General features: G+C 63.6%; 50 protein-coding genes (2 of these 50 running past the window's edge). 24 read left to right on the forward strand and 26 right to left on the reverse strand.

Translation table 11 applies throughout. The features are described 5' to 3' along the window. From B7X65_RS04620 to B7X65_RS04660, 9 genes are all read left to right on the forward strand, one after another. Positions 1–1199, forward strand: the 3' portion of a protein-coding gene (locus B7X65_RS04620; protein ID WP_293593123.1) for a CHASE2 domain-containing serine/threonine-protein kinase. Its footprint begins 1504 nt before the window's first position; 1199 of the gene's 2703 nt are visible here — the last part of the coding sequence; the start codon falls outside the window, past its left edge; the stop codon is at positions 1197–1199. A 10-nt stretch (positions 1200–1209) separates the two neighbouring features. Further along, on the forward strand, positions 1210–1995 hold the full coding sequence (locus B7X65_RS04625; protein ID WP_293593124.1) for a Stp1/IreP family PP2C-type Ser/Thr phosphatase: 786 nt from the start codon (positions 1210–1212) through the stop codon (positions 1993–1995). A 41-nt stretch (positions 1996–2036) separates the two neighbouring features. Further along, positions 2037–2699, forward strand: a complete 663-nt coding sequence (locus B7X65_RS04630) for an FHA domain-containing protein (protein ID WP_293593125.1) — start codon at positions 2037–2039, stop codon at positions 2697–2699. A gap of 63 nt (positions 2700–2762) precedes the next feature. Beyond that, positions 2763–5012, forward strand: a complete 2250-nt coding sequence (locus tag B7X65_RS04635) for a CHASE2 domain-containing protein (protein ID WP_293593126.1) — start codon at positions 2763–2765, stop codon at positions 5010–5012. 34 nt (positions 5013–5046) lie between these two features. Further along, on the forward strand, positions 5047–5838 hold the full coding sequence (locus B7X65_RS04640; protein WP_293593127.1) for a 3',5'-cyclic-nucleotide phosphodiesterase: 792 nt from the start codon (positions 5047–5049) through the stop codon (positions 5836–5838). Next, the gene (locus B7X65_RS04645) at positions 5835–8240 is read left to right on the forward strand and encodes an ATPase, T2SS/T4P/T4SS family (protein WP_293593128.1); all 2406 of its coding nucleotides are present in this window, start codon (positions 5835–5837) and stop codon (positions 8238–8240) included. The genes B7X65_RS04640 and B7X65_RS04645 overlap by 4 nt, the downstream gene beginning before the upstream one ends. 92 nt (positions 8241–8332) lie before the next feature. Next, entirely contained in the window at positions 8333–10612 is a 2280-nt protein-coding gene (locus tag B7X65_RS04650; RefSeq protein ID WP_293593129.1) for a tetratricopeptide repeat protein, read from the forward strand. 130 nt (positions 10613–10742) lie between these two features. Next, the gene (locus B7X65_RS04655; RefSeq protein WP_293593130.1) at positions 10743–11165 is read left to right on the forward strand and encodes a pilin; all 423 of its coding nucleotides are present in this window, start codon (positions 10743–10745) and stop codon (positions 11163–11165) included. A gap of 29 nt (positions 11166–11194) precedes the next feature. Next, positions 11195–11548: a hypothetical protein gene (locus B7X65_RS04660; RefSeq protein WP_293593131.1), complete on the forward strand. Its 354-nt coding sequence runs from the start codon at positions 11195–11197 to the stop codon at positions 11546–11548. A gap of 44 nt (positions 11549–11592) precedes the next feature. On the opposite strand, the gene B7X65_RS04665 is transcribed toward B7X65_RS04660, so the two are convergent. The 4 genes from B7X65_RS04665 to B7X65_RS04680 are packed head-to-tail and all read right to left on the reverse strand — an operon-like array spanning position 11593 to position 15230. After that, positions 11593–12312 carry a class I SAM-dependent methyltransferase gene (locus B7X65_RS04665; protein WP_293593132.1) on the reverse strand — a complete coding sequence of 240 codons (720 nt, stop codon included), beginning with the start codon at positions 12310–12312 and terminating at the stop codon, positions 11593–11595. Continuing rightward, positions 12309–14000, reverse strand: coding sequence for a methyltransferase domain-containing protein (locus tag B7X65_RS04670; protein ID WP_293593133.1), 1692 nt, complete (start codon positions 13998–14000; stop codon positions 12309–12311). The genes B7X65_RS04665 and B7X65_RS04670 overlap by 4 nt, the downstream gene beginning before the upstream one ends. A gap of 28 nt (positions 14001–14028) precedes the next feature. Further along, positions 14029–14706: a glycosyltransferase gene (locus tag B7X65_RS04675; RefSeq protein ID WP_293593134.1), complete on the reverse strand. Its 678-nt coding sequence runs from the start codon at positions 14704–14706 to the stop codon at positions 14029–14031. Continuing rightward, positions 14703–15230, reverse strand: coding sequence for a DUF2919 family protein (locus tag B7X65_RS04680; protein ID WP_293593135.1), 528 nt, complete (start codon positions 15228–15230; stop codon positions 14703–14705). Before B7X65_RS04680 ends, B7X65_RS04675 begins: the two co-directional genes overlap by 4 nt. A 90-nt stretch (positions 15231–15320) precedes the next feature. Between B7X65_RS04680 and B7X65_RS04685 the strand changes: the two genes are divergently transcribed. After that, entirely contained in the window at positions 15321–16847 is a 1527-nt protein-coding gene (locus B7X65_RS04685) for a Wzy polymerase domain-containing protein (RefSeq protein ID WP_293593136.1), read from the forward strand. A 12-nt stretch (positions 16848–16859) separates the two neighbouring features. Here B7X65_RS04685 and moaC read toward each other — a convergent pair whose 3' ends face one another. Further along, the gene (moaC, locus tag B7X65_RS04690; protein WP_293593137.1) at positions 16860–17348 is read right to left on the reverse strand and encodes a cyclic pyranopterin monophosphate synthase MoaC; all 489 of its coding nucleotides are present in this window, start codon (positions 17346–17348) and stop codon (positions 16860–16862) included. Positions 17349–17389: 41 nt separating this feature from the next. Between moaC and tfpZ the strand changes: the two genes are divergently transcribed. Both tfpZ and B7X65_RS04700 read left to right on the forward strand, forming a co-directional pair. Further along, positions 17390–18169, forward strand: a complete 780-nt coding sequence (tfpZ, locus tag B7X65_RS04695) for a TfpX/TfpZ family type IV pilin accessory protein (protein ID WP_293593138.1) — start codon at positions 17390–17392, stop codon at positions 18167–18169. A gap of 61 nt (positions 18170–18230) precedes the next feature. Continuing rightward, positions 18231–19760, forward strand: coding sequence for a M48 family metalloprotease (locus tag B7X65_RS04700; RefSeq protein WP_293593139.1), 1530 nt, complete (start codon positions 18231–18233; stop codon positions 19758–19760). Here the strand turns inward: B7X65_RS04700 and B7X65_RS04705 are convergent. From B7X65_RS04705 to B7X65_RS04715, 3 genes are read right to left on the reverse strand one after another with little or no spacing between them, the layout of a single operon-like run. After that, complete coding sequence (locus B7X65_RS04705; protein WP_293593140.1) at positions 19719–20069, reverse strand: phage holin family protein; 351 nt, start codon at positions 20067–20069, stop codon at positions 19719–19721. The two genes, B7X65_RS04700 and B7X65_RS04705, sit on opposite strands and share 42 nt — an antisense overlap. A gap of 33 nt (positions 20070–20102) precedes the next feature. After that, positions 20103–20552 (reverse strand): hypothetical protein, encoded by a 450-nt coding sequence (locus B7X65_RS04710; protein ID WP_293593141.1) that lies wholly within the window; start codon positions 20550–20552, stop codon positions 20103–20105. A gap of 24 nt (positions 20553–20576) precedes the next feature. Further along, complete coding sequence (locus tag B7X65_RS04715) at positions 20577–21314, reverse strand: TerC family protein (RefSeq protein WP_293593142.1); 738 nt, start codon at positions 21312–21314, stop codon at positions 20577–20579. Between the two features lie 460 nt (positions 21315–21774). Here B7X65_RS04715 and B7X65_RS04720 point away from each other — a divergent pair, with 460 nt between their 5' ends. Beyond that, a complete protein-coding gene (locus tag B7X65_RS04720; RefSeq protein ID WP_293593143.1) occupies positions 21775–22215 on the forward strand; it encodes a DUF3717 domain-containing protein in 441 nt (146 codons plus the stop codon). 82 nt (positions 22216–22297) lie between these two features. After that, entirely contained in the window at positions 22298–22603 is a 306-nt protein-coding gene (locus B7X65_RS04725; RefSeq protein WP_293593144.1) for a DUF2007 domain-containing protein, read from the forward strand. 122 nt (positions 22604–22725) lie between these two features. Here the strand turns inward: B7X65_RS04725 and purB are convergent, their stop codons facing one another. Then, complete coding sequence (gene purB, locus B7X65_RS04730) at positions 22726–24114, reverse strand: adenylosuccinate lyase (protein WP_293593145.1); 1389 nt, start codon at positions 24112–24114, stop codon at positions 22726–22728. A gap of 186 nt (positions 24115–24300) precedes the next feature. Between purB and B7X65_RS04735 the strand changes: the two genes are divergently transcribed. Further along, positions 24301–24927, forward strand: coding sequence for a glutathione S-transferase C-terminal domain-containing protein (locus B7X65_RS04735; protein WP_293593146.1), 627 nt, complete (start codon positions 24301–24303; stop codon positions 24925–24927). 95 nt (positions 24928–25022) lie between these two features. Here the strand turns inward: B7X65_RS04735 and B7X65_RS04740 are convergent, their stop codons facing one another. The 9 genes from B7X65_RS04740 to B7X65_RS04780 all read right to left on the reverse strand — a co-directional run bounded on the left by B7X65_RS04740 (position 25023) and on the right by B7X65_RS04780 (position 32997). After that, positions 25023–25454, reverse strand: a complete 432-nt coding sequence (locus B7X65_RS04740) for a nuclear transport factor 2 family protein (RefSeq protein ID WP_293593147.1) — start codon at positions 25452–25454, stop codon at positions 25023–25025. Between the two features lie 7 nt (positions 25455–25461). Further along, positions 25462–26232, reverse strand: a complete 771-nt coding sequence (locus B7X65_RS04745) for an SDR family NAD(P)-dependent oxidoreductase (RefSeq protein ID WP_293593148.1) — start codon at positions 26230–26232, stop codon at positions 25462–25464. An 87-nt stretch (positions 26233–26319) separates the two neighbouring features. After that, the gene (locus B7X65_RS04750; protein ID WP_293593149.1) at positions 26320–26880 is read right to left on the reverse strand and encodes a DUF3833 domain-containing protein; all 561 of its coding nucleotides are present in this window, start codon (positions 26878–26880) and stop codon (positions 26320–26322) included. Beyond that, positions 26877–28160 carry an MFS transporter gene (locus B7X65_RS04755; protein ID WP_293593150.1) on the reverse strand — a complete coding sequence of 428 codons (1284 nt, stop codon included), beginning with the start codon at positions 28158–28160 and terminating at the stop codon, positions 26877–26879. The genes B7X65_RS04750 and B7X65_RS04755 overlap by 4 nt, the downstream gene beginning before the upstream one ends. Further along, entirely contained in the window at positions 28157–28711 is a 555-nt protein-coding gene (locus B7X65_RS04760; protein WP_293593151.1) for a chalcone isomerase family protein, read from the reverse strand. The genes B7X65_RS04755 and B7X65_RS04760 overlap by 4 nt, the downstream gene beginning before the upstream one ends. Before the next feature lie 11 nt (positions 28712–28722). Beyond that, the gene (locus B7X65_RS04765) at positions 28723–29976 is read right to left on the reverse strand and encodes a cyclopropane-fatty-acyl-phospholipid synthase family protein (protein WP_293593152.1); all 1254 of its coding nucleotides are present in this window, start codon (positions 29974–29976) and stop codon (positions 28723–28725) included. Further along, positions 29973–30740: a DUF1365 domain-containing protein gene (locus B7X65_RS04770; RefSeq protein ID WP_293593153.1), complete on the reverse strand. Its 768-nt coding sequence runs from the start codon at positions 30738–30740 to the stop codon at positions 29973–29975. Before B7X65_RS04770 ends, B7X65_RS04765 begins: the two co-directional genes overlap by 4 nt. After that, the gene (locus tag B7X65_RS04775; protein WP_293593154.1) at positions 30737–32062 is read right to left on the reverse strand and encodes an FAD-dependent oxidoreductase; all 1326 of its coding nucleotides are present in this window, start codon (positions 32060–32062) and stop codon (positions 30737–30739) included. The genes B7X65_RS04770 and B7X65_RS04775 overlap by 4 nt, the downstream gene beginning before the upstream one ends. Before the next feature lie 338 nt (positions 32063–32400). Further along, positions 32401–32997 (reverse strand): glutathione peroxidase, encoded by a 597-nt coding sequence (locus tag B7X65_RS04780; RefSeq protein ID WP_293593155.1) that lies wholly within the window; start codon positions 32995–32997, stop codon positions 32401–32403. Between the two features lie 133 nt (positions 32998–33130). Between B7X65_RS04780 and B7X65_RS04785 the strand changes: the two genes are divergently transcribed. From B7X65_RS04785 to rfaE2, 3 genes are all read left to right on the forward strand, one after another. Continuing rightward, on the forward strand, positions 33131–34141 hold the full coding sequence (locus tag B7X65_RS04785) for a MerR family transcriptional regulator (protein WP_293593156.1): 1011 nt from the start codon (positions 33131–33133) through the stop codon (positions 34139–34141). Positions 34142–34343: 202 nt separating this feature from the next. Continuing rightward, positions 34344–35213: a ferritin-like domain-containing protein gene (locus B7X65_RS04790; RefSeq protein WP_293593157.1), complete on the forward strand. Its 870-nt coding sequence runs from the start codon at positions 34344–34346 to the stop codon at positions 35211–35213. Positions 35214–35272: 59 nt separating this feature from the next. Further along, complete coding sequence (gene rfaE2 / locus B7X65_RS04795) at positions 35273–35779, forward strand: D-glycero-beta-D-manno-heptose 1-phosphate adenylyltransferase (protein WP_293593158.1); 507 nt, start codon at positions 35273–35275, stop codon at positions 35777–35779. 104 nt (positions 35780–35883) lie between these two features. Here the strand turns inward: rfaE2 and B7X65_RS04800 are convergent, their stop codons facing one another. The 5 genes from B7X65_RS04800 to glnE form a co-directional block, all read right to left on the reverse strand. Further along, the gene (locus B7X65_RS04800) at positions 35884–39045 is read right to left on the reverse strand and encodes an efflux RND transporter permease subunit (protein WP_293593159.1); all 3162 of its coding nucleotides are present in this window, start codon (positions 39043–39045) and stop codon (positions 35884–35886) included. An 11-nt stretch (positions 39046–39056) separates the two neighbouring features. Further along, complete coding sequence (locus B7X65_RS04805; RefSeq protein ID WP_293593160.1) at positions 39057–40232, reverse strand: efflux RND transporter periplasmic adaptor subunit; 1176 nt, start codon at positions 40230–40232, stop codon at positions 39057–39059. Positions 40233–40281: 49 nt separating this feature from the next. Continuing rightward, positions 40282–41760, reverse strand: coding sequence for an efflux transporter outer membrane subunit (locus B7X65_RS04810; protein WP_293593161.1), 1479 nt, complete (start codon positions 41758–41760; stop codon positions 40282–40284). Further along, positions 41757–42470 carry a CerR family C-terminal domain-containing protein gene (locus B7X65_RS04815; RefSeq protein WP_293593162.1) on the reverse strand — a complete coding sequence of 238 codons (714 nt, stop codon included), beginning with the start codon at positions 42468–42470 and terminating at the stop codon, positions 41757–41759. The genes B7X65_RS04810 and B7X65_RS04815 overlap by 4 nt, the downstream gene beginning before the upstream one ends. A 123-nt stretch (positions 42471–42593) precedes the next feature. Then, the gene (gene glnE, locus B7X65_RS04820) at positions 42594–45380 is read right to left on the reverse strand and encodes a bifunctional [glutamate--ammonia ligase]-adenylyl-L-tyrosine phosphorylase/[glutamate--ammonia-ligase] adenylyltransferase (RefSeq protein WP_293593163.1); all 2787 of its coding nucleotides are present in this window, start codon (positions 45378–45380) and stop codon (positions 42594–42596) included. Between the two features lie 57 nt (positions 45381–45437). On the opposite strand from glnE, the gene B7X65_RS04825 reads away from it, so the two are divergent. The 4 genes from B7X65_RS04825 (at position 45438) to B7X65_RS04840 (ending at position 53177) form a co-directional block, all read left to right on the forward strand. Continuing rightward, on the forward strand, positions 45438–49631 hold the full coding sequence (locus tag B7X65_RS04825; RefSeq protein ID WP_293593164.1) for a YhdP family protein: 4194 nt from the start codon (positions 45438–45440) through the stop codon (positions 49629–49631). Between the two features lie 2 nt (positions 49632–49633). Continuing rightward, complete coding sequence (locus B7X65_RS04830; protein WP_293593165.1) at positions 49634–50440, forward strand: carbon-nitrogen hydrolase family protein; 807 nt, start codon at positions 49634–49636, stop codon at positions 50438–50440. Positions 50441–50520: 80 nt separating this feature from the next. Further along, positions 50521–52524: a nitrogen regulation protein NR(II) gene (locus B7X65_RS04835; RefSeq protein ID WP_293593240.1), complete on the forward strand. Its 2004-nt coding sequence runs from the start codon at positions 50521–50523 to the stop codon at positions 52522–52524. A gap of 26 nt (positions 52525–52550) precedes the next feature. Further along, positions 52551–53177, forward strand: a complete 627-nt coding sequence (locus tag B7X65_RS04840) for a response regulator (protein WP_293593166.1) — start codon at positions 52551–52553, stop codon at positions 53175–53177. Positions 53178–53179: 2 nt separating this feature from the next. Here B7X65_RS04840 and B7X65_RS04845 read toward each other — a convergent pair whose 3' ends face one another. Further along, on the reverse strand, positions 53180–53335 hold the full coding sequence (locus B7X65_RS04845; RefSeq protein WP_293593167.1) for a hypothetical protein: 156 nt from the start codon (positions 53333–53335) through the stop codon (positions 53180–53182). On the opposite strand from B7X65_RS04845, the gene B7X65_RS04850 reads away from it, so the two are divergent. Next, the gene (locus tag B7X65_RS04850; protein WP_293593168.1) at positions 53334–54488 is read left to right on the forward strand and encodes an MltA domain-containing protein; all 1155 of its coding nucleotides are present in this window, start codon (positions 53334–53336) and stop codon (positions 54486–54488) included. The two genes, B7X65_RS04845 and B7X65_RS04850, sit on opposite strands and share 2 nt — an antisense overlap. Further along, on the forward strand, positions 54485–54838 hold the full coding sequence (locus B7X65_RS04855; RefSeq protein ID WP_293593169.1) for a hypothetical protein: 354 nt from the start codon (positions 54485–54487) through the stop codon (positions 54836–54838). The genes B7X65_RS04850 and B7X65_RS04855 overlap by 4 nt, the downstream gene beginning before the upstream one ends. Here the strand turns inward: B7X65_RS04855 and B7X65_RS04860 are convergent. Both B7X65_RS04860 and B7X65_RS04865 read right to left on the reverse strand, forming a co-directional pair. After that, entirely contained in the window at positions 54835–55461 is a 627-nt protein-coding gene (locus tag B7X65_RS04860; RefSeq protein ID WP_293593170.1) for a hypothetical protein, read from the reverse strand. The two genes, B7X65_RS04855 and B7X65_RS04860, sit on opposite strands and share 4 nt — an antisense overlap. 62 nt (positions 55462–55523) lie before the next feature. Further along, a protein-coding gene (locus B7X65_RS04865; RefSeq protein ID WP_293593171.1) for an Lrp/AsnC family transcriptional regulator crosses the window boundary here: on the reverse strand, positions 55524–55976 show its 3' portion. It continues 33 nt past the right edge of the window; only the last 453 of its 486 coding nucleotides appear in the window; the start codon falls outside the window, past its right edge; its stop codon occupies positions 55524–55526.

Below are 55976 nucleotides of genomic sequence, written 5' to 3' on the forward strand. Positions count from 1 at the left end.
ACCTGGCGCTTGATTTCGAGCGCAAGCGGCAATTCAACAAGGCCCAGGCGGTGTACGAATACATGGCCAGCTACAACAAGAACCACAAGGACCTGCAGTCCAAACTCAATCGCGCGAAGAATCTGTCGGAAACCGTCATTCTGGGTGGTGGCGGAGCGCACCCCGGGGGCACCATGCTGCTCGACGGCGGTGGTGTCGAAAAGCCCATGCTGGGCCGTTATCAGGTTGAAAAGGAACTGGGCAAGGGGGCCATGGGGGTGGTGTACCTGGGCAAGGACCCCAAGATCGGACGTGTGGTGGCGATCAAGACCATGGCCTTGAGCCAGGAGTTTGAGGGTGACGAGTTGACGGACGCCCGTGAACGGTTTTTCCGCGAGGCCGAAACTGCAGGCCGCCTGCAGCACCAGAACATCGTGACCATTTTTGATGCCGGTGAAGAGCACGACCTGGCTTACATCGCGATGGAGTTCCTCAAGGGCAAGGACCTGCTGGACGTCACCAAGGACGGGCAACTGCTGCCGATTGCCAAGGTGCTGTCAATTGTGGCGCGTGTTGCAGAGGCGCTGGCCTACGCTCACAAGCAGAACGTGGTGCACCGGGACATCAAGCCGGCCAACATCATGTACGACCCCGACAGTGACACCGTCAAAGTGACCGACTTCGGCATTGCGCGTATCACCGACTCGAGCAAAACCAAAACCGGCCTGGTGCTCGGCACCCCGAGTTTCATGTCGCCCGAACAGATTGCCGGCAAGAAGGTTGATGGACGCTCGGATCTCTATTCGCTGGGTGTGATGCTGTTCCAGATGCTGGCGGGCGTTTTGCCTTTCCGTGGCGACTCCATGGCCGAGCTGATGTACAAGATAGCCAATGAGCCGGCGCCCGACATTCGCGTGATCCGCCATGAGTTGTCCGCGCGGCTGGCGGATATCGTCGCGCTGTCGCTGAGCAAAAAGCCTGAAACGCGTTATCAGGATGGCGACCAGTTTGCCGCTGATCTGCATATCGCCATTGCCGAGCTGTCGGCTGCGCCCACAGGCTCTGCTGTCCCCGCCGGTGCCGCCACCACAGGTTCGGAAGGCGGTGAAAAGACGGCAGTGTTTGCGCCCGGCGACAATCCTGCTTTTGCACGGACAATTGCGGCCCGCTCTCTGCCGGATTCCCCGGCCGACGTTGATGCTACAGATTTGAAGCCATAACAAAAACACGATGATTTACGAGATTTGCACCCAGACAGACCCCGGTTTAACCCGGGACAACAACGAAGACTCCGTGACGTTTGATGCCCCTACCCGTCTTTGCATTCTGGCTGACGGCATGGGTGGCTACAACGCGGGTGAAATTGCCAGCGGCATGGCGACGGCATTTATCAAGTCCGAATTGGGGCGCTGGCTGGCGCAGGCTGGTAAGCATGCCAACGGCAAGGAGGTGCGGCGGGCGATGGAGATCTGTGTCGAAAACGCCAATCATTCCATTTTCAACGCAGCCAACTCCAACCCGCAGTACTCGGGCATGGGCACCACGCTGGTGGTCGGTGTGTTCCAGAACACCCGCCTGATGCTGGGCCACATTGGCGATTCGCGCTGTTACCGCTTGCGGGGTGGCCAGCTCGAGCAGATCACCAAGGACCATTCCCTGCTGCAGGAGCAGATCGACGCGGGGCTGATCACACCGGAGCAGGCGCTGACTTCGGTGAACAAGAATCTGGTGACCCGGGCTTTGGGTGTGGAGGACGCGGTGTTGCTGGAAGTCAACGAACACCGTGTGGAGCTGGGTGATATTTACCTGATGTGCTCTGATGGCCTGTCCGACATGATCAGTGACGAGGCGATTGCGGCTATTCTATCGGGATCGAAGTCGCTGGAGCAGATCGCCAGGCAGCTTGTTGCTGCGGCCAACGACAGCGGCGGCCGGGATAATATTTCGGTATTGCTGGCGCAAGCCAAGGAGGCCTCGGTCAAACGCGGCCTGCTGTCCAGGATGCTGGGGAAATAGTCCGATTGAGTGACATACTAAAAAATAGACAGGAGTCGGCCATGCCGAAAATGATCGTCTCTATTGACGGCGTTGTGATCAAAGAGGTCCAGTTGACCAAGGACCGCACGTCGCTCGGGCGCCGTCCTTACAACGACATCGTCATTGACAACCTGGCCGTCAGTGGGGAGCATGCCGTTCTGCAGATGTCCGGCAACGAGGTTTTTGTTGAGGACCTGAACAGCACCAATGGCACGTATCTCAACGGCAAGGCTGTCAAGAAGCAGCAGCTCAACAACGGTGACACCGTTGAAATCGGCAAGTACAAGATCAAGTATGTCAACGAAGCCGCGAGTGCGGGCTTTGAGAAAACGATGATCATCAAGGCCGGTTCGGCCGGGTTGGTCGCGCCTGCCGGGGCCGCAACAGCCGCGGCAGCGCCTGCACCCGCCGATGGGGCGGGCACCAGCGCGGCCATCAAGGTCATGTCAGGCGCAGCCGCTGGCCGGGAAGTTGCCCTGGTCAAGGTGGTCACCACCATCGGCAAGCCCGGGGTGGCGGTTGCGGCCATCACCAAGCGGCCGCATGGCTTTGTCGTGGCGCATGTGGAAGGGGACAACAAGCCCACGCTGAATGGAGCGCACATTGGCGTCGAGCCGGTGCCGCTGAAAAACGGCGATGTACTTGAGCTGGCAGGCACGCAAATGCAATTCGTCCAGCGCTGATCAGGCTGATACCCCGCGTTCGGCCGGAAATCCACTGCAAATCGCGGCTCTTCAAGAGGCCTTATGCGACTTTTTTCCCGGCATTGGCCTCGCATTGCCGTCACGCTGATTCCGCTGGTTTTTGCCTTGCTCCACGCCAGTGGTGTGTTACGCCTGGATGTCCTGCAGCGGCTTGATGACATTCTTTACGACGCCCGCCTTCGGGCCACCATGCCCAAGACGCTGGATGAGCGCATTGTCATCGTGGACATCGATGAAAAAAGCCTGGCGGAAGCCGGCCGCTGGCCATGGGGCCGCAACAAGCTGGCCGCGCTCGTGGACGAGTTGCTGGGGCGGCAACAGGCCGCTCTGCTGGGATTCGACGTGGTTTTTGCGGAGGCTGACGACAGCTCCGGCCTGAAAAGGCTGCAGCAACTGGCCCGGAACGAATTGAAGGACCAGCCCGCCTTTACCGACAAGCTCGGCCAGATCCAGGCCAGCCTTGACTACGATGCCGTCTTCGCAAAATCGCTGGAGAACAAACCCGTCGTGCTGGGGTATTACTTCACCAGTGACCGGGACGGCCGGGTCAACGGTGTTTTGCCTGCTCCCGTCATGGGGCGGGAGGCGCTAAAGGGGCGGCCCATCCGGTTTACCAGCTGGAACGGCTTCGGTGCCAACATCGATACCATCGCCAAGGCTGCGCCGTTGGGAGGGTTTTTCAACTCCATCACGGAAGGCGACGGGGTCGTTCGATCGATTCCCCTGCTGGCTGAATACAAAGGCGAGTACTACGAGTCGCTGTCCCTGGCGATGTTTCGCATGCTGGTGGGCCAGCCCGGCGTCGAGCCCGGATTTCCGCAGGAAAAATTCCTGACCCGCAATTACCAGGGGCTGGAAAGCATTTTGCTCAAGCAGGGCAGTAAAACGCTCGCCATCCCGGTGGATGACCGGGTGGCGACTCTGGTGCCGTTTCGCGGGCCTGGTGGCGCCAGTGGTGGCTCCTACCGGTATGTCTCCGCGTCCGATGTGCTGGCCGGAAAAATGGCGCCGGGTCAATTGAAGGACAAGATTGTCTTGCTCGGCACCACGGCGCCTGGCTTGCTGGACCTGAGGGTCACGCCGGTCGGGGAAACCTATCCCGGCGTCGAGACCCATGCCAATGTGATTTCAGGGTTTCTTGATGGCAAGGTCTTTGTCAAACCGGACTATGCGGTTGGTTTCGAGGTGGTGATTCTGGTGCTGTCGGGGCTGACACTGGCTCTGGCCTTGCCTTTGCTGTCCGCCCCGCGCGCGGTGGCGACCAGCGCCGCGGTGACAGCCGCCCTGGCCGGGCTGAATTTCTGGCTATATTCGGCCTATGGCCTGGTCTTGCCACTGGCCACCGCGCTGGTCATGGCGCTCACGGCGTTTGCCTTGAACATGAGTTATGGCTATTTTGTGGAAAGCCGTTCCAAGCGGGAACTGGCCAACTTGTTTGGCACCTATGTGCCACCCGAGCTGGTCGATGAAATGGTCAAGGACCCCGACAGTTACAGCATGAAGGCATCGGCCAAGGAGCTCACGGTGATGTTCTGTGACATGCGTGGCTTCACCCGGATGTCAGAAACCATGGAACCGACGCAGTTGCAGGCGCTGCTCAACAGTGTTTTCAGCCGGCTCACGGACCTGATCCGCAGCAATCGCGGCACCATCGACAAGTACATGGGTGACTGCGTGATGGCTTTCTGGGGTGCACCCGTCGAGACGCCCGAGCACGCCGCTCTGGCGGTCAAGACCTCGCTGGAGATGGTGCAGGCTGTGCGCCAGCTCAATGAAGAGCACCGCAGCAAGGGCTTGCCGGAAATTGGCATAGGCATCGGACTGAACACCGGCAGCATGTGCGTGGGCGACATGGGCTCGGATATCCGCCGCAGTTACACCGTCATTGGCGACGCCGTCAACCTGGGGTCTCGTCTGGAAGGACTGTCCAAAATCTATGGCGTCGATACCGTGGTCAGTGCGTCCACCCGCGAACTGGCCACCGGGTTTGCCTGGCAGGAGCTCGACAAGGTCCGGGTCAAGGGCAAGGACCAGGCGGTGGCCATTTTCTGTCCGGTGGCGCTTCCCGGCCAGCTCGACAAGCAGCTGGGCAGCGAACTGAGAGAGTGGGCGTTGGCGCTCAGGGCCTACCGCGACCAGGCCTGGGACGACTGCGATGTGCATTTGCTCAACTTACAGCGCATGAATGCGCAAAAGTACCTTTACCGGCTGTATGCAGACCGTGTAGCCTCCATGAGGTTGTTGCCGTTTGATCCCGAGTGGGACGGGGCAACCAACTTCGAAACCAAATGACACAGCCTGCCGGCGCCTCAAGCCAAAAAAGACCATGAAAGTACGCGTACTGGGCTGTTCGGGAGCGATTGCCAAAGGCTGCCGGACCACGTCTTTCCTGCTGGATCACGACGTGCTGGTCGATGCCGGGACGGGCGTTGGCGATCTCACGCTGGACGAGATGCGCGGCGTTGATCACGTGCTGCTGACACACTCCCACCTGGACCATGTGGCGGCCTTGCCGCTGATGGTGGACGCGATTGCGGCACAACGGACGACCCCGATACAGATTCATGCGCTGCAGGGCACGATCGACGCGCTGAAAACCCATATTTTCAACAACACCATCTGGCCTGATTTCTCAAGAATCCCCACGCCGGAAGCGCCGTTTGTCAGCTTTCATCCGCTGACCGTCGGCCAGACGCTGCTGCTGGCGGGAAAATATGTGGAAGTGCTGCCTGCGGTTCATACTGTGCCCGCGGTGGGTTATGCGGTGGCCACCGGCGCCGGGTGCTGGGTGTTCACCGGCGACACCGAGCGCAACCCCGCGCTGTGGGCCCGGATCAACCAGCTCAATGTCGCCATGCTGGTGATCGAGACGGCCTTCAGCAACCGCGAACGCGATCTGGCCCGGCGTAGCCTGCATCTGTCGCCTCATGCGCTGGCCAGCGAGCTGGACTGCATCGACAAAGGCAGGAACTATCCGATTTACATCACCCATACCAAGCCGGCGGAGACTGACTTGATCATGGCCGAGATCCAGCGCTTTGACCAGACGGCGCCGTTTGGTCCCAACGTTACCCACGACATACGCTGGTTGCGCGCGGGCCAGGAGTTTGAGTTATGAATGCCGTTGTACAGCAAGACCACGAAGACGCGTTTTTTGACTCGCAGATGCTTCCACCGCAGGAGCGGGGAGTGACTTTTGAAGCGCTTTATTTTCGCCAGCTGCAACTGGTCACCAACCGCATTCATGAAACCGAGAACATTGACCAAATCATGCTGGAGGCCAGCCAGGATATCTGCAAGCTGTTCAATGCCGACCGCCTGACCCTCTACGCCGTCAATGAAGACCGCACGTCCATCATCTCCAAGGTCAAGACGGGGCTCAACACCAGCCGCGACCTGAAGCTGCCCATCAGCGCGCAAAGCATTGCGGGCTACGTTGCGCTGTCGAAAACCATGGTGAATATCGCCGATGTGTATGACGACGAAGCGCTCAAGAAAATCCATCCCAATCTGAGTTTTCTGCAGGAGGTGGACAAACGCTCCGGTTACCGCACCAAACAGATGCTTGTAGCGCCGGTGATGGACGGCAGCACGCTTTATGGTGTCCTGCAGGTGATCAACAACCGCAGCGACCAGCCTTTTGCGAAGCTGGAAGAAGACGGTGCGCAGCAACTGTGCCAGACGCTGGGCATCGCCATTCGCCAGCGCATGCAGAAGGCCGAAGACGCCCAGCGGCGCAGGGCGACCAAGTACGACGGGCTGGTCACCGAAGGGGTGTTGAGCCAGGACGAACTGCTCCACTGCATCCAGAAGGCGCGCGACGAGGTCCAGTCGGTCGAACATCTGCTGATGGCTGATTACCGTATTCGTCCCGCGCAGATTGGCGCGTCGCTGAGCAAGTTCTTTGGTGTTCCCTACGAGGCCTACAACGCGGGACGAATACGTTCGGAAATGCTGCATGGCCTGCTCAAGCGGCACTTTGTGGAGCAGCAGGGCTGGATGCCGCTGGAGGAAACGCCGGACGGTCTGGTCATCATGTGTGTTGATCCCGAGGCGGTGCGGGGAGCCCGGGTGGTCCCGCAGGTATTCCCGAAAATCAGCAAGTTCGCCTACTGCGTGACCACCCAGACCGAATTTGACGAAACACTGAGCCAGCTTTTTGGCGCGGGCAACGAGGGCGGCTCCATTGACCAGCTTCTGGCCGACATGGACTCGCCGCTCGAAAACGATGCCAACGACGATTCGGCGCTGGAGTCGGCCGCCGCCGACAACGAGCTGGTCAAGTTTGTCAACAAGGTCATCATTGATGCCTACAAGCAGAAGGCCTCCGACATTCACATCGAGCCCATGCCGGGCAAGGCCAAGACCGGCATCCGTTTTCGCATTGACGGAAGCTTGCTGCCCTACATCGAGGTGCCGGCCCAGTTTCGCCAGGCCATGGTCACGCGGCTCAAGATCATGTGCGATCTGGACATTTCCGAAAAGCGCAAGCCGCAGGACGGGAAAATCAAGTTCAAGAAATACGGACCGCTCGACATCGAACTGCGTGTTGCCACCATTCCGTCAGCGGGAGGTGTCGAGGATGTCGTCATGCGGATACTCGCTGCGGGCGAACCCATCCCGCTTGAAAAGCTGGGACTGACGGATCACAACAGGGAGCGGCTGGAGAAAACCGTTTCCAAGCCCTATGGCCTTTTTTACGTTTGTGGCCCGACGGGTTCAGGCAAAACAACGACGCTGCACTCGATCCTGAAATTTCTGAACACGCCAGACACCAAGATATGGACGGCTGAAGACCCGGTCGAAATAACGCAGAAGGGCTTGCGCCAGGTCCAGATCAACAGGAAGGCAGGCATCGACTTTGCCCTGGTGATGCGTGCTTTTCTGCGTGCTGACCCGGACATCATCATGGTCGGCGAGTCGCGCGACAAGGAAACCGTGTCCATGGGCGTGGAGGCCTCGTTGACCGGCCACCTGGTGTTCTCGACGCTGCACACCAATTCTGCCCCTGAGTCCATCACCCGGCTGCTGGACATGGGCATGGACCCTTTCAATTTTGCCGATGCCCTGCTCGGCATCCTGGCCCAGCGCCTGGCCAAAAAGCTTTGTGACTGCAAGCAGGCTTACCAGCCGAGCTCACAGGAAGTCAAGGACTTCATCAGGGAGTATTCGGAAGAATTGCGGAACACGGAAGCCTGGAAGACCGATCCCGGCGGCGAAGCACAGAAGCTGCTGGACGACTGGATGGAGCGCTATGGCAAAGATGGCCTACTTACCATGTACCGGGCCGTTGGCTGTGATAAATGTAACCAGACCGGCTACAAGGGCCGCATCGGCCTGCATGAGCTGATGGTGGCCGACGATCCGGCGAAAAAGCTGATTCAGGAGCGTGCCCGCGTGGCAGAGCTGTTTGCGGCGGCCGTCAACAGCGGCATGCACACACTGAAAATGGACGGGATGGAGAAAGTGCTGATGGGGCTGACCGACCTCAAGCAGGTTCGGTCGGTCTGCATCAAATAAGCAAATGTCCTAGTGTTATAAGGCTGGTTTTCAGGTAAATAGCCTTATCGCATCGATATGATGCAGTTTTCCCTTTCGTCTGGATCTGGCTCATGCTCAAACAGTTAGTACGCACACTCTTTTCATCGGGGAAACGCTTTTGGACAGTGGAAGAGGTTCGTGAGCTGATTGATAGTGGTGACTTCCCGGCCGCGCAGGAAGCTGCGGATCAGCTTCATGCGGCAACGCCTCGACGCGACTTGACCAGGGACTGCATTCTTGCCGAAATTGCTTTTCGCCAGATGCGGGATGCTGATGCGGAAGACGGTTTTCGGGCGGTTCTTAAAGAAGCCCCCGGCTTTGCGGACGCACATTTCGGTCTTTCCCTTCTTTTACTGGAGCAGGGAGATACGGAAGCCGCCATTGAACACGCTCAATTCGCGAAAAACGTCACTACCAACGATCCGCGCTACCTCGCTCAACTCGGGTGCTGTCAGGTCACGATGGGGAATTTTCCAAGCGCTGAATTGCCGCTGACCCAAGCCTTGCGTTTGAACGACAAGGACAAAGCTGCTTGGAACAACCTGGGACTGGTCTACCTGGCCAAACAGGAGCCGGGGGATGCTCACGCATGTTTTTCCAAGGCTCTGAAGCTGGATCCCAAGTTCGCCCTCGCCTTGCAAAACATGGCCTATCTGGAGGGGGAGATGAGTGCGGTTGGGGCAGTGTTTACGCCAGCGATCATGCCGCCCGAGCCGACCTCCAGGAGCACCGTCGATGAGGAGCGCGCGCCTTGGCGGCGGCTTTGGGATGAAGTGGATGTTTTGAGAAAGGCCGGTGAAACGGATGCCTCTCTCGCCCGAGCCGAAGCCATTTGCATGGAATACGCAGATCTTGCAGACCCGGTGTGTGAACTCGATGCTCTGTATCGTAAGCTGGGCGATTTCCGCAGCGGCATGGACGTTTTGCGGGCTTATCTGGTGGGCCACCCCCAGGATGGGCAAGCCCTTGCCGCACTTGGAGCCGCGCTCCTTGCCGCCAACGAAAATGCCGATGCTGAGCGATATTTGAATCGTGCCTTGGAGGAAGGATTCGAAAACATCAAGGTGCTTTGCGACTTGGCGCAATGTCTGAGCAACCTGGAAAAACACGCTGAGGCCCTTGAGGTCAGGCGGCGGGTGTTTGAGACGGAGCCTAACTTCCTCCATCAGGCCCAGCTGGCTGCAACATTGTCGACGGCTTGTCACTACGAGGAAGCCATTGCATTGTTTGACGATCTGATCGAGAAGGAGCCGGACCGAAAGAGCGTGTTTCTGGTCTCCTACGCGGTAGCTCAGGCTTACAGCGGACATTTCGACAAGGCGATGGCTTTGCTGAATGAAGCCCTGGCAATCCAGCCCCGGGACGCCAATTTGCATTTGCAGCGCGCCCAGATCAATCTGTTGTTGGGTAATTTTGCAGAGGGGTGGGCAGGTTATGCGTACCGTGGATTGGCGTATACCCGTCAGTATCGGGTGTTGCCATTCAAGAAATGGCGCGGCCAGAATATTTCCGGGAAATGTATTGTGGTGCTGGCCGAGCAGGGCTTGGGCGATCAGGTGATGTTGGCGTCTTGTTTACCTGATCTGTTGGCCTTGGGGCCGGCACGCGTTGTGGTCGAGGTGATTGGACGGGTTGCGCCCACGCTGGCCCGCTCGTTTCCCCAATGTGAAATCGTCCACACCAAGCAGGACAAGAAGATGGAGTGGGCCAAAACGGTGGGGGATGTCGATTACTTCGTGCCCCTCGGAGATTTGCCCCAGTACTTCAGGACAAGCGTCGGGGCTTTTCCGGGTAAGGCTTACCTGAAGGCTGATCCGGATCGTGTGGCTTACTGGCGCCAGAAACTTGAAGCGACAGGTCCCAGGCCGTGGATTGGCGTCTCCTGGCGCGGCGGTTTACAAGCTACCCGACGCATCCTGCGCTCGATGTCACCCAGTGAGCTGGCGCCGCTGACGAATGCAGTGAGTGCGACCTGGATCAGCCTCCAGTATGGCTCGGTGGACGAAGACCTGAAAATTGCAGCAGCGTCGAATGTCATGCTGACACACTGGAACGAGGCAATTGCTGACTTGGACGAGTTTGCTGCCTTAATTGAAGCCCTCGATTGTGTGGTGACTGTTTGCAATACCACCGTTCACTATGCTGGCGCGCTGGGCAAAAAGGTGCTGGTGCTTGCGCCGCACATTCCGGAATGGCGTTATGGCCTGAACAGCACCCAGATGCCTTGGTACCCTGATGCCAGGGTGCTTCGGCAACCGCATCACAATGACTGGCCCGGGGTTATCAGCGAGGCTACCCGGTGCCTGAAAGGGATTTTGGTGCCTGACAAATTTGTCGGGCAGCGTGACTAAAAAGTAGCTTTCCACCCTAAAAATCAATGAATCCAGCCCCTTTCCGCATGGCACAAGAGTTGCTGCCCTCAATGGGCACGACCAGACTTTCGTCGCGCACTAGGTTGGGTTTAATTTTCAAGGAGTTTTTATGAAATCTATGCAGAAGGGTTTTACCCTTATCGAGCTGATGATCGTCGTGGCGATTATCGGCATTCTGGCCGCAGTGGCACTGCCTGCGTACCAGGACTACACCATCCGCGCTCGCGCTTCTGAGGTGATCCTGGCTGGTTCTTCCGCCCGCACGGGTGTGACTGAAGCGGCACAACTGGCCAACACCATGGCAATTGGCGCGACTGCTGCCAGCGCCATTGCGCTTGGTATTTCCTCCTCGAAATTTGTGTCTACCGGTTCGGTGGATACTTCGGGAACGATTGCTGTGACTTCCAAGAGTGCGATTGGTACGGATTCGTTTATCGTCACCTTGACACCGAGCTGGACCGGCCAAACCGTGGTCTGGACTTGCAACGCATCCATTGCCAAGTACGCACCTGCTTCTTGCCGCGGTACCTGATTGCTTAACTTTAGATTGTGGAAGGGCACATGGATGTGCCCTTCCACAAGTCAGGACTTTCGATGTTGAGCTTTCTTCGCATAGGGCGAAAATCCGAAATAAAAGATTTTGCGGTGGATCTGGCAGACCAGATCGCCAAGCGATACCCTCCTGCCCTGGATAGCCAGCCAGGAAAGCGCCCTTCCGTAAATCGCCTTACCCGCATAACGGAAGATGCCTGTATTAAAGCGGTTGAATTCCACGACCGCCACAAGCTCGGCTGGCTGTCCAGAGCCCGACTTGGAAATGATTTTCGCTGGGCATTGGCTGAACTTGGCTACACCAAGGAGTTCGTCGATTTTGCGACAGAAGCCGTGATCGTTCACATCAGCCGCAAGCGCTGATCCAGGTCAGGCGACAATTGCAGATTGCCGAGAGACAGGCTTACTCAAGGAAGAGAACGCTTTCCCCGAAAAAACGCGAGATCCTGAAAGATGGGGACTTGTCGATGGCCTTCAGAGCCAATCGCAAGTACAAACGGAGCGGCTTTGGGGCGCTTTTCGAAGACCACCATTGAGTCGTAGAACAACACGCTGTACAGATGCTCCGCCAGCCACGCGGCCTTGTTGTTCGAGTCTGCAAAGAATGGTGCATTGACCTGATCGAGCACAAATTTTCCGTATTCGATGAAAGTGTCCGGCTTGCGGATGCCACCATCAAAATCGGGTAGGTAACTTGTGTGTGTGTCCTCAACAATATAAACAGCGGTCGATGACATGCGCGGGAAAAGTGTTTCGAAACTGGCAATCTGGTGTTCGAAAATATGACTACCATCATCGATAACGATATCAAACGGCCCGTGCACATCGCTGACATCGGCCAGGAAATCGCGATCAGCTTGAGAGCCAATTTCAATGAAGATGTTGCCTGACTCTACCCTTTTACATTTAGGATCAATATCGACGCCAATTATTTTCTCGGCGACCGGAAAATACTTTTGATAAAGCTGGAGACTTCCGCCGTTCTGCACGCCAATCTCCAGAATTTTGCAGGGTTTATTCCTGTACGGTGAGAAGCAGCGCTCGTACACCTCGAGATACTGCGCCCACTTCGAACTCACGTTTCCCGTGTGGGCCATAAAAAGCTCGGCAAAAGTGGGCGTGCTCATTCTTCACCCCCGCCAAGGGGCTTTTCTCCGACCAATCTCATGTCTCGCGGCTCCCTTAGCTTGTAGACGGCTGCCTCCTGCCGCACATTGATCATCCCTACGCTTTGCATGAGTTGGGCCAGACTGTAAGGGGTGTAACCCCAGCGATGAATCATGAGGGGATCTTTCCATCCGGGGTCGCCATAGAAAACCCACATGCTCGTTTGTCCGGCCTTGTCCTGTCGCGAGCGGAGCTCAGGCTCTGCCAGCAGCGCTTCACATGCGCTCAGTAAATTCGGGCATTCAAGGATCATGCTACCGCCCGGCTTCAGGACCCGCAGCCATTCCCGCAGGATGGCCTCGATTTCCCAGCGCCAGAAATGCTCTACCACGTGGATCGCCATGATCTCGTCAGCATGATCGTTTTCAAAACAGGTCAACTCATGCAGGTCGCAAATGACATCGGGAGACTTACCCGCCCGCGCCTCCACCACATCCACGTTCACATATCCGGGAAGAATTTTGTCGCCGCAGCCAAGATTCAGGCGGATCAGTGCTTTAGGTGCAGCCTGCGGCGGAGAGGCTTGGATTTGAGGATGTTGGGGACCATTGGTACTGCCGCCCTTTAAGCGGAATGCCCGAAGCCATTCGGTCGCGATCTGAGCAGCACCATGGCGCATGCGGACAGCGATTTGGCCCGCGGAAAGTTTCTCCATGGCCTGTGCAGGTTGTGCGAGATAGTCCCGGATCGCCTGCACTGGGTTGTCGGTGAGTGATACGTAAGGCCGGAAAACCTCGTACGCCGGGATCGGTGATGCCACCACATAACGTCCGGCGTTGAGTGCATCGGTGAGCCGATTGGCAGATTTGGCGGCTTTGGCCCTGTCGGAAAGGTCAGAAGGCACAAGGACGATATCGGCGTCCTCCACGACCGTCCATTGGGTTGCCTCGTCCCAGGGAACCAATTCCATCAAGGCACCTGGGCTGTGCTTGTCGTTAAAACGCTGAATGTAATTCTCAATGGTGGCGTTGGGTCGTGTCACGACCCAGACAAGCATCGGTTGCGTCGCAGAGTAGTCACCCAAGGCATCGGCCCACCGCTGCATCGAGGGCCAGTTTCCATTGTTTCCATACCACACCAGCTTCAGGCGAGGCGAAGATTTTTTGCCACCCAGCAGCCTTTGGGCCCAAGCCGCAACTCCGGTTGACCTGTAAAAAACGCGGGCTTTGGCTCCTGGTGACGCCAAGGGATCTCCAACCGTTGCGACCGCACCACTGCTGTGGCGTTGCACGGCTTGCGCCATCACGTCAGATCCCGCTGTACAAATACCAGCTTGCGCTGCGAGCGCGCGCCAATACGTCCCAACTTCGGGGTTATCAAAATGATCATCACTGAAGTCGGCAACCACCAGTACCCCCAACGCTGAAGCTGTTGCCGCCCCTTGGAGAATTTGTTGGCTAAGACGGGAGAAACGCAGCGGGTCCTTGCCGGGAAGTAGCTTGCCGATCACACAGACGTCGGGCAAGTGGATGTCCAAATTGGAGGCATAACCGGTCCATTGGTTCATGGGTATGAACTGGATGGTATGGCCTTCCTGCAGCAACTGCTGCGCCGGCAATATCGCCCGATAGCGATTGGACGCGAGCGGACTAGTAAAGCCGGAGTCGGAATTTCCGGCAACACCGTCGACGATCCAGTGGATAAGCATGAAGGAGTCCGTCAGAAGCGCTGCAGTATCAGCATCGCTGGTCCGCGCGCAACATACTTAGTTTCTCTTGGACCCATTCGTCCGAATATTCGCATGCTTGAAATTCATTGAAGTAGGGGCCGCCGCTCGTATAGTGCACGTTCGAAGCGTCTGTCCGCGCATTGTCGTAGCCAACTAAATGATTCCAGCCTGCCGGCAAGTCGCCTATCAGATCATCGCTCTCTAGCCACTTGAACTGATGCAACTCCAGGCCGCTTGCTGTATTCGTGAATTCAGGCGTCAGTGCCCGGCATCTGGTGTTGTTGAACAGCATGACGCTCGACCAGTTCTTCTTTGCATACACAGTCTGCTTTTCATTATGAAATTTGGTTATCTCAGTCGGAACGTGGTTATGTTTGACACACATCACGGCATAACGGTCGTCACGCAAGGCCCACAACTTGCTGATGTCCTCAAGGATAAGCATGTCGCAATCGATGAAGAGTGACCAGCCTTCGTAGCCACTCAAGTAAGGTGTGAGAAAGCGGGAAAATGAAAAGTCGGTGGATTGCAAGGGGTCGCGCTCACGCCACATCAGGTCTTTGAGGTTGTTCAACGCCAGCGGGATGAAGCTCACTGGTTGAGACGAACGTGCCAGGATGCTGTGCGTCAGCACATGCCATGCTACCGTTTCGCGTGGATCAAAACCTATGAAGATACGGATCATGAAGACTTGCCTTTGACAGAGACCGGCTGGGGAAACTCCAGGAAAATTTGCTTGATGTACCCGGATGTGTAAATGCCATAAATGATGACTACGTCCAGCAGCCCGCAACTGGCGAGAAACAGTTCAGGCCACCGGCGCCAGACCTCGGAATTCCAGAGGAACCAGCCGAGCAGGACAAGATTCAGCGTCGCGGTCATGCCGAGTATGAAGCGGCCTTTCGACCAGATAAATCGGATCAGGCCACCAGTGTCCGGGTGCCGGGAAAATGCAGCATAGGCCAACAACATCACTGGAAACTCAAGCAGCAGCACCACCCACGACAAGCTATTGCCCGCCATCTGGACAGCTTCGGGGGACCTTCGGGAGGCCAAGGCCACGATGAGCAGCAACCAGTGTCGCCCCAGAAATGCCATGGCAAGCCATAAGGGTCCAGGGACGCTTAATACGCCATAGCGATTTACATTCAGGAAGCGTTCATCGATTTCTGCCATGATCAAATATAGCTCAAGAAATGTCGAACTCATGCCGCCGCTCGACTCCGCGGACGCGCCCTTTGTCGAATTTTCCACCTTTATGTCGCTTGCTTCAACGCGCGTGTTCTCGAGGTTGATGCCATGAACGAAAATTTGACCATTCGTGCCACGCCTGCGCCTTCAGCCTCGTGGATGAACGTCATGGCTCTCCTGGCCTTGACCGCGCCATGGCTGAACCCTTTTGCTGGCGGTCCGATGCCGGCCATGCAGCCGTGGCTTGCCGCAATCTCTTGTGCGGCAGTGCTATTTGGAGCGCAAGGAATTGCCCGCTCCCCCTTGGCAACGCCGACGCTGGTCGCCCAGGCATGGTTGGTGGCGGCGCTTGTCAGTGCCGGCGGAGGGTTGATTCAGTATTTTGGTTATGGCGAGGCGTTTCTTCCCTGGGTGAATCAGGCGGGTCCCGGCGAGGCCTTTGGTAACTTGCGTCAGCGCAACCAATTTGCGACGCTCATGGGTATCGGGCTACTCGCGTTGACGTGGAAAGCCACGGGGCGACGGGCTACAGGAGGTGTTGTTGTGGCCATCGTGTTGCTCTCTCTCGGGAATGCAGCCTCAGGTTCGAGGACTGGAACCTTGCAGTGGGTCGGTATAGCCGCCTTGGCAGCCTTCTGGTCAGTTCCAGGAGGTAGACGGCCCCTGCGGATCACTGTCGCCGCCTTGGGCACCTATGGTGTGGCTTTGCTCATGCTGCCGCCTCTGCTTATGCTGCTGACAGGTACGAGCACGGGTGGCGTGCTGGGTCGTTTTTCGGAGCAGGGGGGCTGCGCTAGTCGCTTGGTGCTTTGGTCTAATGTTCTTGAGTTGATGGCGCAAAAACCATGGTTGGGCTGGGGCTGGGGCGAGCTGGATTATGCGCATTACATGACGCTTTACCCCGGCGCACGTTTCTGCGACATCCTGGACAATGCCCATAACCTGCCGTTGCATATGGCTGTGGAGTTGGGCATTCCGTTGGCGCTGGCTGTTTGTGTTGGTGCGGGTTGGGTCGTCTGGCGTGCCAAGCCATGGCGCGAAACGGATCCGACCCGGCAGATGGCCTGGGGTGTGCTGGCCGTCATCATGCTGCACAGCATGCTGGAGTATCCGCTGTGGTACGGCCCCTTCCAGATGGCATTCGGGCTGTGTGTGTGGATGCTGTGGCCGGCGCCGCGAGAGCCGATGACGGGCTCACGTCCCTACGCGGGCGCGGCAGCAGCAATTCGGCTTGTCGTGGTCACAGCATTGTTGGCAGCGGTGGCTTATGCCGCCTGGGACTACCACCGCATCAGCCAGCTCTACCTGGCGCCGCAGGCGCGCGACCCGGCCTATCGTAACGATACGCTGAACAAGGTTCGTGGATCCTGGCTTTTCCGGAACCAGGTGGAGTTTGCGGAGTTGACCACCACCTCGCTTCGGCCTGGCAACGCGCAATGGACATTCGACACTGCCACGGCCTTGCTGCACTACTCGCCTGAGCCACGGGTGATTGAAAAGGTGATTGAAAGTGCAGTCATGCTGGGGCGTGACGATGAAGCCTTGCTGCATCTGGTCCGGTACCGTGCGGCTTTTCCCGACGACTACACAAAGTGGCGCCACGCCAACGGCCTGACTGGCGGGCCTGCAGACTGACCCCGGACGCGACTAGGGGGTCGCTATAAAACTTCCCGACTTGCCACCGTGTTTTTCCAGCAGCCTGATATCCGTCATCGTCATCCCACGGTCGGCGGCCTTGCACATGTCATAGATCGTCAGCAGTGCCACTTGCACCGCAGTCAGGGCCTCCATTTCCACGCCGGTCGGTCCGACTGTTTCGACCGTCGCCTGGCAAACAATGCTGGCGCTGCCCATGTCGGGGCTGAAATCCATCGCCACGCGGGTCAGTGCCAGCGGATGGCACAGGGGAATCAGTTCGCTGGTTTTTTTGGCGGCCATGATGCCCGCGATCCGGGCGATGCCGAGTACGTCGCCCTTTTTGGCGGTGCCTTCCAGGATGATGGCCAATGTGGCAGGATTCATGGTGATGCGGCCTTGCGCCACAGCCACCCGGTGGGTGGCCGGTTTGCCGGCCACATCAACCATGTGCGCCTGTCCCTGGCCGTCAAAATGTGTCAGCGGTGAAGTCGTTGTCATACTGTTACGAAACCTTTACAAGCAACCCTCATCATAAGAGCATGCCCGCAGTGCCCCCTTCCCTGAAAAGCCGCTTGTCGGCGGCCGGAATCCATCTCACGCTGAGCCTGGCGGTGGCGGCCCTGGCGGCCTGGCTGGTGTTTGCCCTCTGGTATCCCTATCCCTACCGCGAAATATCCGGCGGGCGCCACCTGTTTTTGATCGTGATGGCGGTCGATGTCATCATGGGACCGCTGTTGACCCTGGCGGTGTTTAACCGCAACAAGCCGGTGGCCGAGTTGCGCCGCGATCTTACGGTGATCGGTATGTTGCAGGTGGCGGCGCTGGCTTATGGTTTGTGGACAGTGTCTGTTGCGCGTCCGGTCCACCTGGTGTTTGAGATCGACCGGTTTCGGGTGGTGCATGCCATTGATATTCCCGAAGAAGAAATGGACCTGGCGCCGCCGGAGTTGCGGCGACTGCCCTGGACCGGCCCGACGCTGCTGTCGGTGCGTAACTTCAGGAGCCAGCAGGAAGGTTCGGACGCTACCGTGGCTGCCGTGCAGGGCTTTCCCTTGGGCGCCAGACCCTTCCTGTGGCAACGTTATGACGAGGCCAGGCCGCAGATTCTCAAAGTCGCCAGACCGTTGGGCGATTTGAAAAACCGTTTTCCTGGTCAGGTGGGCACTATCGATGCCGCCTTGCGGTCCGGACCGGATCGCGGCAGGACCAGCGAGTCCGTGGCTTACGTTCCCATGGCAGGACGCGACAAATTCTGGACGGTCCTGCTCGACCTTCGAACTACCGAGGTGATTGCTTTTGTTCCCATTGACTCTTTCTGATTCGTTCCTGCCAAGGAAGCTTTTTGTTCTGAGTCCTCTTGCGCTGGCGGCCATGATTTTCATGGCGCCTGTGAGCCTGGCGCAGGCCCAGACGCCGGCCCGGCCCAGCGGCGCGCTGCCGGCGCTGGGTGACACCTCGGAGCTGTCCGCCAGCGCCGAGCGGCGGCTCGGCGACCGGATTGCTGCCAGCATTTACCGCGACCCCGACTACCTGGACGATCCGGTGCTGGGCGACTACCTGCAGGGCATCTGGCAGCCGCTGATGACGGCGGCGCGCACCCGGGGCGAGCTGGGCCCCGAACTGGACGAGCGGTTTGCCTGGGACGTCATGCAGATCCGTGACCGCAGCATCAACGCCTTCGCCTTGCCAGGGGGGTATCTGGGTGTGCATCTGGGGCTGATAGGCGCGGTGGCCACCCGCGACGAGTTGGCCTCGGTCCTGGCGCATGAGTTGAGTCACGTGACGCAGCGGCACATTTCGCGCCTGATGAGCAAGCAGAGCCAGCAAATGCCCTGGCTGATTGCCGCCATGATTCTCGGCGCCCTGGCTGCCAACAAAAGCCCGGACGCCGCCAATGCAGCGATTGCCGGCGGGCAGGCGCTGGCCGTGCAGAACCAGCTCAATTTTTCGCGTGACATGGAGCGCGAAGCCGACCGGGTCGGCTTTGGCGTGATGGCCGACGCGGGCTTCGAAAAGCAGGGTTTCGCCAGCATGTTCGACAAGCTGCAGCAGGCCTCGCGGCTCAATGACAACGGCGCTTTCCCCTACCTGCGCAGCCACCCGCTGACGACCGAACGTATTGCCGAGATCAAGGGCCGGTTGCAACTGGAAGGCGGGGCGGTTCCGGCGCCCAAGAACGCCAGTGAAGAGCCGGGCGGCACGCGCACGCTGCACGCCATGATGGCGGCGCGGGCGCGTGTGCTGGCCGACCCGGGCGTGGACGGCCTGCGGCCCATGGTGGCAGATGCGCAGCGTGTGTCACTCGCCGGTGCGGCGAATGCGGCATGGACACCGCGCGATGTCGGTGCCCTGTATGGCGGCGCCCTGGCGGCGAGCCGCTTGCGCGACCACGCCTTGGCGCGCAGCCTGGTGGGCAAACTCAAGTTGGCAGCGCCCGCGAAGACGACACTGGCCGATCCGGTGGAATGGCTGGTGCTGGAGATCGAGCTGGCTGCCGGCAATACGGCGGGGTTGCCGAAACTCGGCAACACGCGCAGCCGGGCGGCCCTGCTGTTGCAGGCCCGGGCGGATCTCGCGGCAGGTCGGGCGCAGGATGTGTCGGGCGCCTTGCAAACCTGGGTTACCACCCATCCGAAAGATGCCATCGCCTGGCAGTTGCTGGCGACGGCCTGGGGCCAGCAGGGGCAGACGCTGCGCGCGATCCGGGCCGATGCCGAGAGCCGGGTGGCCCAGCTGGACTACCCGGCGGCCCGCGACCGCTTCAAGGCTGCGCAGGACCTGATGCGCAGCGGCCGCGGTGGCGGCGCGGCGGCCGGCAACTACATTGATGCGTCCATCATCGACACGCGGGCGCGTGAGATCGACCAGCTACTTCGGGAGCAGGCGCTCCAGGAGAAACTCGATCGCTAGCTGCAGCACCGAGTAAATCAGCGAACCGATCAGGGCAGCGACAAATCCTGTGACATGCAGGCCGCTGAGCAGGCTGGCCGCCGCCCAGAACATCAGGGCGTTGATGACAAACAGGAACAGCCCCAGCGTCACCAGTGTCACCGGCAGGGTCAGCAAGACCAGCACCGGGCGCACCACCGTGTTGAGCGCGCCCAGCACGGCCGCGGCAAGCAGTGCCGCCGGGAAGCTGGTCACGGTCACGCCGGAGTACAGATAAGCCACCGCCAGCAAGGCGGCAGCGCTGCAAAGCCATTTGACGATGAGTTTCATGCGCTCAAGAATACCACCGCAGTCTGCAGTTTTCTAATCGACCGTCAACAGCAGGCCGGAGCCGGCCAGCATGGCGGCAAAGCCCCAGACGCCGCGTGGCTCGCCGGGATGCGGCCCGCGTGCTGACTGCAGGTCCGCCCCGGGTCTGGGCCGGCGCGCGTCCACCAGACGCCCCTCGCCGTGCCGCGCCCGCAAGGTGGCGGTGAACTCATCGAGCGAGCCGCATGCCAGGTGCGTGATGACCGGGTCGCCGGAGGCCTGCAGCAGCGGGACGATTTGTTCAAAAACTTTCTCGGCCCACTTGCCGCGCCAGCTTTCGCGGGCACTGTGCGTGACCCACTTGCTGACGCGGTGTGTGATGCGCGGGGCGCAACCCACCACGATCCAGCGCGTCGGCGCGCGCGCCTGGCCGGGTTGCAGCAGGGGTGCCAGCATGTCCAGCGCATGGGCGGCTTCGTCGACATAAACAATCGTGGTGTCCATCAGTGAGCTCCTGCCGGCTTCATGTCAGTTGGCGTGGTCGGCCACCGCGTTGCCGGGCTGCATGGCCCTGGCACGGCGCGTGACCCACCAGCCTGCACCCAGAACACCGGCCACGGCCAGGGCGTAGGTGCCCAACTGCGCGGCGGTGTTCAAGGCGGCGGATGCGGGCAGCGAGCCGGGGCCACCGTAGACCGGGTCCAGCAGGGGCTCGCTCACAATCATCTTGGCGGCGGTGAAGGCCAGCACCGCGGCGCCTATGTTGATGATCATGGGAAAACGCTCGACCAGCTTGAGCACCATGGTGCTGCCGAACACCACGATCGGGATGCTGACCAGCAAACCGATGACCACCAGGTCAAACGAGCCGTGGGCTGCACCCGCCACGCCCAGCACATTGTCCACACCCATCAGTGCATCGGCAACCACAATGGTTTTCATCGCGCCCCAGAAGGTACTGGCCACCGGGCCGTCGTGCTCCTTGTCGCCCTGGTCGGCCAGCAGCTTGTAGGCAATCCAGAGCAGGCCCAGGCCGCCGACCAGCATCAGGCCGGGAATCTTCAGCAGCCAGACCACACCGACGGTCATGACTGAGCGCACGGCAATGGCCCCCACGGTGCCCCAGGCAATGGCTTTTTTCTGCAGATGGGGCGGCAGGTTGCGCGCGGCCAGCGCGATCACAATCGCGTTGTCGCCGGCGAGCACCAGGTCGATGAGGATGATCGCCAGCAGGGCCGACCACCAGGGTGTTGAGAATAATTCCATTGAGCACTTTCACGTCAGGTTGCAACATGGCAGTCCGGCGGGCGGACTTCCAGCTTCGTTAAAACCGGACAGGTCGGTGAGGGGCGGAATGGTTGCCGCGACGCCTCGATCAAACCTGGTCAGGTTTCAATCGAAGGTCTGGCTCGACACGCAGTTTTGCTGCATGTCCAACAAGCCGGAAGTGGGAACTTCGTAATGACGACTTGTTGAACGTCTGGCGGCGGGAGAGATTCCGGTGCAGCCAGACGAGGGAGTTACTCCCCTTCGGAACCCCGTATTTGACAACAAAGCGCGCTTTTTTGCAAAGTCCGGCTGCGTTACCCCTGAAAACAGCTTGGCGCTGCAGAAGGCTGCCTGCTTGGCCTATCATTCACGGCCCAGCCGGAAATAGCGGGCGCCGCCCCCAGCGGCGGCCCGTTTTCAGCCTCCACGTTTCCTTTTTCCGATTGCATCGTCCCGCATGCCTGGCATCCACATCACTGACATCGAAGCGGCCATCAATTACTGGCGCGAAAAAAAGCCGTCGCCCGACGGCATCACGCTGGCACCCGAACTGCGTGCGCTGGCCGAGGTGTACGCCATGCTGGTTTTCTACCGCGAGGAGGAGGCCGGCGAGGCCGGTTTTCCGCCCCAGGCCATGGCGGCCTGGCGCGGCTGGTACGACACGACCGCCGACACGCCCTGCATTGCCATCTGCTCGACCAGCCAGGGCGACGAGTTGTGCAAGGGCTGCGGGCGCACCTTCGAGGAGGTGCAGCGCTGGCCCGAAATGAGCCCGGCCGCCAAACGCGGAACCTGGCGGCGCATCACGCAGGAAGACTCGGCCTGGCGTTTCGGCCGGTATGCCGACCGCGCGCTGGAAAACCGCGACAGGAAAGACGCGCCGCCGATGTCCGTCTGACCTGCGGAGTTCAAGCTTTTTCGGCTTCCGGCCCTTATGTGACGGGCGCAGGCAGCTATGGATTCAGGAGTAAACTGGACCCATGCTCCGACTTGCCCGCGCTCCCAACATTGCCATCGCGGCACTTTGGGCCGATGTGCTGCAGCAGGCAGGTTTTTCGGCCACGGTGCAGCGCTATTTTCTTGGCAGCGTGGCGGGACAATTGCCGCCCGACCAGTGCCAGCCCGAAGTCTGGCTGACCCACGACCATGAAAAGCCGCGCGCCGAGGCCTTGCTGCACAGCCTGCAAAACTTGCCGCAGCGACGCTGGCTCTGCGCCTGCGGCGAAATGGTCGAAGGCGGCTTTGAGCAGTGCTGGTCCTGCGGCGCCGACATGCCGGCCGCCTAGTATTGTTGGGTACAGCGCGAGGCTCTTACCCCAGCCAGGGCCGCGGGTCCGGCTTTGCCGGCCCGCAGGCGCAGCGGCCCCCTCGGGGGGCAGCGCATTAGACGAAGTGAAAAGCGTGGGGGCTAAATCCGTTTCGCCAGTTCAGCGGCTTTGCCGGTGTAGCTGGCCGGGGTCATGGCCAGCAGGCGGTCTTTTTCCGCGTCCGGAATCTCCAGCGAGCGGATCAGTCCGTGCAGCGCTTCGGCCGTCACGGTTTTGCCGCGCGTGACTTCCTTGAGTTTTTCGTAAGCGCCCTGCACGCCGTAACGGCGCATCACCGTCTGGATAGGCTCGGCCAGCACTTCCCACGAGGCGTCCAGGTCGTCGGCCAGGGCTTCGTGGTTGAGTTCGAGCTTGCCCAGTCCGGTGCTCATGGAGCTGTAGGCCAGCACGGCATAACCAAAAGCCACGCCCATGTTGCGCAGCACAGTGCTGTCGGTCAGGTCGCGTTGCCAGCGGCTGATCGGCAGCTTTTCGCTCAGGTGGCGCAGCAGCGCATTGGCCAGGCCGAGGTTGCCTTCGGCGTTCTCGAAATCAATCGGGTTGACCTTGTGCGGCATGGTGCTGGAGCCGATTTCACCGTCCTTGAGGCGCTGCTTGAAATAACCCACGCTGACATAACCCCAGACATCACGCGCAAAGTCGATCAGGATGGTGTTGGTGCGCGCCACTGCGTCGAACAGCTCGGCCATGTAGTCGTGCGGCTCGATCTGGATGCTGTAGGCCTGGAAGGTCAGGCCCAGGCCCAGCGGCTCGGGTGACTCGATGACGCGCCGGCTCAGCGCCTCCCAGTCAAAGTCGGGCCAGGCCGAGAGGTGGGCGTTGTAGTTGCCAACGGCACCGTTCATCTTGGCCATCAGCTTGACGGCGGCGATACGCTCGCGCGCCACGTTCAGGCGCGCCACCACGTTGGCAATTTCCTTGCCGACGGTGGTCGGGCTGGCGGTCTGGCCGTGGGTGCGGCTCAGCATGGGCTCGTCGGCGTAGCGGTGCGCCATCTCGCGCAGCTGCGTGATGACCTTGTCCAGCGCCGGCAGCAAGACCTGCTCGCGGCTGCTTTTGAGCTGCAGCGCATGGCTGGTGTTGTTGATGTCCTCGCTGGTACAGGCGAAATGCACAAATTCGGCGGCAGACTGCAGCTCCGGCCGCGCCTCGAACTTCGATTTGATCCAGTATTCCACCGCCTTCACGTCGTGGTTGGTGGTTTTTTCGATGTCCTTGATCGCGGCCGCATCATTTTCCGAGAAATGTTTGACCAGTCCGAGCAGGTAGGTGCGCGCGCCGGGGGTCAGCGGCTTGAATTGGGCAAAACCCGCATCCGACAGCGCGATGAACCACGCGACTTCCACCTGGACGCGGCGGTGCATGTAGCCGAGCTCCGACATCAGCGGCCGCAAGGGGGCGAGTTTGGCGGCGTAACGGCCGTCCAGGGGAGACAGGGCGGTGATGGAGAAGCTGGTGGACGGGTTCATGGGCGACATTGTAGGCGGGTGGCCTGGCGCCCCGGCGGACAGGTTACCCCGTTTTTGCCGCGTGACAGGCCCGGCCGACGCATACTCGATAGAATGCAATCGGCTGGGGCCTGCTAAGCTAGTTGGCTTAAGGTATCGCGACCCCCCAAGCCACCAAGCCCCAGGGCTCACGACAAAAGATTGACTATGAAACTCATTGGATCCTACGGCAGCCCTTATGTGCGCAAAGTGCGCATCGTGATGGCGGAAAAAAAGCTCGACTACCAGTTCGTCATTGAAGACGTCTGGGCTGCGGGCACGACCATGTCCGAATCCAATCCGCTGGGCAAGGTGCCCTGTCTGGTCATGGAAGGCGCCAACGGGTCGGAAGAAGCCGTTTTCGACTCGCGTGTGATCGTGGAGTACCTGGATACCCTGTCGCCGGTCGGCAAGCTGATTCCGGTGCAGGGCCGCGAACGCGCCGAGGTGAAGACCTGGGAAGCGCTGGCCGACGGCCTGCTCGACGCGGCCATCCTGGCCCGGCTGGAGGCCACTTGGGCCGGGCGTGACGACAAGCAGCGTTGTCAGGCCTGGATTGACCGCCAGATGGACAAGATCGACACGACCGTGCGGGCCATGAGCACCGGTCTGGGCGACAAGCCTTTTTGCAGCGGCATCCACCTGAGCCTGTCCGACATCGCCGTCGGCTGCGCGCTCGGTTACCTGGACTTCCGTTTTCCGCAGATCGACTGGCGCACGCCCCACCCCAACCTGACCCGGCTGTACGACAAACTGGCGCAGCGTCCGAGTTTTGTCGACACTCTGCCCAGCTGAAGCGGTTCGGACCTAAAAAGGTCTGTAGCCCTTTGTTGGCGGGCGCTAGCAGCTATAAAAACAGGAGCGGTCGCTTGGGTGAATGACCGTGAGGGCTATTTACGGGCTTGTTTTTTCAGCCAGCGCATCAGGCTGCCCAATAGCGGCAGCTTTTCATACAGCTCTTCGGCCGCGTCCCAGTAGTCGCGGTGGCGCGCCACCAGGCCGGCCTCGTTGAAGCTGATGTGCGAGGCGCCGCGAATGGTCTGCAACTGCTGTGGCCCGCGCCGCCTGAAATAAAACTCGAAGTTCCAGGTCAGGAAACACTGACTGCCGTCGACCACCTGCGCCGTCACCACAAAACGCGGCCGGTCCAGTGCCACGTACATGTGGCTGAAGATCTGCTGCACCTGCGCCAGGCCCTGCACCTCGTTGAACGGGTCCTTGAACCAGGCGTCGGTCGCATAGAACTCGCCCATGCGCGCAACGCCAGCCGGACTCAGGGTTTCAAAAAATTGCACCAGTGGCTCGACCCGGGTATTCATCATGGGGTGCTCACAAGCCGGTGAATTTCCGGATCGCCGGGAAATACAGCGCGTAGGGCAGGACGCGCAGGGTTTTCATCCAGAGCGTGAACCGTTTCGGAAAGTGGATCTCGAACTCGCCCCGCGCCCAGCCGGCCAGAATCTCCGTCGCCGCCTGGGCCGGGCTGATCAGGGCCGGCATGCTGAACTGGTTGCCGGCGGTCAGCGGTGTTTCGACAAAGCCCGGGTTGACCAAGCTCACCCCCACGCCACTGGCCTGCAGGTCCAGGTACAGGGTTTCGGCCAGGTTGATCAGCGCCGCCTTGGTCGGGCCGTAGGCCAGGCTTTGCGGCAGGCCACGGTAGCCGGCGACGCTGCCGACCAGGCTGAGGTGACCGCTGCCGCGTTGCAGCATCGCCGGCAACACCGCGTCGAGCACATACAGCGCCCCCACGTAGTTGACCTGCTGGTGCCTGAGCATGTCCGCCAGGTCAAAACCGGTGGCGCGTTGTTCCCTGTAGTAGCCCGCGCAATACATCATCAGGTCCAGCGGGCCCTGGGCCAGCAGGGACTGCGCCGCGGTTTTCACGGCGGCCGCATCCGACGCGTCGAGCATCAAGGCCTGCGCGCCGGGGTGGGCGGCCACAAAGGCTTCCAGCGCCGCGCCGTTTCGAGCAGAGACCACGACTTTGGCGCCAGCCTCGTGCAGCGCATGCGCCGTGGCGTGGCCAATGCCGCTGGAGGCGCCGACCAGCCACACGGTTTTGCCGTGCCAGTCACGAAGGGGAGGGTTGTACGGCATGGTGCTGCTTTGTTATAAAAATGATAGCTGTTGGCGCAGGTGGATAAAGGGATACAGGCCGATTTGACTTGAATCAGGAAGGTGTGGTCAGCGCTTCACGAACGAGAGCGTGACCTCGCCGAGCCGCACGCCGAACTTGCTCATCACCGCCTTGTTGAGCAGCACCTTGTCGTTCATCAGGTACATCCAGTCGTCGAACTGCACCTCGATCACGCGGCCGTCCACCGGCAGCTTGAGTGTGTAGCCCCAGCGGAAGGCATTGCCCTTCTCTTCGCCAGCCGCTTCCCCCAGCACGTCGGCGGCGGTGCCGGTGTAGCGGCCGTCGGGCGTGCGTTTGAGCGTCCAGACCCGGCGGTCCGTGCTGCCGTCGGAGTAGGTGAAGGCTTCGTCGAGCACGCCGGTCTCGGCGCCCGGCGGGCCTTGCCAGCTGCAGGTCATGACCACGGTGAAACGTTTGACGACCTTGCCGGAGCGGTCGGTGAAGACGCCGTACGCATCGACCGTGCCGTTGAAATACCGGCGCATGTCGAGCACCGGTTTTTCGGCGGCGTAGTCGTTGATCTGCGGGCCGGCGCAGCCCGCCAGACCGGCCAGCAGGGGAAGGGACAGCGCGAGCGCGGTTGCGCTCCTGTGGAGAAAGTGTTTCATGGTGGGACCCCTTGCGGGTGTTTGATGACAAGAAAATACAGGCAGGCGGCAGCCGCCAGCTTGAGCAGGCAGGGCAGCACGCAATACGCCACCAGCAGCGCGCTGAGCGCCTGCGCGTCGCGCGCCCCCGGGGCGTAGCCGAACAGGGCGAGCAGCGGCAGGGCCAGGCCGGCGGCGAGTGCCAGGTTGAGCTTGATGGCGAAATTCCACCAGCCGAAGTAAGCGCCTTCGGCCCGGCCCGATTGGCCGTTGGCCTGGATCACGCCCGCCAGCAGCGCGCCGGGCAGCGCCAGGTCGGTGCCCAGTGCGATGCCGGACAGCGCGCAGACGACCACGAAGGCCACGGTATCCCCGGCGGCTATCTGTGTGGCCCAGCCGAAGGTGGCAATCGCCACCAGCATGCCCACCAGCCAGGTGGGCGCCAGCCCGATGCGTTTGACCAGCGCCAGCCACAGCGGGATGGACAGGGCCGCGCTCACGAAATAGCTGCCCAGAAACAGCGGCTCCTGGCTGGACGGCGCCTGCAGCCGGTCCTGGATGAAAAACAGCACCAGGGTCGCCGGCACCGCGCTGGCCGTGCCGTTGAGCAGAAAGACCACGAGCAGGCGGCGAAAGCCCGGCTGGCGAAACGGTAACCAGATCGACGTCGCCACATGGGGACCGGCATTCGTCTGCCGCGGCACCGGCCGGTCGGCGCGTGCCCAGGCCAGCCAGCCGGCCGTCAGGGCGACAAAAAACAGCGCGGTGCTGGCCGGCAGTCCGAACACCACCGGCGTGATCGATGCAAGCACCACGCCAACCAGGCCCAGGCCCTCGCGCCAGGCCACGATGCGGCTGCGCTGGCGCTCGTCGCCGCCCAGCATCGCGCCCCAGGACTGATGCGACACGCTGAGCGCGCTGTAGCCGGCATAGGTCAGCATCAACATCAGGCTGGCCCAGACCACCAGTGCCGACGGTGCGCTCACCAGCGGAAAAAACAGCAGCGCGAAGCCGAGCGCCAGCACCAGCGCGGCAACGGCGCCCAGCCCCAGCACCGCCCTGGCCGAGCGTGCAAACAGGCGGTCACTGAGACGGCCCAGCAGGGGATCGATCAGCGCATCGAACAGGCGCGCACCCAGCAGCACCGCGCCCAGGGTAGCCAGCGGCACACCGAATTCGCGGGCGTAGTGGTTGGGCAGGATCACATACAGCGGCAGCGCCACAAAAGCCAACGGCAGGCCCAGCAGGCCGTAGGCCAGGCCGTTGCGGGTGCCAAACGCGCCCGGGGCAGCAGTGTTCACGGGCCTGCCCCGGCCATCAGCGCATTGCGCAGGCCGGGCTCCGAGGTGCCGGGTGCCAGCCAGATGCCGAAGAAGCGCCTGGCGAATTCCGCGTCGCGGATCTCGCCCAGCGGCTTGCCGTTCATCCAGAAGGTCGCACCCACCCCGGGCCGGTGCACACCCATGATGCGATCGCCCTTCTTGACATCGGGCAGCACCCTGCGCAGCGCGGCCGACCACTGGTCCGCGAGGTCGTCGCTGACCGGCGCGGCGCGGCGCATTTCCGTGATCGAACGTTCGGCGATCGCCCCGCCTTCAAAGGCGCGCAGGTAGCTGAGTTCCAGCGCCAACGCATGGCTGGCAAAGTTGTCCACCCGGAAGCCGGGCCCCGCCCACAGCCGCGCGTCGTAGACCTGAAAACCGAAAACCCGCAGGCGGCCGCCGCCCAGCAGCCTGCCCTGCGGCAGGGCTTCGAGCAATTCCGGTGGCCTGGCGCTGCCCGCCACGGCTTCGGTGCCGGTCTGCGCGGCAGCCGGCGCGGCGGCGCCGATGCCCAGCACCAGCGCAAGCAACAGTACGCCCGTCAGATCTTGCGCAGCGTGTACTGCACCACGTCGGTGTTGGCCTGGGCGAAGGCCGCTTCGCAGTAGGCCAGATAGAACTCCCATATGCGGATGAACCTCTTGTCAAACCCGAGCTGGAGCACCCGTGACTCTTGCGCCATGAACTGTTCGCGCCACAGCCGCAGCGTGTGGGCATAGTCCTGGCCAAACGAAAATTCGTCCACCACTTCCAGCCCGGCGGCGCGGGCCTGGGCACGAAACTCGGTCGGACACGGCAGGCAGCCGCCCGGAAAGATGTATTGCTGGATGAAGTCGGTGGACGAGACGTAACGCTCGAACAACTCGTCGGCAATCACGATGCTCTGCACGCAGGCGTAGCCGCCGGGCTTGAGCAGACGCGCCACCGCCTGGAAGTAGGTGGGCCAGTATTCACGTCCGACGGCTTCCACCATTTCAATCGAGCAGATCGCATCAAACGGCGCATCCCCGCTGGTTTTGCCGATGTCGCGGTAGTCCTGCAGGCGCAGATCGGCCTTGTCGGCCGCGCCCGCCCGGGCCATGCGCTGCTGCGCCCAGGCGAGTTGCTCGGTGCTCAGCGTCACGCCGACGACGGAGGCGCGAAATTCGGTGGCAGCCATTTCGGCCAGCGCCCCCCAGCCGCAGCCGATTTCCAGCACGCGGTCGCCGGGCTTCACGCCTGCCATGCACAGCGCGCGCCTGACCTTGGCATGTTGCGCGTCCTGCATCGAGGTCTGCGGCGTTTCGAAAATCGCCGACGAATAGTTCATCGTGCCGTCCAGCCACAACTCGTAAAAGGCATTGCCCAGATCGTAGTGCGCGTGGATGTTTTTCTGGCTGTTGGCCCTGGTGTTGCGGTTGAGCAGGTGCTTGACGCGGTAGGCCAGGCGCCCCAGCCAGGTGCCATAGATCACGTCCTCGACTTCCTTGCGGTTGACGATCAGAACGCGCAGCAGCTCGGTCAGGTGCGGGGTGGTCCAGTCGCCAGCGATGAAACTTTCGGCAAAGCCGATGTCGCCCGAACGCAGCGCGGCGCTGCAGGCCTTCCAGTTCACCAGGCGCAGGCTGGCCGTGGGGGCCTCGCCCGAGCCGAAGCGCTGCATGCTGCCGTCGGGCAGCTGCAGGGTCAGCGTGCCGTGTTTGAGGCGCGACAGCAGCTTGAAGGCCGTGCGCGCCGCGGCCGGAGCGCCACCGGGCAGCGCAAACGAAGCGCCATTGACTGAAGAAGAAGCGGTGGAGTTGCTGGCCATGGTCATCGGGTTACAAAAATTTCAGGGGGCTGGGGTTTGCTGACAACAGGCACACGTTTGCGCCAGAGCTTGAGGGCCTGCCAATGAATGCGGGCCACCACACCGAAGGTCATGGCCGGGTAGCCCCACAGGGCTTTGCGCAGCGTGGCCGCGCTGAGGACCTGCAGGGTGCCGGCGACGCTGGTTTGCAGCAGCGGCCCCGACGCGTCGTCGTAGTCGATGCGCGCCACTGTTTTCTCCACGCCTTCATTCTCGACACGCATGAAACGGAAGCGATAGAAACCGTCCAGCGTGCAGAACGGCGACACGTGAAACACCTTGACGGCCTGCAGCTCCTGGCCGTAACGCGGGTGGTCGAGCAGATAGCAGTGGCGTTCGCCAAAGGTGTTGTTGACTTCGACGACGATGGCGCGTAACTCGCCGGCCGCATTGTGGCAATACCAGAAGCTGACCGGCTTGAAGGTGTAGCCGAACACCCGCGGGTAGGTGTGCAGCCAGACCTCGCCCGCGGCGTCGGTGATGCCCTCGCGCTCCAGCAGCGCATCGACCCAGGCCAGGCAGTCGTCGCCGCCCTCGCCATGATCGCGGTCAAAAAAGCTCAGGGCCGCGCCGCGGTTGCGCGCCAGCGCGCCGTTGCCATGCTGGCGCAGGCTGCGCAGCGGCAGCATCAGGAAATAGGTGGGGTAGTTGAAGGCGTTGACAGCAGGCTTCAAGCGGGTGTGCCGCACCTCGCCAAAACCGATCAAGGCTTGTGCAGGGCTTGCGCTCATGGCGCGGCTCCGGCGCAGTCCTGCAGCAGCAGTCGGGCGGTTTGCAGGCCCGACTTCAAACCGTCTTCATGAAAACCATAACCGGTCCAGGCGCCGCAAAAATAGCTGTGCTGCAGGCCCTGCAGTTCGGGCAGCTCTTTCTGCGCGCGGATGGCCGCAGCGTCGAAGACCGGGTGGGCATAGTCGAATTCACCCATGATGTGCTGATCTGCGATCGGGGCCGCGGGATTGAGCGACACCACCACTGGCTGGGCAAACGGCAGGGGCTGCAGCATGTTCAGCAGGTAATGCAGGCACACCTGGGAGGACTCACGCCGCGGGTCCAGCGCACGTTCGTAGTTCCAGGCAGCCCAGGCCAGCCGGCGGGCGGGCAGCACCGAAATGTCGGTGTGCAGCACGGCGCGGTTGGGCTGGTAGCTGATGGCGCCCAGCACCGTGCGTTCGGCACTGCTCGGGCTTTGCAGCAATGCCAGTGACTGGTCGGAGTGGGTGGCCAGCACGACCTTGTCGAACTGTTCGTCGGCGCCGTCGGTGAGCACGCGCACGCCGCCATGAGGCGAGAGCGCATCGCGGACGATGCCGCGCACCGGCGTGTTCAGGCGTTTGTCGGCGATGCCGGCAATAATTTTTTCAACGTAATGCCGGGCGCCGCCGGTCACCGTCCACCACTGCGGCCGGTCGGCCACCTGGATCAGGCCGTGGTTGTGGCAGAAGCGGATCATGGTGGCCACCGGGAATTGCAGCATCTGGTCGGTCGGGCAGGACCAGATGCAGCCCAGCATGGGCAGGAAATACCAGTCGCGAAACTCGGCTGAATACTGGCCCTCGCGCAGGAAATCGCCGAGCGGCTGCATCATGGCGGCTTCCGCGCCGCTTTCGGCCAGCGCCGTGGCCGTGCGGTTGAAACGCATGATGTCGCGGAGCATGCGCCAGAACTTCCAGTTCAGCAGGTTGCCGCGCTGGGCAAACACCGTGTTCAGGCTGGAGCCGCTCCACTCCAGGGCGCCGCGCTTGCCGGCGCCGGGGATCTTGACCGAAAACGACATGTCCGACCTGGCGGTGGCCACGCCGAGGTCGGCAAACAGCTGGATCAGGTGAGGGTAGGTGCGTTCGTTGAAGACCAGAAAACCGGTATCGACGCCGTGGGTCACCGGGCCTTGCGGCGTGGGCAAGGTGATGTCGACCGTGTGGGTGTGGCCGCCAAAATAGCTGCCGGCCTCGAACAGGGTCAGTTCGGCCTGGCCCCGCAAGGCGTGGGCGACCGCCAGTCCGGCAATGCCGGAGCCGACGATGGCGACCTTGGGGCGGGCTGGAGAACTCATCTCACAGCCCGGAAGACAAAAATGTTGCGAAGCGCCCCGATGCGAACAAGGGAGGGAGGGAGGAGGAGGAGAACCGCCCCGGGATTGCAGCCGGACCGCGAGCGGCCGGAAGTCTTCGCAACAAAAAAACAGTGACTGTCGGCGCTGCGCTTGCATGCCAGTGCCGACCGAAGTGTGAGTCCGCGACCCCGCCCACAGTTCCCCTGCTGGGCAAGCTGGTGGGTGTAAAAATTCGTTAACGTCGCGGAAGTCATCAAAAAATCGAGGTGTGTGGAGAAGAGGTTCTGTCTGACAAGTTCTAAATTGGACTTAGTGGTTAAATTATTACCGATTGGTAATTATTTGCCTAAAAGCTTCTCTTCGATGTCCTTCAGGAAGGCAGGGTCTTTGGGGTCGGTGGCGGTGTTGAAGCTGGTGACGCGCTGGCCATCGCGGGCCACGACATACTTGTGAAAGTTCCAGCGCGGACGCTGGCCGGTCTTGTCGGCCAGTTGCCGGAACAGCGGGTTGGCCGTTTTGCCGGTCACGCCGGATTTGACGAACATCGGAAACTTCACGCCGAAGGTGTTTTCGCAGAAATCGGCGATCTCCTTGTTGCTGCCGCTTTCCTGGGAAAAGTCGTTGGACGGAAAGCCCAGCACCACCAGGCCCTGGTCCCGGTAGCGCGCATACAGCGCTTCAAGGCCCGCATACTGCCGGGTGAAACCGCAGAAGCTGGCGGTGTTGACCACCACCAGCACCTTGCCGCTGTACTGGCACAGGGACTGGGGCTTTTCGTCCTGCAGCCGCAAGAAGCTGTGTTGCAGCAAAGGGGCGCAGGCCGGCGCCTCCTGGGCTGCACCAGCGCCGGGTGGGGCCGCACGGGCAGGCGTGAGGGCCGCCATGGCCGCCAGCAGCGCCCACATCGGCCAAGGGTTGAAAGACGGGTGTTTCATGATCTTGCTCGCTTTTGAATAATGGGAATAATGGACGGCCCTTGTTGCGCAGTCTGTGCGCCACAAAACCAAACTACCGCAAACCTGACCTGACTGCCGGACATACGCAGTGTGGGTCCGATCAGATTCAAGCATGTTGCCCCCCGAACCCTCCCTGCCCGGTCCGGTCATTGCCCGCCAGGCCGACGCCTGCGCCCCCGGCTTCACGATTGCCGCGGTCGAGCGTGATACCGGCCTGTCCAAGGACACCTTGCGGGTCTGGGAGCGCCGCTACCTCTTTCCCGTGCCCGGCCGCGACGCCCACGGCGAGCGCCTGTATTCACGCGAGCAGCTCGAGCAGCTGCGGCTGATCAAACGCCTGCTGGACACCGGGCACCGGCCCGGGCAGGTGGTGGGTTTGCCGCATGCCGAGCTGCAGGCCCTGGGCCGGCAGGCCGGCGGCAACAGGCAGCGTCCGCAGGGGCAGCGCGGCAAAACCGCCAGGACCGCCGTGACGGCGGCGGTCGACGTTCCCGCGCCCGAGATCCAGGCCTGTTTTGAGCTGGTCAAGCGCCACGACGCGCTGGGCCTGCGCCACACCCTGGCCGCCGCCGTGCAGGAGCTGGGCCTGGCGTCTTTCGTCAGCACGCTGGTGGCGCCGCTCAACACCTTGATCGGCGACGCCTGGATGGATGGCCGGCTGGAGGTTTTCGAGGAACATTTCTACACCGAGTCGGTGACCGCCGTGCTGCGCCACGGCATCAGCAGCCTGGGCGTGACCGGCGTCGCGTCGCCCCGGGTGTTGCTGACCACGTTTCCGCAGGAGTCGCATGGGCTGGGTCTGCTGATGGCCGAAACCTTTCTGGCCCTGCAGGGTTGCAACTGCCTGTCGCTGGGCGTGCAGACGCCGGTGCCCGACATCGCCCGCGCGGTGTCGGCGCACGGCGCGCAGATCGTGGTGCTCAGTTTCAGCGCCAGCCTCAACCCCAAGGATGTGACGCAGGGGCTGGGCGACCTGCGCGGCCTGTTGCCGCCGGCGGTCGAGATCTGGACCGGGGGCGCCTGCCCGGTCCTGCAGCGCCGCAATGTGCCGGGCGTGCGGGTGCTGGACAGCTTTGCCGCCATCGAGCCAGAACTCCAGCGCTGGCGCCAGGCGCAGCCCTGATCTGGCGTGGCTCATTTTTGGCGGCGTTGGCCGCTACCCAAGGCCGGCGCAAGGGTGTAGAAGGGTTGAAGAGGTGTGCAAAGCGCCATCCCCTGAGCCCCGCATGAAAGAGGGCTGAAAAGCCTGCTTGAAAAAGCTTGTCACATTCAGCCCCTAAAATCAGAGTGAATCTAGTGCGGTGTGTGCCGCGTAAGGAGTTCGTATGCTTTACCCAGAACTATTCAAACAGCTCGAATCCGTCCGCTGGGACATGGACAAGGACATTCCCTGGGCGAGTTTCGACGCGTCCAAGCTGACCGACGAGCAGGCGCAGACCATCAAGATGAATGCCATCACCGAGTGGGCGGCGTTGCCGGCCACCGAGATGTTCCTGCGCGACAACAAGGACGACAGCGACTTTTCCGCCTTCATGTCGATCTGGTTTTTTGAAGAGCAGAAGCACTCGCTGGTGCTGATGGAATACCTGCGGCGCTTTCGCCCCGAGCTGGCCCCGACCGAAAAAGAGCTGCACGACGTGCGTTTCGAGTTCGAGCCGGCCCCGCCGCTGGAGACGCTGATGCTGCATTTCTGCGGCGAGATACGGCTCAACCACTGGTACCGGCGTGCCAGCGAGTGGCACACCGAACCCGTGATCAAGCAGATCTACACCCAGCTCAGCCAGGACGAGGCGCGCCACGGCGGGGCCTACCTGCGCTACATGAAACGCGCGATCAATAATTTTGGCAACGACGCCAGGGCCGCCTTCACCAAGGTCGGCGTGTTGATGGCCAGTGCCAGGCGCACGGCGCAGGCCCTGCACCCGACCAACCTGCATGTGAACAAGGCCCTGTTTCCGCGCGACACCATCCAGTCGCGCCTGCCCAACCCCGAGTGGCTGGAGCACTGGCTGGACAAGCAGATCGATTTCGATGCCGCCTGGGAAGGCAAGGTGGTCGAGCGCATCCTGCACAACATGAGCCTGCTGATGAACCAGAGTTTCAAGACCGTGCAGGAGCTCAATCGCTACCGCAAGGAACTGAGCAAGGAAATCGCGGCATCGGTCGCCCCGGCGCCGGTGGCCACTGGCGCCTGACGGCGGGCGGCGGCCTGCTGGTCGAGAGGGTCGCGACGGCCTTCCGTTAAAGTGGCGTGATGCAAGGCGCATCCCCTCCCCCCTCTTCTCCCCTTTTCACGCAAAAAATCGTTTCCCGCGAGCAGGCGGCACAGCTTGTCGCGGCCCTGCCGCGGCCGGTCGTGTTCACCAACGGCGTGTTCGACGTGTTGCATCGTGGCCATGCAACCTACCTGGCCCGTGCACGGGCGCTGGGCGCCAGCTTGGTGGTGGCGCTCAACACCGATGCGTCGGCCCGGCGCCTGGGCAAGGGCCCGGACCGGCCGCTCAACAACGAGGAAGACCGCGCCGTGCTGATCGCGGCGCTCGAATCGGTGAGCCTGGTGACCTGGTTTGACGAGGACACGCCGCTGGAACTGATTGCCGAACTGCAGCCCGACATCCTGGTCAAGGGCGGCGACTACGACATGGATACGCTCGCCGAGACCGCGGTGGTCCGGCGTTACGGCGGCCAGGCGCTGGCGATTCCGTTTGTCGACGGCTACTCGACCAGCGCGCTGGTGCGCAAGATCCGCCAGGCCCCCTGATCCTGCCCTTGATCTCGAGGCGCTACTGATTCAATAGCTGGTGACGCCCGTGGAATAAGGGTTACAGGCCATTTCGACTCGCATTCGAACGGGCCGCCTCCGGCTCAGGGCGCCGGCAACTGCGCCGGCTTCGCATCGGCCGCCAGCGTTGCCTGCCCAGCCTCGGGCGATTCCTTGCGGCCGCGCAACCGGTTGGTCAGGCGCCGGATGCCATGTTCGATGTCGTCGATGTAAGTGAACACCGCCGGCACCACCAGCAGGCTCAGCACCGTTGAGGTGATCAGTCCGCCGATCACGGCAATCGACATCGGCGAGCGAAAACTCGGATCGGCCGCACCGAAGCCGAAGGCGATCGGCATCATGCCGGCGCCCATGGCCAGCGTGGTCATGATGATGGGCCGGGCCCGCTTGTGGCAGGCGTCCAGCAGGGCGTCGCGGCGCGACATCGGCGCCACCACCGGGTGGCCGTTGCTGCCGTCGTTGCCGCGGCGCGCGACGATGGCGTATTCGACCAGCAGGATGGAGTTTTTGGTGGCAATGCCCATCAGCATGATCAGGCCGATCAGTGAGGGCATGGAAAAACTCTTCTGCGCGATCAGCAGCCCGACGAATGCACCGCCGAGCGCGAGCGGCAACGCGGCCAGGATGGTCACCGGGTGCAGGAAGTCCTTGAACAGCAGCACCAGCACGATGTAGATACAGAGCACGCCGGTCAGCATGGCCAGGCCGAAGCTGGCAAACAGCTCGCCCATGACTTCGGCGTCGCCGATCTCCACCACCTTGACGCCGGCAGGCAGGTTTTTCACGGCCGGCAATTCCTGAACCAGCTTGGTCACGTCGCCCAAGGGCAGGCCCGACAGCTCGATCTCGAAGTTGACATTGCGCGAGCGGTCGTAACGGTCGATCACGGCCGGCCCGCCGGCAATCTCCAGCGTCGCGACCTGGCCCAGCATCACCGGGCCCTTGGTCCCGGGCACCGAGAGGCGCTCCAGCACGCTGAGGTCCTGGCGCGCCGCGTCGGCCAGCTTGACCACAATCGGCACCTGGCGTTCGGGCAGGTTCAGTTTGGGCAGCGACACGTCGTAGTCACCCAGGGTCGCAATGCGCAGGGTCTCGCCGATGGCCGCGCTCGTCACACCGAGGTCGGCGGCGCGCGCGAAGTCGGGCCGCACGGCGATCTCGGGCCGGATCAGGCTGGCGGTGGACGCCACACTGCCCAGGCCAGGCACGGTGCGCAGGTCTTTTTCCACAGCCCGCGCCGCGGCCTGCAGGGCCACCGGGTCTTCACCGGTCAACACCAGCACGTACTTCTCTCCCGAGCCGCCCAGGCCGACCTTGGTGCGCACACCGGGCAGCGCTTCCAGGGCAGCACGCATTTTGTTTTCGATGCCCTGCTTGCGCGGCCTCTCGGTGCGCTCGGTCAGCAGCACCGTCAAGGTGGCCTTGCGCGTTTCGGCCGCACCGGCCATGGCAAACGGGTCGGTGCCCGCGCTGCCGCCGCCTATGGTGGTGTAGACGCTGCGTACATGCTCGACATTGCTGACCAGTTGCCGCGCCTGCTCGGCCGAGGCCTTGGTTTGCGCCAGGGTGGAACCGGGCGGCAGCTCGATGTAGACCTGCGTCTGCGAGTTGTCGTCGGGCGGAATGAAGCCGGTGGGCAGCAGCGGGATCAGCAGGATGGAGCCGATGAAAAAAACCGTGGCCGCGATCATGGTGGTCACGCGGTGCTTCAGGCACCAGGTGGCCATGCGCATGTAGACGCGCATCCAGGCCGGGTCCTTGTGCTCACCGACGATGGGCTTGAGCAGGTAGGCCGCCATCATGGGGGTGAGGACACGCGCCACCACCAGCGAGGCGAACACCGCCAGCGATGCGGTCCAGCCGAACTGCTTGAAAAACTTGCCGGCCACGCCGCTCATGAAGGCGGTCGGCAGGAACACCGCAATCAGTGTGAAGGTGGTGGCCACCACCGCCAGGCCAATCTCGTCGGCTGCCTCCATCGCTGCCTGGTAGGGCGTCTTGCCCATGCGCAAATGCCGCACGATGTTTTCCACCTCGACAATCGCATCGTCCACCAGGATGCCGATCACCAGCGAGAGCGCCAGCAGTGTCACGACATTGATCGAGAAACCCAGCAGGTACATGCCGATGAAGGCCGGAATCACCGACAGCGGCAGCGCCACGGCCGACACAAAAGTGGCGCGCCAGTCGCGCAGGAACAGCCAGACCACCAGCACCGCCAGCAACGCGCCTTCGTAGAGCAGCGCCATCGAGCCGTCGTACTCCTCTTCCACAGGCTTGACGAAGTTGAAAGCTTCGGTCAGCACCAGGTCGGGATGTTGCGCCTTGAGTTCAGCCAACGCCACCTGCACGGCCGCGCCGACGGTGACCTCGCTCTCGCCGCGGCTGCGTGCCACTTCGAAACCGACAACGGGCTTGCCGTCGAGCAGCGCGGCCGAACGCGGGTCGGCAACGGTGTCGCTGACCGTGGCCACCTGGTCGAGCCGGATGCGCCGGCCGTCGCTGAGCGCCAGCTCCAGTCGGCCCAGCTCCTGCGCCGACTTGACGGTGGCCAGCGTGCGCACCGGCTGCTCACCGCCGCCCAGGTCGGTGCGCCCGCCTGCGCTTTCGGTCTGCACCTGCTTGAGCTGGCGCGAGATGTCGGCGGCACTGGCGCCCAGCGCCTGCAGCTTCGAGGGATCGAGCGCCACGTGCACCTCGCGTGTCACGCCGCCCACGCGGTTGACCGCACCCACGCCGCGCACGGCCAACAGCTTTCGCGAGACCGTGTTGTCGACAAACCAGGACAGTGCCTCGGCATCCATGCGGGGCGAACTGATGGTGAAGGCCAGCACCGGCTGGCCGGCCAGGTCCACCTTGCTGACAATCGGGTCGCGGACATCGCCGGGCAGGTCGGAGCGCACCCGCGCGACCGCCGAACGCACGTCATCGACGGCTTCCTGCACCGGTTTTTCGAGGCGGAACTCGGCAGTGATGGTGACGCCGCCGTCCTGCACCTTGGTGTAGATGTGCTTGAGGCCCTGCACCGTGGCAATCGAGTTCTCGAGCTTGCGCGCCACCTCGGTCTCGAGCTGCGCCGGCGCGGCACCCGGCAGTGAGGCCGAGATGCTGACGGTCGGCAGGTCAATGTCGGGAAAGTTCTGCACCTTCATTGCCTTGAACGACAACATGCCGGCAAAACTCAGCAGCACAAACAGCATGATCGCGGGGATCGGGTTCTTGATCGACCAGGAGGAGACGTTCATCAGGATGCTCCTTATTTGGTAGCTTGTGGCGCAGATGCTGCGCTGGTCGCGGCCTGATTTTCTGTCGCAGTTTCGCTGATGCGAACGAGGTCGCCATCGTTGAGAAAGCCCGCACCGTCAACCACGACGCGCGTATCTGGCGCCAGGCCGGAGAGGACCTCGACCCGGTCGCCCGCGAGCCGGCCGGTCACCACCTTGACCTGGCTGACGCGGTTGTCGGGTGCCAGGCGGAATACAAAGTTGAAGCCGTCGCGCACGACGATGGCGCGTTGCGGCACCGTCAGCGCGTCCGAGGCGCCGAGGTTGAACTCGCCGCGCGCAAACATGCCGGCCTTGGCGGGCGAATTCTTGGCGGGCAGGATGGGCAGATCGACATACACCAGCGCCGAGCGCGTCTGCGGATCGACCGTGGGCGCAATCATGCGCACGCGGCCCTGGATCTCGCCACCGCTGGCGGGACGCACGACCGCCGTGGTGCCGGCCGTGATGCGGCCGAGTTCGGCCGAGGTCACTTCGGCGCGCCACTCGAGTCGGCCCTTGCGGATGAGCCGAAACAACTCGGTGCCGGCGCTGACCACGGCGCCCACGGTGGCGGTGCGCGCGGAGATCACGCCGCTGTCGGGCGCCAGCACCTGGGTTTGCCGGCCGCGCAGCTGCTGCGCGCCCAGCACGGCCTGCGCCGCCTCGGCACGCGCGCGGGCGGTTTTCTCGGTCGTCAGGTACTGGTTGATCTGCTGGGTGCTCAGTGCGCCCGAGTTCTGCAGCGTGCGCGCGCGTTCGGCATTGGCCGCGGCGTCGGCCGCGCTGGCCTGCGCTTCCAGCAGGCTGGCGCGCGCCTGCGCCACGTCGGCCTGCACGCTCTCGGTTGAAAAGGTCGCCAGCACCTGGCCGGCCTTGACCACGTCGCCGACATTGACCCGCACCTCGGTCAGGCGCAGGCCGTTCGATTCGGAACCGATGATGGCTTCCTGCCAGGCCACGATGTTGCCGTTGGCGGCCAGCGTGAGGGGCAGGCGGGCCGGCTGCGGCTGCGCGGCGGTCACGGTCAGCGCCGGCTTGGGCGCGGCCTTGGCGTCTGCAGCGGCGTCCCCGGATTTCCCGGAAGACAGGAAAAAGAAGGCGCCTGCGGTCACCACAGCCACAACGACGGCGATCACGGCAACGGGTTTGAGTTTGAATTTTTTCATGGTGTTCTTGGAATCAAACAGGGAGGGTCAAAAGGAGAAAAAGAAGAGCTCAGGGCCGGGCGGATGCGGCCTGGGCATTCGACGATGCGGAGGGGCCGGCCATGGCCGGCGTCCAGCCGCCGCCCATGGCGCGGTACAGCGCCACCCAGGCCGACCGGCGTTCGCGCTGCAGCGTGGCCAGGGCGGTTTCGGCACCGAGTTGCGCGCGCCGTGCGTCTTCCAGTTCAACCAGGCTGGCCAGGCCATTGCGGTAACGCGCGTCGGTGCCGGTGAAGGACGCGCGGTATCCGGTCACCGCGGTCTGGGCATCACCTTCGCGTTCGGCGGTGCTCTGCAGCGTGACCAGGGCTTCCTCGACCTCGCGCACGGCTTGCCGCACCCGCGCGCGGTACAGCGCGGCGGCTTCCTCATAACGCGCCTGCGCCGCATCGACGTCGGCCGCGCGGCGGCCACCATCGAACAGCGGCAAGGTCAGGGCCAGCGGCCCGATGGACCAGGTGTCGAGTGTGGTGGTCACGCCGCCGGCGCGAGAACGCGAGCTGCCGATGGCGCCGCTCAGGCTCAGGCGCGGGTAACGCTCTGCCTGGGCGCTGCCGACGTCGGCGCTGGCGGCCGCGACCTCGCGCTCGGCGTTGAACACGTCGGGACGCTGTGCGAGGGCGTTGGCCGGTACATTTGCTATTGAAATCATAGCTGGTTGCGCAGGCAGATCGGGCGCTGCAGCCACTTTTTGCCTGATGTCCGGCTCGGCCAGGCCGGTCAGGGCCACCAGCGCCTTCAGGTCGAGCTCACACTGCGCGCGCTGCTGCGTGGCCCGGCCGCTGGCCTCGGCCGCACTGGCGCGTGCCAGCGCGTCGGTGGCCGGTGCGGTGAAACCGGCGCCGGTGCTCAGCCCCGACAGGCGCGCCGTCTCGCCGCGCGAACTGGCATCGGCCCGTGTCACCGCTTCGAGCTGGCGGCAGGTGCGCAGGCTGTAGTACTGGTTGGCCACCTCGGCCGCCACCGACACACGTGCGTCATGCCACTGCGCCCGGGCGCCGGCCAGACGTTCGCCGGCGGCATCGCGGCCGGCCAGCCGGCCGCCGAACACGTCGATTTCCCAGCTCGCCTGCAGGCCGGTCTGCGTGGTGGTCGTGACCGGCGGCGTGCCCGGCCCGGTGGACTGCTGCGAACGGCCCCGGCTGGCGCTGGCCGTGGCGTCCAGCGAGGGCAGCAGGGCCGCACCGGCGCCCACCCGCGTGGCGCGGGCCTGCTCGATGCGCGAGCGCGCCGTGGCCACCGTCGGGCTCACCGCTTGGGCGGCGGCGATCAGTTCGACCAGCAAGGGGTCGCCCTGCTGCTGCCACCATTGGGTCAGGTCGGTCAGGGCGCCGTTGTGCGGCAGGCCGGCGCTGCCGGCTGGTGCCGGCAGGGGGGCAAACCATTGCGAGGGGGTGTTGGCAGACACCGCTGCCGGGGGGCTTTGCAGGGCGCAGGCGCCCAGCAGCAGCGGCACCAGGGCGCCGGCGGTGAAACGGGGTTTTCTCATGGCTTGTTCTTTTTCACGGGAAGGGGGGACTGGCGCCGGGCGCATTCCACCGCGACCATGGCCTCGGCAAAATCCACCAGGCGCGCGGCCCACAGGTCGATGGCTTGGGGCGTGGCAATCAGTTGCGGCCGGACCGTCACGATCAGGTCGCGGCTGATGAAGGTCTGCATGGCCAGCCCGGTGATGGAAAACGCCAGCCTGTGCACATCGTCGTCGGGTTTCGTGACGCCCAGATGGCGGCCCAGCACTTCCACCAGTGCAGCGTGCGCCGGCAGGATGTTGTTGTCGAGCTGCTCGGCCCACAGGCCGGTCGGTTCCAGCATTTCGCGAAAGTGCAGGCGGGTCAGCTGTTGCACCAGGTCGCCCAGCTTCAGGGGCTCCAGAAAGCCCCCGATAAAACCTTCGAGAGCCTGCCGCAGTGTCAGGTGCGCCGGCAGGAAGCGTGCAATGTCGTCACAGGGCTTGCCCAGCGGTTCGGTGAAGACCGCGCGGTAAAGCCCCGCCTTGTCGCCGAAGTAGTAGCTGATCGCGGCAAGGTTGGCACCGGCCGCGTGCGCAATCTCGCGCGTTGATGTTTTGGCAAAGCCCTTTTCGGCGAACAGTTTCAGGGCACTGAGCAGCAGGTGGGCCCGCGCTTCGGCACCGTCGGCGCGCTGCTTGCGGGCTTCGGGCCCGCTGGCGGGTGGGTGGGCAGGCAGGGAGGGTTTCATGGGCCCGATTGGACCACATAAATCAAACGATCGATTTAATTAAAACAACTGTTTCAATTTGATGCACGGCGGGCAGGACGGACTCCCGGGAGCCCTGCCCTGGCAGGCCGTTTCCAGAAGCCTTCAGGCGCCGGCGTGGGGCTCGCCGGCTTCGAACACCGTGCGCCACACCGCCAGGATGGCCTCGCGTTCGGCCTGCAGCGCCGAAGGGACCACCTGGGTTGGCTCTTCGTTGAGGCGCGCCTGGTGTTGCACCCGGCGCAGCGCGCGGTAGGCGCGGGCCACCGCCTGGCCTTGGCCCGCAGGCAGCAGGCCGGCGACCTCGGCACGCTGCAGCAAGGCGATGTTGCCGACGTTGTCGGCCAGCTCCGGGTGGCTGCGCGACTGCGACAACACCAGAAACTGCACGACGAACTCTGCGTCCACCATGCCGCCGGGGCTGTGCTTGACGTCGAATTTTTCTCCGGTTTTTTCGCCCTTGATCGGATGGGCGGCACGCACTTTCTCGCGCATCGCGACAATCTCGCGGCTCAGGGACGGGATGTCGCGCGCCGCGCTGATCACGGCCAGCCGCACGGCGTCAAAACGCTGGCGCAGGGAGTCGCTGCCCTGGACAAAACGGGCGCGGGTGATGGCCTGGTGTTCCCAGGTCCAGGCGGTGTTGCTGCCGCGCTGCTGCTGGTAATTGGCATAGGCCTCGAAACGCGTGACCAGCAACCCCGAGTTGCCGTTGGGCCGCAAGGCGGTGTCGATCTCGAACAGGTCGCCCTCGCCGGTCTTGATGGTCAGCCAGTTGATCAGCTTGCGCACAAAAGCGGCATACACCTCCGAGGCCCGCTCGTCCTCGTCGTCGTAGACGAACACGATGTCCAGGTCGCTACCGTAACCGAGCTCCTTGCCGCCCAGCTTGCCGTAGGCAATGATGGCGAACTGCGGCGTCTCGCGATGGCGGTTCTTCAGGCGCTGCCAGCACCAGTCGGTCGTGACCTTGAGCACGGCTTCGGCCAGGGCGCTGAGGTCGTCGGCGACCTGCTCGACCGTGAGTTGACCTTCGACGTCCCGCGCCAGCGTGCGAAACAGCTCGGCATGGTGCGCGCGGCGCAGCAGGTTCAGGCAGCTTTCCTCGTCGTCCTCGCCGGTGCGACGCAGGGCGGCCAGCCGCTGCTGCAGTTCCTGCATGAAGGCCGCGGCGTCAAAACGTTCGTGCAGCATGGCGTCGCTGGCCAGCTCATCGATCACGCCCGGGTGCTGCAACAGGTAACGCGCCGGCCATTTGGCTGCGCCCAGAAGGCGCAGCAGGCGCTCGTGCACGGCGGGACGCTCCACCAGCAGCGCCAGATAACTCTCCCGGCGCAGCAGCGGCTCGATCCAGTCAACGATGCGCACCGCCGCTTCCTCGCCAACCTTGCCTTCGAGCAGCCACTGGGCGGTGCGTTGCACCAGCCGAGTCAGGCGCGTCCGGGCGTCGTCGCGCAGCCCCAGCACGCGCGGGTGCTCGCGCCACAACTCCAGCCGGGCGCGAAATTTGTCGGGCCAGTGGTCCGCGAGTTTTTCCAGCAGCTCGTCGAGGTTTTGCGGTGCGGCCGGCGCCGACTTGCCGCAGCCCTTGCACTCGCTTTTCTGTCCCAGCAGCGTGTCGAACTCCTGGGCGACCAGCTCGCGGTGCGCATCGAGTTCGCTCAGAAACGGGCAGCAGCTGCTGTAACCCAGGGTCTGGGCGATCCAGGCCAGGTCATCATCGCGCGTCGGCAGCACATGGGTCTGCTGGTCGTCGAGGTACTGGATGCGGTGCTCGACGCGGCGCAGGAAATCGTAGGCCCGCATCAAGGCTTCGGCCGTGGCCTGTGCCATCAGTCCGGCGCTCGCCACGCGCTGCAGCGCATCGACCGTCGGGCGGGTGCGCAGCTCGGGGAACTGCCCGCCGCGCACGACCTGCAGCAGCTGCACGGTGAATTCAATCTCGCGGATGCCGCCGCGCGACATCTTCACGTCGTTGGCGCGCTCGGGGTGGCCGGCGGCCCGTTTGGCGGCGTGTTCGCGGATCTGCCGGTGCAGGATGCGCAGCGCGTCGAACACGTTGTAGTCGAGGTAGCGCCGGAAGACAAAAGGCAGGACGGACCCGCGCATGGCCTGCGCCGAGCCGTTCCGGATACATTCGAGCGGCGCCACCACCCGGCTCTTGAGCCAGGCAAAACGCTCCCATTCGCGCCCCTGGACCTGGAAGTATTCTTCCAGCGCGCCCAGCGAGACGGCGGCCGGGCCCGAGTTGCCGTTGGGCCGCAGGGCCAGGTCCACCCGGAACACAAAACCATGTTCGGTGGCCTCGCCAATCAGGTTGTAGATGGCCTTGACCTGCTGCGCAAAATATTCATGGTTGGAAATGACGCCTCGGCCATCCTCCCGGCCGGTGGTCTCGCCGTCGTGGTCATAGACGTAGATCAGGTCGATGTCGCTGGAGACATTGAGCTCCCTGGCCCCGAGCTTGCCCATGCCGATCACCCACAGCTGGGCGCGTTGCCCGGCCGGGGCACCCGGCATGTCGAGGGCCTGGGGTGCGCCATGCAGCGCGTCCAGCGGCTTGCGTGACTCGCAGATGGCGATGTCCAGCGCCAGCTCGGCCAGCTCCGTCATGGCCTTGGTGATGACCTGCAGCGGCGCCTGGCCACCATCACAATCAAGAACCACCAGGCGCTCCATGACGAGCTGGCGCAACACCCGCAGGGCCGCGCCGGTGTCCAGTCCGCGTGCCTGCAAGGCGTCGTAGGTGATCTGCATGCCGGCCCGCCCGGGTGCGCCGGGGGGCAACAAGGCCAGCTCGTCGGCGTAACGCCGCCGTATGCGCTGGACAAACCGCGAATAGCCCGATGCCGTCAGGGGCTGGGCCGGCAAGTCGGTCGATGGCACGGACATTACAGGACTTCCCTGGCTTGCATTGAACGGACGGAAGCGCTGAAGGTCATAATTCTCATGTCCATGGATCAAACGACACCCTCCCAGCCGGCGCTTGCCTCTCGACGTCTCAAAATTGCCGCGCTGGTCGCTCGCCTGGCCTTGGGCCTGGTGCTGGCTTTCTGGGTGCTTTTCGGCGCGGCCTGGGCCGTGCTTCACGGCTGGATTGTGCCGCGAATCGGTGAATTCCGCCCGCGCCTGGAAACAGCAGCCAGCCAGGCCCTGGGTGTACCGGTGCGCATCGGTCAGATCACGGCCCGGCCAGGCGGGCTGATTCCGTCCTTCGAGCTGCGCGATGTGGCGCTGCTGGATGCCCAGGGGCGCGAAGCCCTGCGCCTGCCGCGCGTGCTGGCGGCCGTCTCGCCGGCCTCGCTGTGGGGGCTGGGTTTTGAACAGCTTTACATCGACCAGCCCGAGCTGGATATCCGGCGCACGTCCGACGGCAAGATTTATGTGGCCGGCCTGGATGTGTCGCGCGACCCCAACGACGACAGCAGCGCCATCGCCGACTGGGTTTTTTCGCAAACCGAGTTCGTCATTCGCGGCGGCACGGTGCGCTGGAGCGACGACCTGCGGCAGGTCCCGCTGCTGGCCCTGACCCAGGTGGACTGGACATTGCGCAACCCGGGGCGCCGCCACCTGATGCGCCTGGATGCGACGCCGCCGCCCGAATGGGGCGAGCGTTTCAGCCTGCGCGGTGTGTTTCGTGAGCCGCTGTGGTCGGGCGGCGCCGGCCAGTGGCGCCGCTGGGCCGGGCAGATGTATGCCGAGTTCGGGCGGGTCGATGTGTCCGAGGTCAAGCGTTACGCCAACCTGGCCAGCCTGGGCATCGACCTGCGGGCGGGCAGCGGCGCGCTGCGGGTCTGGGCCGATGTCAGCGACGGGCAGGTCACCGGCGGCACGGCCGATGTGGCGCTGCTGGCGGTGGATGCGCAACTGGGCAAGGCCCTGCAGCCGCTGGCGCTGCAGGCCGTGAGCGGCCGTTTTGGCGGCCGGCAGTTTGCCAACGGCTTCGAGTTCGCCACCGAGGGGCTGCAGTTTCGCACCCGCGATGGCCTGCAGTGGCCGGGCGGCAATGTGTCGCTGGCCTACACCGGTGCCGAGGGCAAGGCAGCTGCGCGCGGCGAGTTCCGCGCGGACAAACTCGATCTGGCCGCGCTGGCGATGATCGCCAGCCGACTGCCGCTGGGCGATGCGGCGCATGCCATGCTGACTTCACTGACGCCCAGGGGCCTGGTGGATGTTGTTGAAGCGCGCTGGCAGGGCGCGCTCGATGCGCCTCTTGCCTACGCTGCCAAGGGGCGGGTGACGCAGCTTGAAATTGCTCCCCAGGCCGCGGCCCAGGGGACCAGCGACCGGCCCGGGGTGCGGGGTGCGGCAGTGGATTTTGACCTGACCCAGCAGGGCGGGCAGGCCAAAGTCAGGATCACCAATGGCGACCTGTATTTGCCCGGCATTTTCGAAGACCCGCGCCTGCCGTTCGACCAGCTGTCGACCGACGCCCAATGGAAGCTGACCGGCCCGAAAATCGAATTGCAGCTGCGCAACCTGGTGTTTGCCAACGCCGATGCCCAGGGCAGCGCGCAGGCCAGCTGGCACACCGCAGACGCACCGGTAGCGACTGCGACTGCCGGCGCCGCCGCCCATGACGGTCGCTTTCCCGGTGTGCTGGATTTGCAGGGCAGTCTGAGCCGCGGCGACGGCGGCCGGGTGCATCGCTACCTGCCCCTGATCCTGCCCGACACGGTGCGCCACTATGTGCGTGATGCAGTGACCCAAGGCGCGCTCAGCGACGTGAAATTCCGGCTCAAGGGCAATTTGAATGACATGCCGTTTGCCGATCCGAAGCTCGGCGAGTTCCGGGTGTCGGCCAAGGTGGCCAAGGCCACCCTGGCCTATGTGCCGCGGTCGGTGCAGCCGCGTGACGCCAGTGCCTGGCCCGCCCTGAGCGAGCTCGACGGCGAACTGGTGTTCGACCGTGCTTCCATGCAGGTCAATGGCGCGACGGGGCGGATCGCCGGTTTTCCCGGTCTGCAGGTGGTCAAGGCCGACGCCCGTATTCCCGACCTCATGCTTGGGGCCACGGTGCAGGTGGTGGGGGAGATCAAAGGGCCGCTGGCCGAGGCCGTGGCCGTCGTCAATACCTCGCCCCTGGGCGACATCACCGGCAAGGCGCTGGCCACCACCGTGGCGACCGGGACGGCCGGCTACAAGCTTGAACTGAGCCTGCCGCTGGGCGACCTCGAGAAATCCAAAGTGAAGGGCAGTGTCAGCCTGGCGGGCAACGATGTGCAGTTCACGCCGGACACGCCGCAGCTCACCCGTGCGAAGGCCCTGGTGAGCTTCACCGAAAGCGGCTTTGCCATCAGCGGCGGGCAGGCGCGCCTGCTGGGCGGCGACGTGCGCCTGGAGGGGGGCACGCGCGCAACGCAGGCCGGCGTGGCCCGGCCCGCTGAGTTTCCGGATGCGGCCGTGCTCATTCGGGCCCAGGGCACCCTGAGCGCCGAGGGGCTGCGGCAGGCCCGGGGGCTCGATCTGGTGGCGCGCCTGGGCAGCCGCGCCAGCGGCACTGCTGCCTACACCGCCAACCTCGGGTTCCGGCGCGGCGCCACCGAGATCAGTTTGTCCAGCAACCTGCAGGGCATGGCGCTGAGCCTGCCGGCTCCGCTGAACAAGAGTGCCGAGACCGTCCTGCCGGTGCGTTTTGACAACACGGTCGTGCGCGGCGCGACCGCAGGGCAGGCCCTGCAGGACCAGCTGTCCCTGACCGTGGGGCGGCTGGCCTCGGTGCAGTACGTGCGCGACATCAGCGGGCCGGAGCCGCGTGTGTTGCGCGGCAGCATTGCCATTGGCCTGGAGCCTGGTGAAAGTGCGCCGGTGCCTGAGGCCGGGGTGGCCGCCAACATCAATCTCGCGAGTGTTGACATGGATGCCTGGGAGCAAGTGCTGGCCGCCAGCCCGGCGCCGGTTGCCGCGGCACCGGCCGAGCGGCTGACCCCCGCCAGTGCCGTGCTCGGTTATCTGCCGACCACCATGGCGATACGTGCCAGGGAGCTGGTGTTCGATGGGCGAAAACTCAACAACGTCGTGCTCGGCGGATCGCGTGACGGCCTGACCTGGCGAGCCAACATCGACGCGACCGAACTCAACGGCTACGTCGAGTTTCGCCAGCCCGGGGGCGCGGGTGCCGGCCGGCTGTATGCGCGCCTGTCGCGCCTGAGCCTGGGCCAGAGCACGGCCAGCGAGGTCGAGGCCATCCTCAACGAGCAGCCTGCCAACGTTCCGGCGCTCGACATCGTGGTGGAGGACCTGGAGCTGCGTGGCAAGAAACTGGGCCGGGTTGAAATTGAAGCCATCAACCGCGGCGCCGGGACGGTGGCCCGCGAAGGGGGGGCGCGCGAGTGGCGGCTCAACAAGCTCAATGTCATCGTGCCGGAGGCCACGCTGACCGCCACCGGCAACTGGGTGGCCGTCAATGCGCAGCAGCCGGTGGCTGCGGGCGGGTCGCGCGGGGCGGTCGAGCGGCGCCGTACCGTGATGAATTTCAGGCTCGACATTGCCGATTCGGGCGAACTGCTCAAGCGTTTCGGCATGAGCGATGTGATCCGTCGCGGCAAGGGCAAGCTTGAAGGCCAGATCGCCTGGGTGGGCTCGCCGCTGAGTCTGGACTACCCGAGCCTGAGCGGGCAGTTCAATGTGAATGTGGCCTCCGGCCAATTCCTCAAGGCCGAACCGGGCATTGCCAAGCTGCTCGGGGTGCTCAGCCTGCAGGCCCTGCCGCGGCGCCTGACGCTGGATTTCCGCGACGTGTTTTCGGACGGATTTTCCTTTGACTTCGTGCGCGGCGACGTCAGCATCAACCAGGGCCTGGCGTTTACCAACAACCTGCAGATGAAAGGCGTCAACGCCGCCGTGCTGATGGAAGGCAAAGCCGACATCGCCAAAGAAACCCAGGACCTGACGGTGGTGGTGGTGCCGGAGATCAACGCCGGCACCGCGTCCCTGATTGCCACCGTCATCAATCCGGCGATTGGCCTGGGCTCCTTCCTGGCCCAGTATTTCCTGCGGCGCCCGCTGACCGAGGCGGCGACCCAGGAATTCCACATTGATGGCACCTGGACCAACCCGAAAATCACCAAGGTGGATCGCAAGGCCGCGGCCGAGGTCAAGCCCGGTGAGAAGCCCGCCGAGGACACCGGAGCAAAAAAGTAGCCATGCACGTCGCCGCCCTTCAAATGGTCTCGGGGACCAGCGTCCCCGCCAACCTGGTCATGGCCAGGCAGTTGCTCGAGCGTGCTGCCGCGCAGGGCGCCGAGCTGGCAGTGCTACCCGAGTATTTCTGCGTGATGGGGCTGAAGGACACCGACAAGCTCGCCGTGCAGGAGGCCGCTGGCGCGGGCCCGATCCAGGATTTTCTGGCCCGCTCTGCGCGCGAGCTGGGGCTCTGGATTGTGGGCGGCACCGTACCGCTCGGCGCCAGCGACCGTCAGCATGTGCGCAACAGCTCGCTGGTGTATGCGCCGACGGGGCAGTGCGTCGCGCGTTACGACAAGATTCACCTGTTCCGGTTTGACAACGGGCTGGAGCAGTACGACGAGTCGCGTGTGATTGAAAGCGGCGCAGCGCCAGTGACCTTCGAGCTGCCCTCGGTCGATGGCCACCGTTACCGGGTCGGTCTGAGCGTCTGTTACGACCTGCGTTTTCCCGAGCTGTACCGGGCCATGAAGGCGGACCTGCTGCTGGTGCCCAGCGCCTTCACGCGGACCACCGGCCAGGCGCACTGGGAAGTCCTGCTGCGGGCGCGCGCGATTGAAAACCTGGCCTATGTGGTGGCCGCGGCCCAGGGGGGCGAACACGACAATGGGCGCCGCACCTGGGGCCAGAGCCTGGTGGTCGATCCCTGGGGAGAAGTGCTGGGCGAGCAGGCCCAGGGCCCCGCGGTGGTCATGGCCGAGGTGAGCGCGGACAGGTTGCGGGCGGTTCGCCTGCAGCTGCCCGCGCTGGACCACGGGGTGTTGTGAGCGAGCCCAGCGAACCCAGCGAAGCGGCCAGCCGCGCCGAACCGTTTTCGGACCGGCGGCGCTGGAGCCGGCGCTGGGGCTTGTGGGCCCTGCTGGTGGCGCTCCTGCTCGGCTTGTTGTCCACGCTGGTCTGGCTCGCCGGGCGCTACGAGTCCAGCCAGGTGCAAAGCCGGCTGGAGCAGGACGCGGTGCAGACAACCACCGACATTCGCGCTGCACTGGCGCGTAACGTCCAGGGCATTCAGGCCTTGCAGGCCAGCAGCCCGGATCCGGCCGCCTGGCGTGTGCCCGCGTCCGCGCTGCTGCACGAGCACCGGGAAATGTTGCGGCTGGAGTGGCGTGATGTGGCGCTGGCGCCGGTCTCTTATGCGGAAACGCCTTACCGGCCCCCGGTGTTTGAGCGGCTTGGGCGCGCCAGCGCGCAGACCGATGTCAGTTTTGCCTGCGCGGCGGCGCGCCGTTTCAGCGGCCCGGCCTATTCGAGCAGCTACTTCCTGCCGCAGGCCGACGGGCTGGGGCTGGAGGTGCTGGACATGTGCCTGCCGGTGCTGGCGGGCGGGCAACTGGCGGGCTACCTGCTGGCGACCTATTCGCTGCAGGAGATCCTGTCCGAGCTGGTGGGCCGGCAACTGGCGCGTGGTCACGGCCTGGCGTTCACCGAGGCCGACGGCACGCGCCTTGCCATGTACGGCAACCCGGCCCGCGGCAATCGCGTCTATGTCGCGCAGCAGCTGCTCGATCTGCCGGGCAACACCATGGTTCTCCGGCTGGAGCGCCAGCTCGGAACCCCGGCCCTGTTTCCCAACCTGCTGACCGCGTTGGTGGCAGCCATGTCGCTGGCGCTGCTCGCCGTGCTGGCGCTGCTCGGGCGCGACATGCGCCGGCGCCTGAAGGTCGAGCATGACCTGGCCGACGCGCTGGCCTTTCGCAAGGCCATGGAGGATTCGCTGGTCACCGGCATGCGGGCCAGGGACCTGCAGGGTCGCGTGACCTACGTGAACCCGGCCTTTTGCCAGATGGTGGGGCTGGAGGCCGGCGAGCTGCTCAAGCACGGCACGCCGCCGCCTTACTGGCCGCCCGAGCAGGTCGAGGAGTACGAGCAGCGGCAGGCGCGGCGACTGGCCGTCGGCGCGACCCTGCCGCGGGAAGGCTTCGAGTCCGTCTTCATGCGCCGGGATGGCTCGCGTTTTCCGGTGCTGATCATCGAGGCGCCACTGATCAACGCCGTGGGCAAGCAGACCGGCTGGATGAGCGCCATTCTCGATGTCAGCGAACAGCGGCGCGTCGAGGAGTTGTCGCGCGCCAGCCAGGACCGGCTGCAGGCGACGGCCAGGCTGGCCACGGTCGGCGAGATGGCTTCGCTGCTGAGCCACGAACTGAACCAGCCGCTGGCCGCCATTTCCAGCTACGCGACCGGCTCGCTGAATCTGCTGCAAAGCGCGGTGGCCGGCGAAGCGCAGCCGCCCGACCACCAGGACCTTCAGCTGGCGATGCGCCGCATTGCCGAGCAGGCCGAACGCGCCGGCAAGGTCATCAAGAGCGTGCACGACTTTGTGCGCAGGCGCGACCAGGTGCGCGAGCCGGTCGCGCCGCGCGCCCTGCTGGACGCGGTGATACCGCTGATCAGCCTGCAGGCCCGCAAGCTGGGGGTCCGGGTGCTGATCCAGGTGGACGAAAGCTGCGAGCCGGTGCTGTGCGACCGGACCATGGTCGAGCAAGTGCTGCTCAACCTGGCGCGCAACGGCATGCAGGCCATGCAGTCGACGGACAAAAGCCGGCGCGCCGACAAGCTGCTGATCCTGCGTGTGCGGCCGGCGGCCTCCAACGCACACAGCCGATGGGTGGAGTTTGCCGTGATCGACCACGGGGAAGGCATTTCGGAGGACGTGGCGCGCCAGCTGTTCACGCCCTTCTTCACGACCAAGGCCGAAGGCATGGGCCTGGGTCTGAGCCTGTGCCGCACGGTGATCGAGCAGCACGGCGGGTTTCTTGGTTTTGCGGCGGGCCAGCCACAGGGTACGATTTTCACCTTTACATTGCCGGCCGCGGTCACCGCCGTCGCGGTCACCGACGTGTCCACCTGAACACCCGCTTGCGGGAAGGAATTGCCATGGAACCCATCCAGAATGCCACGGTCTACATCGTCGATGACGATGCCAGCGTGCGCGAGGCGCTGGCCTGGTTGCTGCGTTCGCGGCGCCTGACCAGCGAGACGTTTGCCAGCGCCGAGGCGTTCGACGAACGGATCTCGGGGGCGTCCGCCATTTCCTCGCCCTCGTGTGCCCTGCTCGATGTGCGCATGGGCGGCATGAGCGGGCTGGCCATGTTCGAAAAGCTGATTGGGTATGGCCTGCTGCCCACCCTGCCGGTGATTTTCCTGACCGGTCACGCCGACGTGCCGACCGCGGTCGATGCCGTCAAGCGCGGCGCTTTCGATTTTTGCGAGAAGCCCTTTTCCGACAATGTGCTGGTGGACCGCATCGAGCAGGCGTTGATGCAGTCGGCAGCGGCGCTGGCCGATCGCAGCAAGCACACCAGCCTGCATGTGCGCCTGGAAGGCCTGACGGAGCGTGAGCGTGACGTCATGAAGCTGGTGGTGGAGGGCCTGCCGAACAAGCTGGTGGCCGACCAGCTCGACATCAGCGTGCGCACGGTGGAAGTGCACCGGGCCCGGGTTTTTGACAAAATGCAGGTAAAGTCGGCGGTGGAGCTGGCGAATCTGCTCCGTAATTTATAGCGCTAAAGCGGATCGCCGGGCTTTTCCGGTGGTGCATCGCGCTGGGCATCGGCATCGCTTTTGAGTTCGCCTTTGTTGCGGCCGGAGAACATCGTCCACCAGACAATGAAAACCAGAATGAGCAGGGCCCCCAGGGCTTCGAGTAAAAGTAAGGCCATGACTGTTTTTTCCCGGATAACACCGACGCTTGTCATTATCGCTGCCGTGCTGGGCCTGGTGTCCTGCGCGACGGCGCCCGTGCCTGCTTCCCGGCCTTCGGCGCCCGCCGCTGCCAGCGTGCCTGCGCGTCCCGGGTCAGGCGCAGAGGCTGGCACCATGGTGCGCGGCAAGAGCCGCTGGGTGCCGGTGGCCTGGAGCGACCTGCCGGGGTTTGAAAATGACGCGCTGTTCGAAGCCTGGAACGCCTGGCTCAAAAGCTGTGAGCGGCCCGGGCCGGTGTTTGCACCGCTGTGTGGCGAGGTAAGGCGCCTGAGCATTGCGACAGGGGAGGAGCAGCGCGCCTGGATGGTGGGCCGGCTGCAGCCTTACCGCGTCGAAACCCTGCAAGGCACGGCCGAGGGACTGCTCACCAGCTATTACGAACCCGTGCTCAGGGCCAGCCGGCAGCCCGGCGCCGCTTACCCGGTGCCGCTGTACCAGCCTCCGGCCGGCCTGGGCAGCCGCAAGCCCTGGTACACCCGGCAGGAAATCGAGACGCTGCCCGAGGCGCAGGCCGCACTGCGCGGGCGGGAAATCGCCTGGCTGGCCGATCCGATTGATGCGATGTCGCTGCATATCCAGGGCTCGGGCCGGCTGGCCATCACCGATGCCGGGGGTGCGCAGCGTACCGTGCGGGTGGCGTTTGCCGGTTCCAACGACCAGCCTTTTCGCAGCATCACCCAGTGGCTGATGGAGCAGGGCCAGGGCCGGATGAACGCGCCCTGGACCGAATCCACCAAGGCCTGGGCGGCGCAGAATCCGCAGCGCGTGTCGCAACTGCTGTGGAGCAACCCGCGTTATATCTTTTTCCGCGAAGAAACCCTGAGCGAGATGGACGCGGCCTTCGGCCCGCGCGGCGCCCAGGGCGTGCCCCTGACGCCCGGCCGTTCGATCGCCGTGGATCGGGAAAGCATTCCTTACGGCACCCCGGTCTGGCTCGCCTCGCGCGGCGCGGCGGCGGACCTGCAAAAACTCGTGATCGCGCAGGACACGGGCAGCGCCATCGTCGGTGCCGTGCGGGCCGACTATTTTGCCGGGACGGGGCCGCAAGCGGGCGAGCTGGCCAGCCGCGTGAACCAGCCCCTGCGCTTGTGGGTGTTGTGGCCCAAATGAGCCTGCCGCCCACCTTTCTCCCCCGCTGCGGCCTGCTGCTTGCTGCGGCTGCCCTGCTCTCTGCTTGCGCCGCCCCCGGCACCGGATCAGTGGCAACGCGTTACCGCTGTGAACATGGCATTGATTTCAGCGTGAGGTTCGTGGATGACAGTGCGCTGATCGAGAGTTCGCGCGCCTCCGACGTGCTTTTTCGTGACGCAGGCGGGCAAGGCGCCTCGCAGACCGTGTACAGCAACACGCGTATGCGCGCCGAGTTTGGCCTGGGTTCGGGCGAGCGTGAGGCGGTGCTGCGTTACCCGCTGCTGCCGCTGGTGGCGCGCTGCGTGCGGGACGGAAAAGAAGTCCCTTAACGTACCGAAATCCGCAGCTGCACCGTCAGCGTCGAGCGGGTTGTCGACTGCGCGTTGTTGAACAAGCCGGCACTGCTGTCGTTGCTGTCCTCCTCCGACTGGGCCACGGTCACCCACTCGTTGAGCGGCGCAACCAGCGTTGTCACCACGCGGGAATCGGTGGGTGGCGAAGTCGCGCTGCGTGGGCTTGACACGGCGGCCAGTTCCAGCTCGGCGCTGTCGCCGCCGCGCCAGAACGGCCTGGCCGCAAAACCGCTGCCGGCGTTCATCAGCACCGTGGCGCTGCCGTAACGCACGATTCCGTTTTGCACAAAGCTGTGCAGCAGTCGCACAGGGACGCTGTTGCCCAGCAGGATGTTGGCGCTGCGGCCGTTCAATACCAGCAAGCGCTGGGTCACGTCGCCCGACCCGGTTCGCTGGCCGCTTTGCGCGTCGATGTGGACATCGCCTCCAGAATGGCCGGGCTGCATGCGCACCGTGCCGCCGGCGCCCAAGGTGTTCCGGGACGCGCTGCTGTCCCGCAGCTGGCGTACCTCAATTTGCAGATTGCGCGTCGGCAAGGGCGCCTGGTTTACTATCAAATCAGGAGCTGATTGCGCCCGTGCAACAAGGGCTGGAGCCATAAAAAGCACCGCAAACAGGGCCGAAACGGCGTGTGAGCGGCAAACAGGCATGGCGCGGGCTGTCATGGTGTCTTGTCTGACAAGTGGCCCAGCGGCAGCACGCTGCTGGACTTGATCTCGCCCAGGGAAAAGCTGGTGTGCATGTCCTTCACATTGGGCAGGTTCAGCAGGCTTTTCAGGGCGAAGCGCGAGAAGCTGTCGAGGTCGCGGGCCACCACCTGCAACTCGAAAGTTCCGGTGCCGCTGATGTAGTGACAGGCGATGATCTCAGGCAATTTGCGGATCGCCTCTTCCATCGCGCTGGTCGCATCGCCGGTGTTGCGGTCGGCGTCCAGGCGCACAAAAGCCAGCACACCCAGGCCGATCTTGTGGCGGTCGATCTCCGCGCGGTAACCCTTGATGAAGCCACCTTCCTCCAGGGCCCTGACGCGTCGCCAGCAGGGGGCGGCGCTCAGGCCGACGCGGGTGCTGAGTTCGGCGTTACTCAAGCGCCCGTCGGTCTGCAATTCATTCAG

Source organism: Polaromonas sp. 39-63-25, from assembly GCF_002278925.1.
GTDB lineage: Bacteria > Pseudomonadota > Gammaproteobacteria > Burkholderiales > Burkholderiaceae_C > Polaromonas.

What these genes read in the sequence shown, in the direction of transcription:
- B7X65_RS04625 (WP_293593124.1), top strand. Translation starts at nt 1,210, where the DNA reads ATGATTTACGAGATTTGCACCCAGACAGACCCCGGTTTAACCCGGGAC.
- B7X65_RS04630 (WP_293593125.1), top strand. Translation starts at nt 2,037, where the DNA reads ATGCCGAAAATGATCGTCTCTATTGACGGCGTTGTGATCAAAGAGGTC.
- B7X65_RS04635 (WP_293593126.1), top strand. Translation starts at nt 2,763, where the DNA reads ATGCGACTTTTTTCCCGGCATTGGCCTCGCATTGCCGTCACGCTGATT.
- B7X65_RS04640 (WP_293593127.1), top strand. Translation starts at nt 5,047, where the DNA reads ATGAAAGTACGCGTACTGGGCTGTTCGGGAGCGATTGCCAAAGGCTGC.
- B7X65_RS04645 (WP_293593128.1), top strand. Translation starts at nt 5,835, where the DNA reads ATGAATGCCGTTGTACAGCAAGACCACGAAGACGCGTTTTTTGACTCG.
- B7X65_RS04650 (WP_293593129.1), top strand. Translation starts at nt 8,333, where the DNA reads ATGCTCAAACAGTTAGTACGCACACTCTTTTCATCGGGGAAACGCTTT.
- B7X65_RS04655 (WP_293593130.1), top strand. Translation starts at nt 10,743, where the DNA reads ATGAAATCTATGCAGAAGGGTTTTACCCTTATCGAGCTGATGATCGTC.
- B7X65_RS04660 (WP_293593131.1), top strand. Translation starts at nt 11,195, where the DNA reads ATGGATGTGCCCTTCCACAAGTCAGGACTTTCGATGTTGAGCTTTCTT.
- B7X65_RS04665 (WP_293593132.1), bottom strand. Translation starts at nt 12,312, where the DNA reads ATGAGCACGCCCACTTTTGCCGAGCTTTTTATGGCCCACACGGGAAAC.
- B7X65_RS04670 (WP_293593133.1), bottom strand. Translation starts at nt 14,000, where the DNA reads ATGCTTATCCACTGGATCGTCGACGGTGTTGCCGGAAATTCCGACTCC.
- B7X65_RS04675 (WP_293593134.1), bottom strand. Translation starts at nt 14,706, where the DNA reads ATGATCCGTATCTTCATAGGTTTTGATCCACGCGAAACGGTAGCATGG.
- B7X65_RS04680 (WP_293593135.1), bottom strand. Translation starts at nt 15,230, where the DNA reads ATGAGTTCGACATTTCTTGAGCTATATTTGATCATGGCAGAAATCGAT.
- B7X65_RS04685 (WP_293593136.1), top strand. Translation starts at nt 15,321, where the DNA reads ATGAACGAAAATTTGACCATTCGTGCCACGCCTGCGCCTTCAGCCTCG.
- moaC (WP_293593137.1), bottom strand. Translation starts at nt 17,348, where the DNA reads ATGACAACGACTTCACCGCTGACACATTTTGACGGCCAGGGACAGGCG.
- tfpZ (WP_293593138.1), top strand. Translation starts at nt 17,390, where the DNA reads ATGCCCGCAGTGCCCCCTTCCCTGAAAAGCCGCTTGTCGGCGGCCGGA.
- B7X65_RS04700 (WP_293593139.1), top strand. Translation starts at nt 18,231, where the DNA reads ATGGCGCCTGTGAGCCTGGCGCAGGCCCAGACGCCGGCCCGGCCCAGC.
- B7X65_RS04705 (WP_293593140.1), bottom strand. Translation starts at nt 20,069, where the DNA reads ATGAAACTCATCGTCAAATGGCTTTGCAGCGCTGCCGCCTTGCTGGCG.
- B7X65_RS04710 (WP_293593141.1), bottom strand. Translation starts at nt 20,552, where the DNA reads ATGGACACCACGATTGTTTATGTCGACGAAGCCGCCCATGCGCTGGAC.
- B7X65_RS04715 (WP_293593142.1), bottom strand. Translation starts at nt 21,314, where the DNA reads ATGGAATTATTCTCAACACCCTGGTGGTCGGCCCTGCTGGCGATCATC.
- B7X65_RS04720 (WP_293593143.1), top strand. Translation starts at nt 21,775, where the DNA reads ATGCCTGGCATCCACATCACTGACATCGAAGCGGCCATCAATTACTGG.
- B7X65_RS04725 (WP_293593144.1), top strand. Translation starts at nt 22,298, where the DNA reads ATGCTCCGACTTGCCCGCGCTCCCAACATTGCCATCGCGGCACTTTGG.
- purB (WP_293593145.1), bottom strand. Translation starts at nt 24,114, where the DNA reads ATGAACCCGTCCACCAGCTTCTCCATCACCGCCCTGTCTCCCCTGGAC.
- B7X65_RS04735 (WP_293593146.1), top strand. Translation starts at nt 24,301, where the DNA reads ATGAAACTCATTGGATCCTACGGCAGCCCTTATGTGCGCAAAGTGCGC.
- B7X65_RS04740 (WP_293593147.1), bottom strand. Translation starts at nt 25,454, where the DNA reads ATGATGAATACCCGGGTCGAGCCACTGGTGCAATTTTTTGAAACCCTG.
- B7X65_RS04745 (WP_293593148.1), bottom strand. Translation starts at nt 26,232, where the DNA reads ATGCCGTACAACCCTCCCCTTCGTGACTGGCACGGCAAAACCGTGTGG.
- B7X65_RS04750 (WP_293593149.1), bottom strand. Translation starts at nt 26,880, where the DNA reads ATGAAACACTTTCTCCACAGGAGCGCAACCGCGCTCGCGCTGTCCCTT.
- B7X65_RS04765 (WP_293593152.1), bottom strand. Translation starts at nt 29,976, where the DNA reads ATGACCATGGCCAGCAACTCCACCGCTTCTTCTTCAGTCAATGGCGCT.
- B7X65_RS04770 (WP_293593153.1), bottom strand. Translation starts at nt 30,740, where the DNA reads ATGAGCGCAAGCCCTGCACAAGCCTTGATCGGTTTTGGCGAGGTGCGG.
- B7X65_RS04775 (WP_293593154.1), bottom strand. Translation starts at nt 32,062, where the DNA reads ATGAGTTCTCCAGCCCGCCCCAAGGTCGCCATCGTCGGCTCCGGCATT.
- B7X65_RS04780 (WP_293593155.1), bottom strand. Translation starts at nt 32,997, where the DNA reads ATGAAACACCCGTCTTTCAACCCTTGGCCGATGTGGGCGCTGCTGGCG.
- B7X65_RS04785 (WP_293593156.1), top strand. Translation starts at nt 33,131, where the DNA reads ATGTTGCCCCCCGAACCCTCCCTGCCCGGTCCGGTCATTGCCCGCCAG.
- B7X65_RS04790 (WP_293593157.1), top strand. Translation starts at nt 34,344, where the DNA reads ATGCTTTACCCAGAACTATTCAAACAGCTCGAATCCGTCCGCTGGGAC.
- rfaE2 (WP_293593158.1), top strand. Translation starts at nt 35,273, where the DNA reads ATGCAAGGCGCATCCCCTCCCCCCTCTTCTCCCCTTTTCACGCAAAAA.
- B7X65_RS04800 (WP_293593159.1), bottom strand. Translation starts at nt 39,045, where the DNA reads ATGAACGTCTCCTCCTGGTCGATCAAGAACCCGATCCCCGCGATCATG.
- B7X65_RS04805 (WP_293593160.1), bottom strand. Translation starts at nt 40,232, where the DNA reads ATGAAAAAATTCAAACTCAAACCCGTTGCCGTGATCGCCGTCGTTGTG.
- B7X65_RS04810 (WP_293593161.1), bottom strand. Translation starts at nt 41,760, where the DNA reads ATGAGAAAACCCCGTTTCACCGCCGGCGCCCTGGTGCCGCTGCTGCTG.
- B7X65_RS04815 (WP_293593162.1), bottom strand. Translation starts at nt 42,470, where the DNA reads ATGAAACCCTCCCTGCCTGCCCACCCACCCGCCAGCGGGCCCGAAGCC.
- glnE (WP_293593163.1), bottom strand. Translation starts at nt 45,380, where the DNA reads ATGTCCGTGCCATCGACCGACTTGCCGGCCCAGCCCCTGACGGCATCG.
- B7X65_RS04825 (WP_293593164.1), top strand. Translation starts at nt 45,438, where the DNA reads ATGTCCATGGATCAAACGACACCCTCCCAGCCGGCGCTTGCCTCTCGA.
- B7X65_RS04830 (WP_293593165.1), top strand. Translation starts at nt 49,634, where the DNA reads ATGCACGTCGCCGCCCTTCAAATGGTCTCGGGGACCAGCGTCCCCGCC.
- B7X65_RS04840 (WP_293593166.1), top strand. Translation starts at nt 52,551, where the DNA reads ATGGAACCCATCCAGAATGCCACGGTCTACATCGTCGATGACGATGCC.
- B7X65_RS04850 (WP_293593168.1), top strand. Translation starts at nt 53,334, where the DNA reads ATGACTGTTTTTTCCCGGATAACACCGACGCTTGTCATTATCGCTGCC.
- B7X65_RS04845 (WP_293593167.1), bottom strand. Translation starts at nt 53,335, where the DNA reads ATGGCCTTACTTTTACTCGAAGCCCTGGGGGCCCTGCTCATTCTGGTT.
- B7X65_RS04855 (WP_293593169.1), top strand. Translation starts at nt 54,485, where the DNA reads ATGAGCCTGCCGCCCACCTTTCTCCCCCGCTGCGGCCTGCTGCTTGCT.
- B7X65_RS04860 (WP_293593170.1), bottom strand. Translation starts at nt 55,461, where the DNA reads ATGGCTCCAGCCCTTGTTGCACGGGCGCAATCAGCTCCTGATTTGATA.